50 protein-coding genes are annotated in these 53,915 nt (G+C 65.4%); 31 read left to right on the plus strand and 19 right to left on the minus strand.

Features of this window, described 5'->3' with window-relative positions:
* The coding region (locus Q319_RS28590) for a DUF6444 domain-containing protein (protein WP_425387978.1) at positions 1 to 226 on the minus strand (226 nt) is incomplete at its 3' end.
* 358 nt (positions 227 to 584) lie between these two features.
* On the opposite strand from Q319_RS28590, the gene Q319_RS0105915 reads away from it, so the two are divergent.
* On the plus strand, positions 585 to 2,408 hold the full coding sequence (locus Q319_RS0105915) for a polysaccharide biosynthesis protein (RefSeq protein WP_029481144.1): 1,824 nt from the start codon (positions 585 to 587) through the stop codon (positions 2,406 to 2,408).
* A gap of 437 nt (positions 2,409 to 2,845) precedes the next feature.
* Here Q319_RS0105915 and Q319_RS25385 read toward each other — a convergent pair whose 3' ends face one another.
* The 3 genes from Q319_RS25385 to Q319_RS0105935 all read right to left on the minus strand — a co-directional run bounded on the left by Q319_RS25385 (position 2,846) and on the right by Q319_RS0105935 (position 6,508).
* On the minus strand, positions 2,846 to 4,408 hold the full coding sequence (locus tag Q319_RS25385) for an O-antigen ligase family protein (protein WP_081845910.1): 1,563 nt from the start codon (positions 4,406 to 4,408) through the stop codon (positions 2,846 to 2,848).
* 92 nt (positions 4,409 to 4,500) lie between these two features.
* The gene (locus Q319_RS0105930; RefSeq protein ID WP_051655146.1) at positions 4,501 to 6,168 is read right to left on the minus strand and encodes a tyrosine-protein kinase domain-containing protein; all 1,668 of its coding nucleotides are present in this window, start codon (positions 6,166 to 6,168) and stop codon (positions 4,501 to 4,503) included.
* A 118-nt stretch (positions 6,169 to 6,286) separates the two neighbouring features.
* Complete coding sequence (locus Q319_RS0105935; RefSeq protein ID WP_029481149.1) at positions 6,287 to 6,508, minus strand: hypothetical protein; 222 nt, start codon at positions 6,506 to 6,508, stop codon at positions 6,287 to 6,289.
* Between the two features lie 83 nt (positions 6,509 to 6,591).
* On the opposite strand from Q319_RS0105935, the gene nth reads away from it, so the two are divergent.
* From nth to Q319_RS0105950, 3 genes are all read left to right on the plus strand, one after another.
* Complete coding sequence (gene nth, locus Q319_RS0105940) at positions 6,592 to 7,281, plus strand: endonuclease III (protein ID WP_029481150.1); 690 nt, start codon at positions 6,592 to 6,594, stop codon at positions 7,279 to 7,281.
* Between the two features lie 25 nt (positions 7,282 to 7,306).
* Complete coding sequence (locus Q319_RS0105945; protein ID WP_029481151.1) at positions 7,307 to 8,524, plus strand: MFS transporter; 1,218 nt, start codon at positions 7,307 to 7,309, stop codon at positions 8,522 to 8,524.
* A gap of 168 nt (positions 8,525 to 8,692) precedes the next feature.
* Complete coding sequence (locus tag Q319_RS0105950) at positions 8,693 to 10,213, plus strand: radical SAM protein (protein ID WP_034414013.1); 1,521 nt, start codon at positions 8,693 to 8,695, stop codon at positions 10,211 to 10,213.
* Positions 10,214 to 10,526: 313 nt separating this feature from the next.
* Here the strand turns inward: Q319_RS0105950 and Q319_RS26885 are convergent, their stop codons facing one another.
* Entirely contained in the window at positions 10,527 to 10,706 is a 180-nt protein-coding gene (locus tag Q319_RS26885; RefSeq protein WP_156039191.1) for a hypothetical protein, read from the minus strand.
* A 288-nt stretch (positions 10,707 to 10,994) separates the two neighbouring features.
* Here Q319_RS26885 and Q319_RS0105960 point away from each other — a divergent pair, with 288 nt between their 5' ends.
* From Q319_RS0105960 to lon, 4 genes are all read left to right on the plus strand, one after another.
* On the plus strand, positions 10,995 to 12,653 hold the full coding sequence (locus tag Q319_RS0105960) for a ribonuclease J (protein WP_029481156.1): 1,659 nt from the start codon (positions 10,995 to 10,997) through the stop codon (positions 12,651 to 12,653).
* A gap of 359 nt (positions 12,654 to 13,012) precedes the next feature.
* Positions 13,013 to 13,618 (plus strand): ATP-dependent Clp protease proteolytic subunit, encoded by a 606-nt coding sequence (clpP, locus tag Q319_RS0105965; protein ID WP_029481157.1) that lies wholly within the window; start codon positions 13,013 to 13,015, stop codon positions 13,616 to 13,618.
* A complete protein-coding gene (gene clpX / locus Q319_RS0105970) occupies positions 13,615 to 14,829 on the plus strand; it encodes an ATP-dependent Clp protease ATP-binding subunit ClpX (protein ID WP_029481158.1) in 1,215 nt (404 codons plus the stop codon). The genes clpP and clpX overlap by 4 nt, the downstream gene beginning before the upstream one ends.
* A 146-nt stretch (positions 14,830 to 14,975) precedes the next feature.
* Positions 14,976 to 17,411 carry an endopeptidase La gene (lon, locus tag Q319_RS0105975; protein WP_029481159.1) on the plus strand — a complete coding sequence of 812 codons (2,436 nt, stop codon included), beginning with the start codon at positions 14,976 to 14,978 and terminating at the stop codon, positions 17,409 to 17,411.
* 67 nt (positions 17,412 to 17,478) lie between these two features.
* On the opposite strand, the gene Q319_RS0105980 is transcribed toward lon, so the two are convergent.
* From Q319_RS0105980 to pgeF, 4 genes are all read right to left on the minus strand, one after another.
* Positions 17,479 to 18,729: a type IV pilus twitching motility protein PilT gene (locus Q319_RS0105980; protein WP_029481160.1), complete on the minus strand. Its 1,251-nt coding sequence runs from the start codon at positions 18,727 to 18,729 to the stop codon at positions 17,479 to 17,481.
* A 264-nt stretch (positions 18,730 to 18,993) separates the two neighbouring features.
* On the minus strand, positions 18,994 to 21,672 hold the full coding sequence (locus Q319_RS0105985) for a type II/IV secretion system protein (RefSeq protein ID WP_029481161.1): 2,679 nt from the start codon (positions 21,670 to 21,672) through the stop codon (positions 18,994 to 18,996).
* An 89-nt stretch (positions 21,673 to 21,761) separates the two neighbouring features.
* On the minus strand, positions 21,762 to 22,268 hold the full coding sequence (locus tag Q319_RS0105990) for a YqeG family HAD IIIA-type phosphatase (protein WP_029481162.1): 507 nt from the start codon (positions 22,266 to 22,268) through the stop codon (positions 21,762 to 21,764).
* Entirely contained in the window at positions 22,265 to 23,053 is a 789-nt protein-coding gene (pgeF, locus tag Q319_RS0105995; RefSeq protein WP_029481163.1) for a peptidoglycan editing factor PgeF, read from the minus strand. The genes Q319_RS0105990 and pgeF overlap by 4 nt, the downstream gene beginning before the upstream one ends.
* 130 nt (positions 23,054 to 23,183) lie before the next feature.
* On the opposite strand from pgeF, the gene Q319_RS0106000 reads away from it, so the two are divergent.
* The 4 genes from Q319_RS0106000 (at position 23,184) to Q319_RS0106015 (ending at position 28,075) form a co-directional block, all read left to right on the plus strand.
* Positions 23,184 to 23,969, plus strand: coding sequence for an enoyl-ACP reductase FabI (locus Q319_RS0106000; protein ID WP_029481164.1), 786 nt, complete (start codon positions 23,184 to 23,186; stop codon positions 23,967 to 23,969).
* Positions 23,970 to 24,403: 434 nt separating this feature from the next.
* Entirely contained in the window at positions 24,404 to 25,069 is a 666-nt protein-coding gene (locus Q319_RS0106005) for a response regulator transcription factor (protein WP_029481166.1), read from the plus strand.
* Positions 25,070 to 25,230: 161 nt separating this feature from the next.
* Positions 25,231 to 27,624 carry a PAS domain-containing sensor histidine kinase gene (locus Q319_RS0106010; RefSeq protein WP_051655147.1) on the plus strand — a complete coding sequence of 798 codons (2,394 nt, stop codon included), beginning with the start codon at positions 25,231 to 25,233 and terminating at the stop codon, positions 27,622 to 27,624.
* Positions 27,617 to 28,075: a response regulator gene (locus Q319_RS0106015; RefSeq protein WP_029481168.1), complete on the plus strand. Its 459-nt coding sequence runs from the start codon at positions 27,617 to 27,619 to the stop codon at positions 28,073 to 28,075. The genes Q319_RS0106010 and Q319_RS0106015 overlap by 8 nt, the downstream gene beginning before the upstream one ends.
* Before the next feature lie 61 nt (positions 28,076 to 28,136).
* On the opposite strand, the gene Q319_RS0106020 is transcribed toward Q319_RS0106015, so the two are convergent.
* The 6 genes from Q319_RS0106020 to Q319_RS0106045 form a co-directional block, all read right to left on the minus strand.
* The gene (locus tag Q319_RS0106020; RefSeq protein WP_029481169.1) at positions 28,137 to 28,685 is read right to left on the minus strand and encodes an HD domain-containing protein; all 549 of its coding nucleotides are present in this window, start codon (positions 28,683 to 28,685) and stop codon (positions 28,137 to 28,139) included.
* A gap of 71 nt (positions 28,686 to 28,756) precedes the next feature.
* A complete protein-coding gene (locus tag Q319_RS0106025) occupies positions 28,757 to 29,347 on the minus strand; it encodes an HNH endonuclease (protein ID WP_081845912.1) in 591 nt (196 codons plus the stop codon).
* Positions 29,348 to 29,481: 134 nt separating this feature from the next.
* Entirely contained in the window at positions 29,482 to 30,135 is a 654-nt protein-coding gene (locus tag Q319_RS0106030; protein WP_034414017.1) for a MarC family protein, read from the minus strand.
* A gap of 111 nt (positions 30,136 to 30,246) precedes the next feature.
* Positions 30,247 to 30,930, minus strand: a complete 684-nt coding sequence (locus tag Q319_RS0106035; RefSeq protein WP_034414019.1) for a hypothetical protein — start codon at positions 30,928 to 30,930, stop codon at positions 30,247 to 30,249.
* An 86-nt stretch (positions 30,931 to 31,016) separates the two neighbouring features.
* The gene (locus tag Q319_RS27845) at positions 31,017 to 33,851 is read right to left on the minus strand and encodes a hypothetical protein (RefSeq protein WP_029481173.1); all 2,835 of its coding nucleotides are present in this window, start codon (positions 33,849 to 33,851) and stop codon (positions 31,017 to 31,019) included.
* Between the two features lie 86 nt (positions 33,852 to 33,937).
* The gene (locus Q319_RS0106045) at positions 33,938 to 34,336 is read right to left on the minus strand and encodes a Fur family transcriptional regulator (RefSeq protein ID WP_029481174.1); all 399 of its coding nucleotides are present in this window, start codon (positions 34,334 to 34,336) and stop codon (positions 33,938 to 33,940) included.
* A gap of 119 nt (positions 34,337 to 34,455) precedes the next feature.
* Between Q319_RS0106045 and Q319_RS0106050 the strand changes: the two genes are divergently transcribed.
* The 6 genes from Q319_RS0106050 to Q319_RS0106075 all read left to right on the plus strand — a co-directional run bounded on the left by Q319_RS0106050 (position 34,456) and on the right by Q319_RS0106075 (position 39,289).
* Positions 34,456 to 35,397, plus strand: a complete 942-nt coding sequence (locus Q319_RS0106050) for a biotin--[acetyl-CoA-carboxylase] ligase (RefSeq protein WP_029481175.1) — start codon at positions 34,456 to 34,458, stop codon at positions 35,395 to 35,397.
* A gap of 49 nt (positions 35,398 to 35,446) precedes the next feature.
* Positions 35,447 to 36,025, plus strand: a complete 579-nt coding sequence (locus Q319_RS0106055) for a biotin transporter BioY (protein ID WP_029481176.1) — start codon at positions 35,447 to 35,449, stop codon at positions 36,023 to 36,025.
* A gap of 173 nt (positions 36,026 to 36,198) precedes the next feature.
* Positions 36,199 to 37,209 carry a carbohydrate kinase family protein gene (locus tag Q319_RS0106060; protein WP_034414022.1) on the plus strand — a complete coding sequence of 337 codons (1,011 nt, stop codon included), beginning with the start codon at positions 36,199 to 36,201 and terminating at the stop codon, positions 37,207 to 37,209.
* Complete coding sequence (mltG, locus tag Q319_RS0106065) at positions 37,206 to 38,237, plus strand: endolytic transglycosylase MltG (RefSeq protein ID WP_029481179.1); 1,032 nt, start codon at positions 37,206 to 37,208, stop codon at positions 38,235 to 38,237. The genes Q319_RS0106060 and mltG overlap by 4 nt, the downstream gene beginning before the upstream one ends.
* A gap of 123 nt (positions 38,238 to 38,360) precedes the next feature.
* Positions 38,361 to 38,561, plus strand: a complete 201-nt coding sequence (locus tag Q319_RS0106070) for a hypothetical protein (protein WP_029481180.1) — start codon at positions 38,361 to 38,363, stop codon at positions 38,559 to 38,561.
* A complete protein-coding gene (locus Q319_RS0106075) occupies positions 38,558 to 39,289 on the plus strand; it encodes a DUF421 domain-containing protein (RefSeq protein ID WP_029481181.1) in 732 nt (243 codons plus the stop codon). Before Q319_RS0106070 ends, Q319_RS0106075 begins: the two co-directional genes overlap by 4 nt.
* Positions 39,290 to 39,361: 72 nt before the next feature.
* Here Q319_RS0106075 and Q319_RS0106080 read toward each other — a convergent pair whose 3' ends face one another.
* Positions 39,362 to 40,072: a hypothetical protein gene (locus tag Q319_RS0106080; RefSeq protein ID WP_029481182.1), complete on the minus strand. Its 711-nt coding sequence runs from the start codon at positions 40,070 to 40,072 to the stop codon at positions 39,362 to 39,364.
* 201 nt (positions 40,073 to 40,273) lie between these two features.
* Between Q319_RS0106080 and ccsA the strand changes: the two genes are divergently transcribed.
* From ccsA to Q319_RS0106130, 10 genes are all read left to right on the plus strand, one after another.
* The gene (ccsA, locus tag Q319_RS0106085; protein ID WP_245618999.1) at positions 40,274 to 41,014 is read left to right on the plus strand and encodes a cytochrome c biogenesis protein CcsA; all 741 of its coding nucleotides are present in this window, start codon (positions 40,274 to 40,276) and stop codon (positions 41,012 to 41,014) included.
* Positions 41,007 to 41,135 carry a heme exporter protein CcmD gene (locus Q319_RS26895; RefSeq protein WP_156039193.1) on the plus strand — a complete coding sequence of 43 codons (129 nt, stop codon included), beginning with the start codon at positions 41,007 to 41,009 and terminating at the stop codon, positions 41,133 to 41,135. Before ccsA ends, Q319_RS26895 begins: the two co-directional genes overlap by 8 nt.
* Complete coding sequence (gene ccmE / locus Q319_RS0106095; RefSeq protein ID WP_029481184.1) at positions 41,132 to 41,596, plus strand: cytochrome c maturation protein CcmE; 465 nt, start codon at positions 41,132 to 41,134, stop codon at positions 41,594 to 41,596. Before Q319_RS26895 ends, ccmE begins: the two co-directional genes overlap by 4 nt.
* Before the next feature lie 49 nt (positions 41,597 to 41,645).
* A complete protein-coding gene (locus Q319_RS0106100) occupies positions 41,646 to 43,625 on the plus strand; it encodes a heme lyase CcmF/NrfE family subunit (protein ID WP_029481186.1) in 1,980 nt (659 codons plus the stop codon).
* A gap of 34 nt (positions 43,626 to 43,659) precedes the next feature.
* Complete coding sequence (locus tag Q319_RS0106105) at positions 43,660 to 44,229, plus strand: TlpA family protein disulfide reductase (protein ID WP_029481187.1); 570 nt, start codon at positions 43,660 to 43,662, stop codon at positions 44,227 to 44,229.
* Entirely contained in the window at positions 44,226 to 44,789 is a 564-nt protein-coding gene (locus tag Q319_RS0106110) for a cytochrome c-type biogenesis protein (RefSeq protein WP_081845911.1), read from the plus strand. The genes Q319_RS0106105 and Q319_RS0106110 overlap by 4 nt, the downstream gene beginning before the upstream one ends.
* Positions 44,786 to 45,829, plus strand: a complete 1,044-nt coding sequence (locus Q319_RS0106115) for a c-type cytochrome (protein WP_029481190.1) — start codon at positions 44,786 to 44,788, stop codon at positions 45,827 to 45,829. Before Q319_RS0106110 ends, Q319_RS0106115 begins: the two co-directional genes overlap by 4 nt.
* An 82-nt stretch (positions 45,830 to 45,911) precedes the next feature.
* A complete protein-coding gene (locus Q319_RS0106120; RefSeq protein ID WP_029481191.1) occupies positions 45,912 to 46,475 on the plus strand; it encodes a QcrA and Rieske domain-containing protein in 564 nt (187 codons plus the stop codon).
* A 25-nt stretch (positions 46,476 to 46,500) separates the two neighbouring features.
* Positions 46,501 to 46,731, plus strand: coding sequence for a KTSC domain-containing protein (locus Q319_RS0106125; protein WP_029481192.1), 231 nt, complete (start codon positions 46,501 to 46,503; stop codon positions 46,729 to 46,731).
* 8 nt (positions 46,732 to 46,739) lie between these two features.
* Positions 46,740 to 47,210, plus strand: a complete 471-nt coding sequence (locus Q319_RS0106130; protein WP_245619001.1) for a GNAT family N-acetyltransferase — start codon at positions 46,740 to 46,742, stop codon at positions 47,208 to 47,210.
* A 273-nt stretch (positions 47,211 to 47,483) separates the two neighbouring features.
* Here Q319_RS0106130 and Q319_RS0106135 read toward each other — a convergent pair whose 3' ends face one another.
* A complete protein-coding gene (locus tag Q319_RS0106135) occupies positions 47,484 to 49,898 on the minus strand; it encodes a glycoside hydrolase family 31 protein (protein ID WP_029481195.1) in 2,415 nt (804 codons plus the stop codon).
* A gap of 268 nt (positions 49,899 to 50,166) precedes the next feature.
* Between Q319_RS0106135 and Q319_RS0106140 the strand changes: the two genes are divergently transcribed.
* From Q319_RS0106140 to Q319_RS0106150, 3 genes are all read left to right on the plus strand, one after another.
* Positions 50,167 to 51,165: an MBL fold metallo-hydrolase gene (locus Q319_RS0106140; RefSeq protein WP_029481196.1), complete on the plus strand. Its 999-nt coding sequence runs from the start codon at positions 50,167 to 50,169 to the stop codon at positions 51,163 to 51,165.
* A 17-nt stretch (positions 51,166 to 51,182) separates the two neighbouring features.
* The gene (locus tag Q319_RS25390) at positions 51,183 to 51,887 is read left to right on the plus strand and encodes a class I SAM-dependent methyltransferase (RefSeq protein WP_156039194.1); all 705 of its coding nucleotides are present in this window, start codon (positions 51,183 to 51,185) and stop codon (positions 51,885 to 51,887) included.
* Between the two features lie 73 nt (positions 51,888 to 51,960).
* A complete protein-coding gene (locus Q319_RS0106150; protein WP_029477688.1) occupies positions 51,961 to 52,428 on the plus strand; it encodes a hypothetical protein in 468 nt (155 codons plus the stop codon).
* 70 nt (positions 52,429 to 52,498) lie between these two features.
* Here the strand turns inward: Q319_RS0106150 and Q319_RS0106155 are convergent, their stop codons facing one another.
* Both Q319_RS0106155 and Q319_RS0106160 read right to left on the minus strand, forming a co-directional pair.
* The gene (locus tag Q319_RS0106155; protein WP_029481198.1) at positions 52,499 to 53,152 is read right to left on the minus strand and encodes an SRPBCC family protein; all 654 of its coding nucleotides are present in this window, start codon (positions 53,150 to 53,152) and stop codon (positions 52,499 to 52,501) included.
* A 108-nt stretch (positions 53,153 to 53,260) separates the two neighbouring features.
* A complete protein-coding gene (locus tag Q319_RS0106160; RefSeq protein WP_029481199.1) occupies positions 53,261 to 53,482 on the minus strand; it encodes a hypothetical protein in 222 nt (73 codons plus the stop codon).
* Between the last annotated feature and the right edge of the window lie 433 nt (positions 53,483 to 53,915).

Consider the following 53,915-nt stretch of genomic DNA (forward strand, 5'->3'; position numbering starts at 1 on the left):
GCTCTCCACAGCCGCACTGCCCAGTGACTGGGAGCGTCCTGATTTCATCAGGATGCTCACTCATTTTCAGCGTCTTGCCAGGGTGGCCGCGCTGTCCGCCAGAAGAGCAACCGCTCTTCTGGCGCTCACTCTTGGGAAGCCACGGTTTGTCCTGGCTGGGAGGCTGGCTAGAGGTTTTGCTGGTTTGCGCGAGCTGGGCTTCCAGATCTTGAACACGGGCGAGCAAGGCAGCAAACGCGAGTTGAAGCTGTGCCAGTTCAGCTCCCAGTCGTTTGCAGTTGGCGCAGTCGTTTTGAATGCGCCTACTCTACACTCGCCCGCTTCGCAAGTCCCCCTGCTGAGTAGTTACTGATCCATAACCTGCCGACACTTTTTCCCGGATCCCTTTCTGGACATCGGATAATGCATAGGAAGGCCACATCTTTTCTGCTAGATTAATGAGGAGTTGTGTTCATGGCAAGATTAAATTTTCTTCATCAGATTAGGGTGGCCGGTCCCCTGACCCGAGCTGCACTTTGCCCCATAGACGAGCTGGCATTGCGTGTCTAAACTTCCGACCTTAAAAATAATATGAAAAGAAAACGATGACCAGCACCACGGGCAAATTCCTGCTTGACCTGCTCGCCTTCACGGTGGCGGCAGTCCTGGCTTATGTTCTGCGCCTGGATGATGCATTGGGAAGTGTAGATTTCTCAATTCTCTTCTACGCTCTGGCCGGGTTGCTGCCGAAGGCGCTTGCCTTGCGGTATTTCCGGGTATCGCGGCACATCTGGCGCTACGTGACCTTCGAGGATCTGAGTCAACTGGCGCGTATGACCGGAGTGGTGACGCTGGTGATGATGGCGCTGACACCCGTGTTGCGGCTGTGGATCTTCGTGCCGTGGTCCATCCCACTGATCGAGGGTGTGCTGGCGCTGGCGCTGCTGTCTGGCCTGCGGCTGCTGGTGCGCTGGCGTCTGGGCCGCCGCCGCCGCCGCCTGTCTACCCACGCGCAGGCCCCGGACCGGGTGCTGATTGCTGGAGCCGGGGATGCGGGTCGGCTGATGGCCGCCGAACTGCTGAGATCGCCGGAGAAGGGCATGGAGCCGGTGGGTTTCATTGACGATTCGGCGGAGAAGACCGGGATGGTGCTGGTGGGTTTGCCGGTGCTGGGCACGCTGTCACACTTGAGTCAGGCCGTGCAGGATACTGGAGCCACCCTGCTGGTGATCGCCATGCCCTCGGCTGGGGGGCAGGTGATCCGCGAATACGTCAACGCGGCGCGCGCGGCGGGCTTGCAGGCCCGCACGGTGCCCGGGCTGTACGAACTGATGGGCGGTCAGGTCACCACCAATCAGCTCCGTAGCGTCAGCGTCGAGGATCTGCTCCGCCGCGCCCCGGTGGATATCGATCAGGACGGTATTTCCCACTATCTTAAAGATCAGACGGTGCTGGTCACGGGTGCGGGCGGCTCCATCGGTTCGGAACTGGTGCGCCAGCTTTCGCTCTTTCGCCCGGCCCGGCTGGTGCTGGTAGGACGCGGTGAAAACAGCGTCTTCGCCATCGAGCAGGAGATGCGCCGCGAATGGCCCGATATTCAGGTGACGGCCCTGATCGCCGACGTCCGTAACCCGTCACGCCTGGAATTCATCTTCGAAACATACCGGCCCGGTGTGGTCTTTCACGCTGCCGCCCACAAGCATGTGCCGTTGATGGAAGCTGCGCCCAGTGAGGCGGTTCACAACAATATCCTGGGCACCCGCAACGTGGCCGAGCTGTGCCTGAAATACGGGGTCACGCGGCTGGTCAACATTTCCACCGACAAGGCAGTCAATCCGACTTCTGTAATGGGGGCCAGCAAACGTATCGCTGAGATGGTGATTGCCGACGCCGCCTCACGCGCAGCAGCCGGGCAGGCATTCGTATCGGTGCGTTTCGGCAATGTGCTGGGCAGCCGGGGCAGTGTGGTCCCCACCTTCTTGCAACAGATTCAACTGGGCGGCCCGGTGACCATTACCCACCCGGACATGACCCGTTACTTCATGACCATCCCGGAGGCCAGCCGTCTGGTGTTGCAGGCGGGCGGTCTGGCCGACAACGGCAGCGTCTATCTGCTGAACATGGGCGAACCGGTCAAGATCGCCGATCTGGCCCGCGACGTGATCCGCCTGACTGGCGCGCAGGACATCGAGGTGGTCTTCAGCGGCATGCGCCCCGGCGAGAAACTGTACGAGGAACTGCTGACCAGCGGCGAGGACGTGATTCCCACCCGTCACACCGAGATCTTCTCGGCCCGCTTGCAGCAGGTTCAGGCGGGACAGCTCACGGGTCTACTCGCGGACCTGAGCGACGCCGCCGGGAACGAGGACGCCCGCGCCATCCGCACCCTGCTGCACGGAGCCATTCACGAAAGCCAGATGAAGGTCTGATACGGATTCCGTCTGTTTCGCGTAGAAATCGGGACAGCGCCGATTGCTCCACGCCCGGAACCCATTTTTCCCCTGCTCACTCTCGTCATAAACAGACGCCCATGAGGACGCTATTCCTCTGCTGGCGCAGCCCTGCGAGTCCCGTTCGGATTTCTAGGTACTTCCAACACCTTTCAGTCGGAGTCCGTATGAACCGGAGAAGAGGCGCTGCAATGGCTTCAGTTGCAGTTTTGCGGCCTGATCAATCGTACCGAAGCGTTTGCAGTTAGATCGGGGCTGATAGATACAGCCGTCGAACACGCTTGCCTGCTCTCGTAGAGGATGGATTCCAGCATTTCTCTGACGCCAGGATAGCTTCCGATCCTCCCCAAAACGTTCTGCGCGACGAGCAGGAAAAGTAGAAACTGGTAGAGCCAGGACATCTCCACCCCTGCCACTCAGGGTGACTTGGCCGTGCGCGTCACCGTCCACGAGGTTTGCGCCAGCGGCTGGGGACGCACCGAGCCTTCGCCCGGATAGAGCAGCAATTCCAGACGTTGCTGCGGCGCGTCATACAGGTTGCCGCCCAGCTTGAGCAGGGGTGTGGGGCCGTCAGCAGGGGCGGTGACGGGCAGGGTAATGATGGTGGAACAACTGCGCTGGCAGGCCCGCAGCGACACGCGGTAGGGGCCGGGGGGCAGGTTGAGCCGCACGAACGCCTGGTAATTCTGGGTGTCCTGGACATTGCGCGGCGCGATCAGGGCGTCCAGCGAGGCATTGATCGCGGGAGCAGGACGCAGCGCCCCTACCAGCAGTGGGAACGAGAGGGCCGCCAGCAACCCCGCTGCCGCCGCGCCCCCGGCCCAGCCCACGGCGGGGGAACGCTGTGGCATACGTGCCAGTACACAGCCCAGGGCGACCCAGAACAGCTCGCCTATGAAGGGGCCGGGAACGATCAGGGTGTTGTCGTTGGCGGTGGCGATCAGCAGTCCTGAGAGGACGGCGATGCCCAGCGGATCACGCTGTTGCCACGCCGCCGCCGCACCCACGCCCAGCAGCACAAACAGGCCCAGCAGCCCCAGCGGCCCGGTCTCGGCCAGTTGTTGCAGGGTGACGTTGTGGGCGATCAGCCACGGCTGCCCCAGCCGCTCCACCCACTCGGGACAGGGGGCCAGTGTGCCGTCTGGCGCAGGCCACAGCGTGCATTTCTCACCGGGTGGGGACAGCCGCGCGCCCAGACGGTAACTGCCCACGCCGCTGACTGGCTCGCTGCGGATCACCGACAGGGCGTTGTTCCAGACCAGATCGCGCCCGGAGGTATCCGAATTGCTCAGGCGGTTGATGGCGGGCAAATCCAGCCGTGTGCCGACGTAAAAGCCCCCAGCCAGCAGCGCCGCCCCCGCCAGGATGCCCAGCGCCACCCGGCGGCTCTGGCGCACCGCAAAGCCCAGCGCCGTGCCCAGCAGTGCCGCCAACAGCGGTCCCCGGCTGCCCGACAGCAGCAGAATGCCCAGCGCCAACGTCCCCAGCGGCACGCGCCACCACATTTTTCCGCCTCCAAAGAGAGAGATCCAGATGCCCGCCGCCCCGGCCAGCCCCAGCGTGATGGGAGTCATGTAGGGGTGCCCCAGGCGCTGGCTCAGGGGATTGAGGCCGTCGATGCCTGTCACGCTCAGGGCCGTGACATACACCAGTGCCAGCCCCACCCCCAGCGGGGCCAGTTGCCGGGTGCTGTTCAGGGACGCGCCAAGTGCGATAAAGCTGAAGATCAGTAAGGTGCGTGCCAGCGCCAGCCCAGAATTGATCAGCGGTTCTGGAGTGAGCAGCGCCGGAAGTTGCTGGCTGAGGGCGTAAAAGCCCAGCACCCACCACACTGCTCTGGGCAGACGCCGTAGTGCTGGGAGCGCGAAGACGGCGGCTGGAGCAAGGAAATACAGTGGGGCCAGCAGTGCCAGCCACACGCGAATCCACAGCGGGGTTGGGATGGGGGGCGTGGAAGCGGTGGGATGAGTCGCCGTCATAGAGAAGGAACGAGAGGGAGAACAGTACAAAAGAGGAAGAGATCCCCTCTTCCCCTCAAGATTTTAGCCGCCGCGCTACGTCGAGTGGCCGTTCAGTCCCGTCCAGTCGGCAGCACGGGAGCGGCGTCCGTTTTCTGGTCTGCCGTTCCGTAAGCGTAGGCGTAATACGAGTCGTTGGTCCGCGCGATCTTGTTCAGCACGATGCCCAGCACGTTTACGTTGGCGACGCGCGCGTTTTGCAGGCTGCGCTCCACGTCGTTCAGCCGGGTCTTGCCGCCTTCCACCACCAGGATCACGCCGTCGGTGTAGGGGGCCACGGCCAGCGTATCGGGCAGGCCCAGCATAGGCGGGGTATCGATCAGCACATAATCGTAGCCCTGCGCCCAGCGGTCCAGATAGGTGCGGAAAGCGGGCTGGTTCAGGATGCTGCCCGCGCCGTCTCCCCGGTGTGGCGTCCCGGCGGGCAGAAGATCGACATTGGTCCCCACACGGGTGGCGTGGGCCGCGTCGGGGCGCAGGAACATCTCGGTCACGGTGTTGGCGGGCGGCAGCGAGGCGTCAGTGCCGGGCAATGGATGGGTGCCGATGCGGTCCGGTGCCCAGACCTTGAGCTGGGTGGGGCGGCGCAGATCGGCGTCAATGACCAGCACCTTCTGCCCGGCAGCACCCAGGCTTTCGGCCAGGGCCGCCGTCATCGAACTCTTGCCCTCGCCGGGATAGGAACTGGAAATGACCAGACGTCGGTGTTCACGGTCGCCCAGCATGGACTGCACGTTGATCCGCAGAAAGCCGATGCTCTCGTACAGCGGGCCGCTGTGGCTGGCGGGCAGAAAGCCACTGGCCAAGTTGCGGCGGCGCACCAGCGGCAATTGTGCCAGTACGGGCAGACCCAGGGGCAGCAGGTCCTCGGTCCCGTTCACCCGGCGGCGCAGACTGTCGCTCAGCAAAACCACACCCGTGGCCAGAAACAGCGAGAGCAGCCCGGCCAGTGCAGCGTTGCGCAGCGGGCGCGGCGAGACGGCCCGGTTGGGGGCCACCGCGTCGGCCACCGGGAGCAGCGTGCCAGTGGCTGCCGTTTCCAGGACCGCCATCTGCGACAGGTTTTGCAGCACCTGACCCCGCGCCGACACCAGACTCTGGCGTTCCAGGGGATCATCAATCGACTCGATCCGGTCGGTCAGATTCTGGAGCTGCCCCTGCAAACTCAGGCGTGAGCGGGTCACGCTCTGCTTGGCGCGGGCATTGTCCCAGTCCAGCAGCGCAGCCACGCCGTCCTGCGCCAGTTGCATGGCCGCTGCGGGGGTCTCGGCCTGCGCCTGGATTTCGTACACGCCACGCTGCTGGGTATCCAGGCGGGCGCGGACCTTCAGCCGATTGAACACGTTGGCCGAGAGTTCCTTGCTCAGGTCGGCGCGCATCTTGCGAACGATCTCCACGGGCAGATCGCTCTTTTCCAACCGGCCTATGATCACGGCCACCAGATTGCGGCTGTGCAGCACCTGCTCCACCGCGCCCTGCGGCAACGGCGGAGCAGTCACCAGCGTGTTGTTGATCAGCGAGTTCTGGGCATTGCTGTCCACTGCGATGATGCTGGCGCTGGACTCATACACCGGGGCCTGCCGACTGGAAAGCAGATACGCCGCGCTCGCCACCACCACCGGAGTCAGGATCAACAACGGCGCGTACCGTCTGAGGGTGCCGAAAACCTGTCGAAGGTCAATTTGATCCGCATTCACGGGACTGGGAGGCGTACTCTGCATTCAAAAGCAGTCTAGCGTCAAAAAGTGAGGAAATCTCACATTTGATTAAGCAGGAGGGCGATATGAAACCCGAGATTGCCTTTCAAACAAGCCTGTCCAAGATGTACGGACTGTTTCGTTAGATCACGCCGCCGCCCAGCATCAGCCGCAGCGCGCCCAGCACGGCCACCACCGCACTCAGGGTCACGGCCCCCCGGTCCCGGCTCATGGCCCCGAAGATCAGGCCCAGCACGGCGGGCGGCAACACGAAAATCCAGTTGAGCCAGCCGAACAGCGGTAAAAGGCCCAGCAACAGGCCCAGAGCGGCCAGAATGCCGAAGATCAGGGAGACGACTCTCATGCCCCACAGTACGTGGTGGTGGGATGAAAGGTTGCGTCCATTCCGGGGGGACAATTCACGGCGTGAGGCGCTAGCTTGAAAGCGTGACTTCCTCTGTCCCCAAAAAACCCGCTGGGCGCGGTGCGGCGCGGTTGCCGAACGGGGCCAGAAGTCGTGCCCCCCAGGTGCTGACCGTCCTGGAACATCTGTACCCTGATGCCCGCACCGAACTGGATTTCGGCACGCCCTTTGAGCTGCTGGTGGCCACCGTCCTGAGCGCCCAGGCCACCGATGTCAGCGTCAATGCCGCCACGCCCGCGCTGTTTGATCAGTACCCGAATGCCCAGGCTATGAGTCAGGCTTCGGCAGAAGAGATAGAACCGTATATCCGCCGGATTGGGCTGTACCGGGGCAAGGCGCGCAATCTGGCGGCGCTGGCCCGGCTGCTGATAGAGCGGCACGGGGGAGAGGTTCCCAACGATTTTGACGCCGTGGTGGCCCTGCCCGGTGCGGGCCGCAAGACGGCCAACGTCGTCCTCAGCAACGCTTACGGCTATCCGGCCATCGCGGTGGATACCCACGTGGGCCGACTGGCGCGCCGCCTGGGCCTGAGCATGCAGACCAACCCGGATAGGGTGGAACTTGACCTGCAAAAGCTGTTCCAGAGTGAGCGCTGGATCTTCCTGCACCATGCGCTGATCCTGCACGGGCGGCGCGTGTGCATGGCCCGCAACCCGCAGTGTGGGGCGTGCGAGATGGCGGCGTTCTGTCCGAAAGTCGGGGTAGAGGGTTGAGACACGACGCCTCGCAGGCCCCCCAATGACTTGGCGTTTTGCCCCGCAGGTCTGGCTGTTCCTGTCCACCTCGTTTTCCTTCGGGTTGGCACAGGCGTTCCTGGCGCTGTTCCTGAATTTTTACCTGCGGGCGCTGGGGCTGGGGCCAGAGTGGCAGGGCATCATGAACGCGCTGCCCGCGCTGACGCTGGTGCTGCTGAGCCTGCCCGCCGTGGCGCTGGCCCGCCGCATCAGCAACGCGCACACCATCAAGATTGGCGTGGCCCTGAGCCTGCTGGGAACACTGATTCTGGCGCTGGCGGGCGGGCCAGTGGGAGTGGTCACGGGCGCACTGGTGCAGGGGGCGGGCGCGGCGCTGATCATGGTGGCCGGATCGCCGTTCATGGCGAACAACAGCGACGAGAGCAGTCGCGTGACCCTGTTCAGCGTCCAGAGCGCCCTGATGACCGGGGCAGGCTTCGTGGGCAACCTGATCGGCGGGCGGGTGCCGGAAGCCTACGCGCTGTTCACTGGCACCGAACCGAACGGGCTGGGAGCCTTGCGAACCGCGCTGCTCGTCGCCACCGCCCTGCAACTCCTCGGCCTGATTCCTGCCCTGAAACTGAGGCCCAGCGGCAAAACGTCCCAGACCGGGCGCAGCTTTGCCGTGCGCGACAAGGGGAAAATGTTGCGGCTGATCTTCCCCAGCATGCTGGTGGGGCTGGGAGCCGGGGCCACCATTCCGTTCCTGAACGTGTTCATTGAAGGCAAATTCCAGATCAATTACGCCAGCCTGGGGCAACTGTTCGCGTGGGCCAGTCTGGCGACGGCGGCCACCGCGCTGCTTCAGCCGCTGCTGGTGCGCCGATTGGGGCAACTCCAGGTGGTCTTGCTGGTGCAGGCCAGCAGTCTGCCGTTCCTGGCGCTGCTGGGATTTGCGCCGCAGTTGTGGATGGTCACCCTGGCGCTGTTCACACGCGGGGCGCTGATGAACGCCTCTGGGCCGGTCTACGGGGCCTACGCCATGTCCTCGCTGGACGAGGATGACCGCCCGATGTACTCGGCCCTGAACATCATCGCCTGGGATTCGGGTTGGGCCATCAGCAGCGTGCTGGCCGGGGTGGTGCGCGGTCAGTTGCCATTTACCCTGGCCTTTCAGGTGCTGTTCGGCTGGACGCTGCTGATGTATGCCGGAAGTGTGCTGGCCATTTATCTGGGGTTGTACCGCCCGGCGCAGCGGCAGGCATTGACGCTGCCGGTTTAGGGAGACGGCTCTGCCCAACGCAATCCCCCTCACATCCCCGTACCTCCACCTCTGTTAACCTGCTTTGTTTGAGTGGGGCCTCCCTTTGGTACGTCAAAACAGGTGTCCCCCAGCAATTCGGCCCGTTTTTCAGAGCGGCCAGAGGGGTGATTTTCTTTGACCATACCAGTGACCGCATTAGCGAAACAACCTGTTCCAGATGTTTTCCCCGCGCCCATCAAGTCCGTGGAAGCTGGCAGCGCCGCCGCCAAAGCAGGCGTGCGCCCCGGCGACGTGCTGATGCGCGTCAACGGCGAGGCCGTGACCGACGTGCTGGCCTACCGCCATCTGCTGTCACAGGGCAAGGCCACGTTGGAAATTGCCCGTCCCAAAGAGGCTCCGCGCGCCATGACCGGGGTTGCTGGCACCACGCAGGACCACCACCGCCTGCAACTGAGTGCGCCGCCCAGCCTGGAAGACACCTTCACCTTTGACGTGGAATGGGAAGATCCAGGTCTAGAATTTGAAGAAGTGCTGTTTGACGGCATTCACCTGTGTGCCAACAAGTGCGATTTCTGCTACGTGCATCAGATGCCGCGCGGCTTTCGCAAGAGCCTGTACATCATGGACGATGATTACCGCCTGTCGTTCCTGTACGGCTCGTTCGTGACGCTGACCAACCTGTCCGAGGGCGACATCAACCGGATTCTGGATGAGAACCTCTCGCCGCTGTACGTGTCGGTCCACACCGCCAATCAGGATCTGCGCAAGGACATGATGAAGTGGTGGAAACTGAAGGTAAAAGACGAGAAGGCCGTGCAGATTCGCGGCATGATTGAGCGTCTGGAAAGCATTGACCTGTACACCCAGATCGTGCTGGTGCCGGAGCGCAACGACGGCGAGAATCTGGACGACACCGTGGACTACCTGAGCAGCCGCCCCAACGTGATCAGCGCGGCAGTGGTCCCGATTGGCCTGACCTCGCACCGCACCAACCTGCCGGATGTGCGGACCTTTAACAAGGAAGAGGCCCGCGACAGCCTGCGCCGCCTGAACATCTGGCGCAAGAAGTTTCTGACCGAGCGCGGCACCCGCTTCGTATTCCCCTCCGATGAGTTGTACCTGTTGGCCGGGGAACCGTTGCCCAGCGAGGAGGAGTACGAGGGCTTCCCCATGCTGGAAAACGGTGTGGGCATGATCCGCGACTTTCTGACCGAGGCGTTGCCCGAACTGCCCGCCGCCCTGCCCGAACCGCGCCGGGTGATCCTGGCGACGGGAACGCTGTTTGCCGAGTCGCTGGACCTTGCTGTGGAACCCCTGCGGGCCATTGAAGGGCTGACGCTGGAAGTCCGCTCCATCACCAACAAGACCTTTGGCCCGGCCACCACCGTCGCGGGCCTGCTGACCGGGCGCTGTTTCCGGCACGCCATCAAAACCGGCGAGGCGGACCTGCTGATCGTTCCGCCCACCACGCTGCGCTACGGCACCGAGCTGATGCTGGACGACGTGAGCCTGGGCGAATTGCGCCAGGAATTCCGCATGGACGTGCGGGCAGGCGGCGCGACGCTTGGCGAACTGGCCCGCGTGATTCTGGACGGCGCGCAGAGCAGCGGCCACCAGTGGGGCATGAGCGCGCACGCCGTCAAGGACAGCGGCCATACACCGCTGGAAATTGAAGTGGCGGAACGGGGAATGCGGGGGCAGGCGTAGAGGAAAAAGTTTTCAGTAGCGCTGTTCTGGGTCACTTTCCCTTCGCGCCTTCGGGCTACGAGTCAGATGCAGAAAAGCAGGAGTCAGCTAGCCTCCGTCTTTTTTCTGGAGAATTGCTTTGCAGAAATTAATCGTTCTGGACATTCTGGGGATCGCGGTCATTCTGCTCTTTGCCTCTCTGTACTACTCAGGCTATGTCGCTGGGGGAGTGAATGACGGTATGCAGAGTGAGGGCCGTGGTCCTGTCACCTCCGTTCACTTTAGTCTGCTGAGTTTCAAGTTCACGTATCAGGGCGTGGCAGGAGTTGCCTTCCTAAATCTGCCATTTCTGCTCTCCATGCTTCTCCTGCTCATCAATGCAGTCTGGATTTCCATTGACCAGATCAAGAAGGAAAGTTCCACCGCTGGTTAAGCTCGCGTCGGTGGCGAGCCTGGGACGCACCACGAGCCTCTCCTCTTCTTTCACCGTCATGATGCCCAGCGCCGCGTCCACGTCCATCGTTTACCCAATGACGCCACTGCCTGGATTCCTGAGAAGGAACGGGGCCAGAGAGCGGGTGGCGGCATCCAGTTGGTGTGAATCTCTGTCGTGCCCGCGCCCGCCGTGCTAGCCTGCGTGTATCGCGCCATGATTTCGGCTCAGCAGAGCTGGAGACGGGCGACACAACCGCAGCAGTTGAGAGAGACCCTTCCTGACTGCCTCCAGGCCGCATTCTCTGGGCCACCGCTGCATTCAATATGACTGGCTCCCTTCCGGGCCGCATCACACGGAGATTTTCAAATGACCCAACCAGACGACACCAAGACCCCCCACCTGGAAGTGATTCCCCTCGGTGGGATGGGCGAGATCGGCAAGAACATCACCGCCTACCGCTATGAAGACGAGATCATGGTGGTGGACGCCGGACTGGCCTTCCCCGACTCGCACCAGATGGGCATCGACCTGATCATCCCGCGCATCGATTATCTGCAACAGCACGCCGGATTGATCAAGGGCTGGATTCTGACCCATGGCCACGAGGATCACATCGGCGGCCTGCCCTACATCCTGCCCCGGCTGCCCAAAGTTCCTGTGTACGGCGCTCCGCTCACGCTGGGCCTGGTGCGCGAGAAGCTCTCCGAATTTGGCATCAAGGACCACGAAACCGATCTGCGCGAGGTAGACCTGAACGCCAAGTTCAAGATCGGCAAGCACTTTGAAATCGAGTACTTCCGCATGACGCACTCGATTCCCGACAACGCCGGGTACATCCTGACTACGCCTGCGGGCCGCGTGCTGCACACCGGGGATTTCAAGCTGGACGAGCATCCCGCCGACGGCAAACTGAGTGACCTGGGCCGCATCGAGCAGGCGGGCAAGGACGGCGTGCTGCTGCTGATCAGCGACTCCACCAATGCCGAGCGTCCGGGCCGCACCCCCAGCGAGGCCGAGATCGCCGTGAATCTGGAAGACGTGATCGCCAACTGCAAGGGCCGAGTGTTCCTGACCACCTTCGCCTCGCAGGTCAACCGCATCCAGAACATCCTCAACATCGCCCACCGCCAGAGCCGCCGCGTGATCATGGAAGGCCGCAGCATGCTCAAGTACGCGCAGGTCTCGCAGGCCCTGGGCCACATGAACGCCCCCGATCCCTTCCTGACCAACGATGAGGTGGCCGGGATGCAGGACCAGCAGGTGCTGTACATCTGCACCGGGTCACAGGGCCAGCCCATGAGCGTGCTGAGCCGTCTGGCCTTCGGCAACCACGCCAAGATCGCCCTGCGCCGGGGCGACAGCGTGATCCTGTCCAGCAACCCGATTCCCGGCAATGAGGAAGCGGTCAATCTGGTCATCAACCGCCTGTACGAGATCGGTGTGGACGTGTATTACCCACCCGCCTACAAGATTCATGCCTCCGGCCACGGCAGCCAGGAAGAGCTGGCCACCATTCTGAATCTGGCGCGGCCCAAGTTCTTCCTGCCCTGGCACGGCGAACCCCGCCACCAGATCAACCACGCCAAGCTGGCGCAGACGCTGCCCCGTCCGCCCAAGCGCACGCTGATCGCCAAGAACGGCGACGTGATTCAACTGAGCGCAGACGAGTTCAAGGTGACGGGGACGGTTCCCGCCGGGGCCGTGTACGTGGACGGCCTGGGTGTGGGCGACATCGGCGACGATGTGTTGCTGGACCGCGTGAACATGAGCCAGGAAGGCATCCTGATCATGACCGCCGTACTGCATCCCACTCCGCATGTGGAGGTCGTCTCGCGCGGCTTCGTGCGCGCCAACCGCGATCTGGACAACCAGATTCGCAAGGTGGCCCTGGAAGCCATCGAGCAGGGCACCCGCGACAAGAAGCGCCTGGAAGACGTGCGCGACGATATGTACGGGGCTGTCCGGCGGTTCGTGCGGAAGGTGACGGGGCGCAATCCGGTTTTGATTCCTTTGATTGTGGATTGAGGGAAGAAGCATCGGAGTGGGGCCAGTCGCGTGCTGGCCTCATTCTTTTTTAGATATGGCGCGTGCTGGCAGGCGTGCGGGAAGTGCTGGCGGTGGTAGAGGATGACGAGGCGTGAACAGTAGAGCGGTTAAAAGAAACCCCTCAGTCTGCTTCGCAGCCAGCTCCCCTCAAAAGGGAGCCAAGGAAGCCGTCCTGGCCGGGCAATTCCACACCTCTTACCTCCCTTCTAAGGGGAGGTGCCCCGAAGGGGCGGAGGGGTCAAGCGGGTAGGGCAACCCTAAAATCGCACTTCGCAGTCACACTCTCCACCCCCGCATCCCCCACGTTTCCCCGCCCCATCCGCCCTATAATCGCGCGTATGGGCATCATTCCTTACGTGATCGAGCAGACCGGGCGCGGCGAGCGCAGCTATGACATCTACTCGCGCCTCCTGAAGGACCGGATTATTTTTGTGGGAACGCCCATCGAGTCGCAGATGGCGAACAGCATCGTGGCGCAATTGCTGCTGCTGGACAGCCAGAATCCCGAGCAGGAAATCCAGATGTACATCAACTGCCCCGGCGGTGAGGTCTACGCTGGGCTGGCGATCTACGACACCATGCGTTACATCAAGGCTCCCGTATCCACCATCTGCGTGGGCATCGCCATGAGCATGGGCAGCGTGCTGCTGATGGCCGGGGACAAGGGCAAGCGCATGGCCCTGCCCAACAGCCGGATCATGATCCACCAGGGTTCGGCGGGCTTCCGGGGCAATACCCCCGATCTGGAGGTGCAGGCCAAGGAAGTGCTGCACCTGCGCGACCGTCTGGTCAGCATCTACAACAAGCACACCGATCTGCCGCACGAAAAGCTGCTGCGTGATATGGAGCGCGACTACTTCATGTCCGCCGATGAGGCCATGAAGTACGGCCTGATCGACAGCGTGATCGAGAACACCCGCCAGATCGAAGAGGTGGGCGCATGACCACCAAGGCTGGAAACGGGGACCGCTGCTCGTTCTGCGGGCGGCAGCACCCCCAGATCGCGCAACTGATCGAGGCTCCGGGCCGCGCGGCCTTTATCTGCAACGAATGCACCGACCGCGCCGCCGAACTGGTCAAGCAGAACAAGAAAGCGGGCAGCGAGTTCGTGCTGGAGGAGCTGCCCAGCCCCAAGGAAATTAAGGCGTATCTGGACGAGTTCGTGATCGGTCAGGACGAGGCGAAGAAGGCCCTGGCGGTGGCCGTGGTCAGCCACTATCAGCGTCTGGCGCACCCGGAAGTCAACCTCCAGAAGAGCAACATCCTGCTCGTTGGCCCGACTGGAACGGGCAAGACTCTGCTGGCGCAGTCGCTGGCCGAGATGCTGGAAGTGCCGTTCGCCATCGCCGACGCCACCACGCTGACTGAGGCCGGGTACGTGGGCGATGACGTGGAAAACGTGATCGTGCGCCTGCTCCAGGCCGCCGAATACGACGTGGCGGCAGCCGAGCGCGGCATCATCTACATCGACGAGATCGACAAGATCGCCCGCAAGTCCGAGGGCACCAGCATCACCCGTGACGTGTCCGGCGAGGGCGTGCAGCAGGCCCTGCTGAAGATCATCGAGGGGACCGTGGCCCAGGTGCCGCCGCAGGGGGGCCGCAAGCACCCGCAGCAGGAACTGGTGCAGGTCAACACCAAGAACATCCTGTTCATCGTGGGCGGGGCGTTCGAGAGCATGTCGGAAATTGCGCGCAGCCGCACCAATGTGCGCGCGGTGGGCTTCGGCGCGGAACACAAGGGCGAGGAGAAGGCCGAACTGCGCTTCCTGCCCGAGGATCTGGTCAAGTACGGCCTGATCCCCGAGTTCGTGGGCCGCCTGCCACTGGTGGTGCAGCTTCAGGATCTGGACGAGGACGCCCTCATCCGCATCCTGACCGAGCCGCAGGGCGCGATCATCCGGCAGTATCAGGCGCTGTTCGGCTTTCAGGACGTGGACCTGAGCTTCACCGAATCCGCGCTGAAAGAAGTCGCGCACCGCGCGAAAGAGCGCAAGACCGGGGCGCGTGGTCTGCGGGCTGTGCTGGAAAAAGCGATGACCGATCTTCTGTTCGAGCTGCCCTACCCAGGGCTGAAAGAGCTGCGCTTCGACGGTGAGAACATTGATGCTCCCCTCGAATTACTTGAGTCGAAGGGACTCAAGAAGTCTGCGTAAAAGGCAACGAAGCTTACAGCATCCCCGCGCGGTGACTCCTAGAATCCTGGGACACCCTGCGGGGGTGTCGTTTTCTGAGGTGGCCCCGCGTTAAGCTGATCTATTCATCTGTCCCGCCACGGCGGCGGCAGTTCCAAGGAGCAAAAATGATCTGGGAACTTCCCGTAGTTGCACTGAGAAACATCGTGATCCTGCCCGGCGTCACCATGAACGTGGACGTGGGCCGTCCCAAGAGCAAGCGCGCCGTGGACGAGGCGCAGGCATCGGATCGCCGCGTGCTGCTGCTGACCCAGCGTGACGCCCGCACCGACGATCCCACCAAGGCCGAACTGTACGATATGGGCGTGCTGGCCGTGGTCAAGCAGGTCGTCCGCATGCCTGACAACACCTATCAGGTGCTGATCGAGGCCCAGGAACGCGCCGCCGTGCAGGACGAGGTGAACGCCCCTTACATGCGGGTGCGTGCCGAGACCCAGCCCACCCCCGAGGACGACAGCCGCGAGGCCGTGGTGCTGACCACCGAGGTCAAATCCGCCTTCGAGGAATACCAGCGCCAGAACAAGAACCTGCGCCTGGACAACTACCAGCTCGAAGGCATGAAGGCCCTGACCGACGGCGGCGCGCTGTCCGATCAGGTGGCCCACCACGCCACCTGGACGCCTGAGGAAAAGCAGGAAATCCTGGAGGCCGTGACCCTGCGCGCCCGCCTGGAAGCCACCCTCAAGCTCCTGACCCGCGACACCGAGCGCTTCAATATGGACAAGAAGATTGCTGGCCGCGTCAAGGAGCAGATGGACGCCAACCAGCGCGAGTACTACCTGCGCGAGCAGATGAAGGCGATTGGCAAGGAGCTGGGCGGCGGCGAGGATGGCCCGGCGGAAGTCGAGGCGTTGCGCGAGAAGATCGAAGAGGCTGGAATGCCCGAATCGGTCAAGGAAAAGGCGCTCAAGGAACTGCTGCGCCTGGAACGCACTCCCGGCGGTAGCCCAGAAAGCACCGTCGTCCGCAATTACATCGACTGGCTGGTGGACGTGCCGTGGAGCAAGCGCGACGAGGAAGTGCTGGACATCGCCCGCACGCGCGGCATTCTGGACGATGACCATTACGCGCTGGACGACGTGAAGGACCGCATCCTGGAATTCCTGGCCGTGCGTCAGCTCACCCACAAGGAAGACGAGAGCGAGGAGCAGCGCAAGGAACGTACCGCCGAGGAACGGACCGACGACGCCGAACTGCGCGCCCCGATCCTGTGCCTGGTTGGCCCTCCCGGCGTGGGCAAGACCTCATTGGGCAAGAGCATTGCGCGCAGCCTGAACCGCAAATTCGTCCGCATGAGCCTGGGCGGCGTGCGTGACGAGTCGGAAGTGCGCGGCCACCGCCGCACCTACATCGGCTCGATGCCGGGCCGGATCATCCAGTCGATGAAGAACGCGGGCGTCACCAATCCGGTGATCCTGCTGGACGAGATCGACAAGATGAGCAGCGACTGGCGCGGCGATCCCAGCAGCGCCATGCTGGAAGTGCTGGACCCCGAACAGAACCACACCTTCCAGGACCACTACCTGGAAGTCCCCTACGACCTGTCGCAGGTGATGTTCATCACGACGGCCAATACCCTCCAGACCATTCCGCGCCCGCTGCTGGACCGCATGGAAATTATCCAGATTCCCGGTTACACCCAGCCGGAAAAGGTGGAGATCGCCCGCCGTTACCGCGTGCCGCGCCAGATCAAGAGCCACGGTCTGCTGGGCAAGCTGGAGATCACCGACGCCGCGCTGAACCGCATTGTCGAGGAATACACCGCCGAGAGTGGAGTCCGCAATCTGGACCGCCAGATCAGCAAGCTGGCCCGCAAGTCGGCCCGCGAGCTGCTGGAAAAAGCCTGGGAGGGCCTCAAGATCATCGACGCCCCACAGGTCTCCGATTACCTGGGTGTGCCGCTGCACCGCCCCGACAAGATGGAGAAAGAACCGCAGGTGGGCGTGGCGCAGGGTCTGGCCTGGACCAGCGTGGGCGGCACCATGCTGCTGGTTGAGGCGCTGGCTACCCCTGGCAGCGGCAAGATCAGCATGACCGGCAGTCTTGGTGACGTAATGAAGGAAAGCGTGGGGGCGGCAGTGGCCTACCTGCGTGCCCACGCTGCCGAGTACGGTGCAGACCCCGACTTCCACAAAACCATGGACCTGCACGTTCACTTCCCCGACGGCGCGACGCCCAAGGACGGCCCCAGCGCGGGTATCACGATTGCCACTGCCGTGATCAGCGCGATTACCGGACGCCCGGTTCGCATGGACGTGGCGATGACCGGCGAGATCAGCCTGCGCGGACGCGTGCTGCCCATCGGCGGCCTGAAGGAGAAACTGCTGGCCGCGCACCAGGGCGGAATCCGTGAAGTCATCTTCCCCAAGGACAATGAACCCAACCTTCAGGACGTGCCCGAGAGCATTCGCGGCGATCTGAAGCTGCATCCCGCCGAGCGCGTGGGCGACGTGTTAAACCTGCTGCTGCTGCCCAAGCCTGAAGGGACTCAGCCCACCATGCCGCCCGCTCAGACCAAGACCGCGACCCAGCCGGGCGCGTAAGTCCTGACCGTTGAAAGCCGCCTCACCAGTTCATCGGTGAGGCGGCTTTTTATGGGTTGGCCGGGGATCAGCGTTTGCTTCTGCCCAGACTGGCCGCGCCGCCGTAGCCGCCGGTTTCCGGCGTGCTGGTGGCCGCGCCGCGCCCCGTCTCGCCCCAACTCGTGGCCTTGGCAGATGCGGTGGACGGGGAACTGGCGGACGGCGGTGTGTAGCTCGCCTGTGGCTGATTCCCGGCAGCGGCTCCCCCCGCGTCGTTCGCCAGGCGGGCAAATTCCTTGGGATCGATGGAGCGCGAGGCCCCCACGTCGAAGCTGATCATGCGGCGGCGGTACAGATTGGCCAGAAAGGCGTCCATAGTGACCATGCCCTCACGCGCGCCGGTCTGCATCACGCTGGTGATCTGGTAGGTCTTGCCCTCGCGGATCAGGGCACGCACGGCGGGATTGGCGATCAAAAGTTCGTAGGCCAGGATGCGGCCCTGTCCGTCCAGGCGCGGCAGCAACTGCTGGGTCATCACCGCCACCAGGTTGTTGGCGAGCTGCACCCGGATCTGCTCCTGCTGCTCCTCCGGGAACACGTCCACGATGCGGTCTATGGATTCCGGGGCGCTGTTGGTGTGCAGCGTGCCCATCACCAAGTGCCCGGTCTCGGCAGCCGTCACGGCGGCCTTGATCGTCTCGTGATCGCGCATTTCCCCCACCAGAATCACGTCGGGGGCCTGACGCAGCACGGCGCGCAGAGCATTCTCGAAACTCATGGTGTCCGAGCCGACCTCGCGCTGGTTGACGATGCTCTGCTTGTGGGAGTGCATGAACTCGATGGGGTCCTCGATGGTCACGATGTGCAGCTTCTTGTTGGCGTTGATGTAGTCCAGCATGGCCGCCAGCGTGGTGCTTTTCCCCGAACCCGTCGGCCCGGTGACCAGCACCAGCCCGCGCGGCGCGTTGGCGATATCGACGACGCTCTGGGGCAGCCCCATCTCTGCGGCACTCTTGATCTTGGTGGGAATCAGGCGCATCACGCCGCCCACGTTGCCGCGCTGCATGAAGCAGTTGACGCGGAAGCGGGCGCGGTCCCCCAGCGCGAAAGAAAAGTCCAGCTCGCGGCGTTCCTCGAAGGTGCGCTGCTGCTTCTCGTTCATCATCGAGTACATCAGTTTGCGGGTCTCGGTGGGCACCAGATCGGCGAAACCCTGCGGGCCGTACACGCCGTCGATCTTGAACTGCGGGGCCATGCCCACGGTCAGGATCACGTCGGACGCGCCCTTCTCGGCGGCCACGCGCAGGATGTCGGTGATGTCGGCAGAGGGCTGGGTCATGGGTTGCTCCTTCGGAGGGTCTGGGGGGTCTGGGGGTCGGAGGGCGCGTTTATGGATGCCAGTCGATTCGGACTGTGCTGGGAGGGCGCTTGCGTTCTCCCCTCCCAGCCTCTCCCGCAAGGAGGGAGGAGCAAAAAGCCTGTGTTTCTGGGGATGCGCTGAAATCTGAGAACCTTTGTGAATACCCTCTAAGTATCTAGGTGTCTAAGCCGGGTCTACGTAACGGGGCGGTTCTACATCAACCATCAGCCGTTCACTATCACCCTAGCTGCTGGTCACGGCCAGCACTTCTTCCAGGGTGGTGATGCCCTTGAGGGCCTTTTCGATGCCGTCCTGGCGCAGGGTTTTCATGCCGCTCTTTTCCAACGCCACGTCGCGGATTTCGGTGGCGGGCTTGCCTGTCCCGATGGCCACGCGCAGCGGTTCATCGACCACCATCAGTTCGTGGATGCCCATGCGGCCCTTGTAGCCGGTGCCGCCGCAGCGGGCACAGCCTGCGCCGCGCATCAGTTGTGCGCCGCGCAGGTCGCGGTCAGCGATGCCCAGTCGGCGCAGCACGTCCGGGTCCGCGTTGGTGGGGGCCTTGCAATCGGGGCAGACCTTGCGGACCAGCCGCTGCGCCAGCACGCCCACCACCGAGGCGCTGATGTTGAACGGCTCCACGCCCATTTCCTCCAGACGCACGATTGCGCCGGGCGCGTCGTTGGTGTGCAGTGTGGCCAGCACCAGGTGGCCGGTCAGGGCGGCCTCCACAGCGATCTTGGCCGTTTCGGTGTCCCGGATTTCCCCCACGAAGATGATGTCGGGATCCTGGCGCAAAAAGGCCCTCAGGGCGCGGGCAAACGTCAGGCCCGCCACCGGGTTGACCTGCGTCTGGATGATGCCGGGAATCTCATATTCCACCGGGTCCTCGATGGTGGTGGTGTTCTTCTCCGGCTTGGCGATGCGCTTGAGGGTGGAAAATGAAGTGAAGGACTTGCCCGATCCGGTGGGACCGGTGACCAGGAAGATGCCGTTGGGCTTGTCGATCACGTCCAGGTAGCGCTGGAAGTTGTGGTCGCTGAAGCCCAGTTGTTCGACTTCGGGGATGTTGCTGGCCTTTTGCAGCAGTCGCATCACGGCCTTCTCACCGTAGACGGTGGGCAGGGTGGAGAGACGCAGATCGATGTCGATGCTGCCCTTCTTGAAACGCACCCGTCCGTCCTGAGGCACCCGCCGCTCGGAGATGTCGAGATTGCCCATGATCTTGATGCGCGCCAGGATGCTCTGGGCCGCGCCCTTGGGCAGTTCATTCTGCTCGCGCAGGATGCCGTCCACGCGGTAGCGGATACGCAGGCTGAATTCGGTGGGTTCGACGTGAATGTCGCTGGCCTCCTGCAAGGCCGCCTCGCGGATCAGGCCGTCCACCACCTTGACCACCGCGTTGTCGTCGAATCCGGCGTTCACGTCGACGTCGCCCCCGCGTTTGGCATCCTTCTCGCGTTGCAGGGACTCGGTCTGGAGGCGCTGGTTCAGGTCCGCCATGCCCTGGTTGCCGAAGTAGCGCTCGATCAGCCGGATGATGTCCTTCTCGGCCATCACGGCGGGGATGATGTCGCGTCCGGTGATCAATTTCAGGTCGTCCAGCGCGAACACGTTGCGCGGGTCCTTCATGGCGATGACCAGCGACTCGCCCTGCAACCGGACTGGCACCACGCCGTAGCGCCGCGCGGTGGGTTCGGGGATCAGCAGGGCCACCTTGGCGTCTGGGGGATTCTGGACCGGATCGAGGAATTCGTAGCCCAGTTGTGCGGCCAGCGAACGTGCCAGCATCTCTGGCGACAGCTTGCCCGACTGCACCAGGGTGTCTTCCAGGCGTCCGCCGCCCACGTTCTGCTTTTGCAGGGCGCTGTCGATCGCGCTGGCGTCGGCAAAGCCCAGGTCCAGAATGACCTCGCCCAGCGGCTTGACCTTGCCTGCACGGGCCTGCACCTGCAACGCCTCGCGCAGTTGCTGGCGCGACAGGGTTCCCTCCTGCACCATCTGCTCGCCCAGACGCCCCCGCTGCGGGTAAAAGCGCTCGGTCAGGAATTCCAGGTCGCCGGGCCGCGCCAGGATCAGTTGAACGGGCCGCCCGATCAGGGCGACGATGTCATCACGTTTGCGCGGGTCACTGGTGACCACCACCACATGTTCATCGGTCTCGTCGACGGGTACGGCGGACAGGCGCAGCGCGTCGGCCCGCAGCATGCTGCCCAGCACGTCCTCTGCGGGCTGGAAGTCGCGCGGATTTTTCAGGTAGATCACGTCGCTCTGCTCGGCCAGCAGTTCGTAAAGCTGGTCTTCCGTGATGGCTTTCTGGGCCACCAGCGTGTTGCCCAGCGCCTCGCCGGTCTGTTGCTGGGCGTCCAGGGCCACCTGAAGCTGCGCGTCGGTGACCAGCCCGCGTGCAATCAGCGCCTGACCCAGTTGCCCGCCCGGCCCCTCCTCGCCAAAATCGGCAGGGGTAACCGGAGTCAGTCCCAGTTCGGGGTAGTGGGTCGCCACCGCCCACAGCACCTGCTCGCGCAGCGCCTGATATGGCTCGATGAGCAGGTTGCTGTCGTCCTCCAGCGTTTCCAGCGCCAGACTGGACAGCGGGTCCACCAGAGCCACACGCAGCACGCCGTTTTCCAGCGCAAAGGGGATGGCCTGCAAATTCAGCGCCGTCTGGGCAGGGATCGCCGCCACCGCTGCCGGGTCCGGCGTGATCGCCAGCAGGTTGACGAGCGGAATGCCCAGCGCTTCCTCGATGGCCCGCGCAATGCGTTTTTCCCCCACCAGACCGGTATCGATCAGGATCTCGGCCAGCCGTCCGCCGACTTCGGAATGACGCACCAGCGCCTTTTGAAGGTCGCCGTCGTTGACGTAGCCCTGTTCGAGCAGAATCGCGCCCAGTCGGCGGTCACCGATAGAAAGTGGCATGTCGTTCCTCCTTGCCGTGCAGATTGAAGCGGTTGAAACTGAAGTCGTGTGGATGGTGGGCGGGCCTTGCGTGAGGGGACAGAGCAGGCTCAGGTCTTCCAGTCATGCCCGTACCTCCGCAGGACCACCCGCTCAAGTTGCCGTGCCGCGCGCGTATGCGGCAGCGAATTGCTGATGATAGGCCGCACCAGAATGGTGTGCATACCGCTGAGATTGCCGCCCAGCACATCGGTGAACAGTTGATCGCCTACCATCCCGGTCTGATGTGCGGGCAGACCCAGCTCGGCCAGCGCGCGGCGGTAAGCACGCGGATGCGGTTTGCCCGCCAGCCCCACCCCCGAAAAGCCCAGCCGCTCCAGCCAGAAGGCGGCGCGGCGTCCGGTGGCGTTGCTCAGCAGGTACAGGCCAATCCCGGAATCCCGGAGTTCGCGCGCCCAGCGGAACATCCCGGCGGCGGCGGCTTCCTCGTAGCTGCCATAGGGAACCAGGGTGTTGTCCAGGTCCAGCAGCAGGCCGCGCAGCCCCCGCCGCGCCAGAAACTCGGGGGTGATGTGCAGGATGTCGTCGATCACGTCGTCTGGACGCAGCAGACTCATGCCTGTCCCCCGGTCTTCAGGCCGATGACGGCCCACATCCGCCCGGTTTTCCCGGCGTCGCGGCGGTAGGAGTAGAACTCAGGCTCGGTGGAGCAGCGTCCACTGAGCCAGATGTTGTCCTCGCTCAAGCCTGCGCTCAGCAGCACTGCCCGGTTCGCGCCTGCCAGATCGAGGTGAGGCTGTTCGCCTCGTATCAGCACGAAGTCCCCCAAACCCGCCTGTGTAAACTTCTCCGCTACTTCCGCCCCCACGCCGTAGCGCTCGCCGCAGATGCCGGGGCCGACGGCGGCGCGGATGCGGCCCGTCTGCGCGCCCAGTTCGCACATCGCCTGTACCGTTTTCTCCGCAATGCGTCCCAGCGTGCCCTTCCAGCCCGCGTGGGCCGCGCCGATCACCCCTGCCTGCGCGTCTTCGAGCAGCAGCGGATAGCAGTCCGCCGTGCCAATCGCCAGCAAGACGCCGGGGGTGGCCGTGACCAGCCCGTCGCCGGTCCAGACGCCAGGACCAGTCACGGTGACGACTTCCGTTCCATGCACCTGATCCAGCCGCGCAAAGTCAGCCGGGCCAAAGTCCAGCGCGGCGGCCAGACGGCGGCGGTTCTCGGCCACCACTTCCGCGTTGTCCTCGCGGTCATCCAGGTTCAGACCCCCACCTGTTTCGGCACCGTATGGACCCACCGAACCGTACGGACCCGCCGAAATGCCGCCCGCACGCGTGGAAAAGGCGTGTGGCGTCATCAGATGTGGTGCGGTCAACAGCATCAGTTGCTCAGTATCTCCTTGCATGTCTCACTGGATTCTGACGGTTTGTGCCCCCATCCGGGGGAAGGCAGGGCGCAGTTGCCCGCAGGCCACGCTGCGCCCTGCTTGCACCCGCTCCAACCTGCGGCCCCCCGGCGGCGCTAAAGTCCTGTGGATGAGCGTGCAAATTGATCTGAGCAACAAGACGGCCCTGGTGATGGGCGTGGCGAACGGGCGCAGCCTGGGCTGGGCGATTGCCGAGCAACTGCTGGCGGCAGGCTGCCGGGTGGGATTTTCCTACCAGGGCGAGCGCCTCAAGGGCGAGCTGGACAAGCTGCTGGGGGACCGGGAGGGCGTGTGGACCCAGCAGGCCGACGCGACTTCCGAGGAAGACCTGAGCGCCCTGTTCGCCCGCACAAAAGAGGAGTTCGGCGGGCTGGATTATCTGGTCCACGCCATCGCCTACGCGCCGCGTAACGCGATGGAGGGCCGCTTTGTGGACACCACACCCGAAGACTGGAACACTTCCCTGCACGTCAGCGCCTACTCGCTGGTGGCGATCTGCCGCCACGCCGAATCCCTGTTCCGTGAGGGCAGCAGCGTGGTCAGCCTGACCTACCATGCCTCGCAGCAGGTGGTCCCCAAGTACAACGTGATGGGCGTGGCCAAGGCGGCGCTGGAAGCCGCCACCCGCTACCTGGCCGCCGACTTCGGCTCCCGCGAGATTCGGATCAATACCATCAGCGCCGGGCCGATGCGGACCATCGCCGCCCGCAGCATCCCCGGTTTCGGTGGGCTGTACGACAAGGGCGCGCGCAACGCCGCTTTCGGGCGCAACGCAACCTCGCAGGAAGTCGGCAAGCTGGCCCTGTTCCTGCTTTCCGATCTGGGCAGCGGCGTGACCGGCCAGACCATGTACGTGGACGCGGGCCTGAGCATCATGACGGTGAAGGAAGACTGATCAGGGTCAGGAGCCTGCCAGACACGGTCAGCGCTCAGGCTCCCGGCTCCACGGTCCTGATCTAAGGCTCATCCAGAGCAGTTCTCCGAATGACGTCACCGGAATAAAAGACTTCTGGCGACTCCATTCTCTGCTCCGCAGCTTTGCAAGTCCTCTTGACTGGCACAGCTCCGCAGGAGAGGACGCTTGCCCGCTCCGCTCGGTCATAAAAATGGTCTTTTGATGACAACTGCTCCAGGTGTGTCGAGGATGGAAAGCCACCGGCGGGCTGTTGACTGTGATGAGCGAAGTTCCGCGCACATGCACTTCGGCGCAGCAACAGATTGTGCCTTTTTCGATGAACCAGAAAGCTGGGCCTTCCTCCTGAGCGGCCCTCCTGATCTCGTCTGGGGTTCAATTCCTCCTCAGACGGGATTAAGGCGTATTATGAAGGCGTGACCTCCCCCTGCATTCTGATCATCGAAGACGATCTGGACATCGCCAACGTCCTGAAAATGGACCTGACCGACGCCGGGTTCGAGGTCGAGCATGCCGATTCGGCCATGAACGGGCTGATCAAGGCCCGCGAGGAGCATCCCGCGCTGATCCTGCTGGACCTGGGCCTGCCCGATTTCGACGGCGGCGACGTGGTTCAGAGGTTACGCAAGAACAGCGCCGTGCCGATCATCGTGTTGACTGCCCGCGACACCGTGGACGAGAAGGTGCGGCTGCTGGGCCTGGGCGCGGACGACTACCTGATCAAGCCCTTTCACCCCGACGAATTGCTGGCCCGCGTCAAGGTACAACTGCGCCAGCGCACCACCGAGAGCCTGAGCATGGGCGACCTGACCCTGGACCCGCAAAAGCGGCTGGTGACCTACAAGGCTGAGGAACTGCGCCTGTCACCCAAGGAATTCGACATCCTGGCGCTGCTGATCCGCCAGCCGGGCCGGGTGTACTCGCGCCAGGAAATCGGCCAGGAAATCTGGCAGGGCCGCCTGCCGGAAGGCAGCAACGTGGTGGACGTGCATATGGCCAACCTGCGGGCCAAGCTGCGCGATCTGGACGGCTATGGCCTGCTGCGGACCGTGCGCGGTGTGGGCTACGCCCTGCGCGGCTAGCGGTTTAAGTCCCAGAACTGTGGGTGTAGAAATGGCCTTTCATATCAAACGCTGTCCGGGCAGGAAGAGGCTGGACAGTTCCCGTGCGTCCAGCAAGTTCTTCAGCTCCGCCCGCAGTGACACTCTTTTGACAACGGCCCCTCTAGGCTGCCCCACCTGACATGAAGGACGCCACTGGTTCCCCCGCCGACGCTACCGCCCCCTTTTCTGGGGTGGACGCCGCCGCACTGCTTCTGGCCCTGCCCGATCCCACCGTCTGGGTCAGCGCGGGCGGCGAATTTACGCTGAATGCCGCCGCGCGTGAACGCCTGGGAGCGGTGGAGGGGCAGGCTCAGAACTGGACCGCCCTGTTTCTGCCCGGCGCTGCCCAGGCCCTGCGGGACGCGGCGGCGCTGGCCCTGAACGGCACGTCGTCGCGCCTGTCGGTCACCATGCCCGGCGCGGTGGCCCCGGCGCTGGCCACCGTCACGCCTGCCGGGCCGGGGGCGGCACTGCTGAATTTCCGGGAATCGCACGATCCGCTGGAAGTTGCGCTGGACATCATGGACCGCATGGGGCTGGGCATGACCGTGCAGGGCGCGGACACCCGGATTCTGCATGCCAACACCTCGGCGGCGGCCATTCTGGGTCTCAGCCCCGAACAACTGACCGGGCGCGATTCGCTGGACCCGCGCTGGCGGGCCATTCACCCGAACGGCAAGGCCTTTCCCGGCGAGACCCACCCGGCAATCGTGGCCCTGAAAACCGGACAGCCCCTGCTGGACGTGCCGATGGGCGTCTACCATCCCGCCGCCGAGCAGTGGCGCTGGCTGACGGTCACGGCCATTCCGCGCCGCGCGCCGGGCATGGAGCGCCCCGAACAGGTCACCACCGTTTTTGCGGACGTGACCGAGCAGCGCCAGACCCGCGAGGAATTGAGCCGCAGCGAGCAACGCTTCCGCTCGCTGGTGGAGGCCACCGCGCAGATCGTGTTCACCACCGACGCGCAGGGGGCCTTCCATGCTGCTCAGGCCGACTGGGAGGCGTTCACGGGACAGGGTCCCGCGCAGTACCTGAACCCCCAGACCGCCATAGAGGCCATTCATCCCGAGGACCGCGAACAGACCTTGCAGGCGTGGGCCGGGATGCTGGAGATCGGTCAGGCCTATGACCTCGAACACCGCCTGCGCCGCGCCGACGGCGTCTATGTGTCCATGCAGATTCGCGCGGTGCCGCTGCGGAATGCCGACGGCAGCGTGCGCGAGTGGATCGGGGCCTACACCGACATCAGCGCCACGCGGGAGGCCGAGGCCGCCCTGAAAGCTCTGAATACCGAGCTGGAAGGCCGCGTGGCCGCGCGCACCCAGGAACTGGCCGAGGTCACGCGCTTTTCCACGCTGCTGCTCACCGCTGCGGGCGAGGGCGTGTTCGGGCTGGACGCCTTGGGCCGCACCACCTTCGCCAACCCGGCGGCGGCGCGGTTGCTGGGCTACAGCGTTGAGCGATTGATCGGCAGCCAGCAGCACGAGCTGATCCACCACAGCCGCCCCGACGGCACGCCGTACCCGGTGGGGGACTGTCCCATTCACCAGACCCTGCGCGACGGCCAGACCCGCCGCCTGGACCACGATGTGCTGTGGCACGCCCAGGGTCACGCGGTTCCGGTGGCAAGCGTGGTCACGCCGCTGCGTTCAGCGGCAGGCGCGGTGACGGGCGCGGTGCTGATGGTGCAGGACATCACCGAACGCCTGCGCGCCCAGCACCTGTTGCAGGAGGCCATCGAGGATCTGGAGCGCAGCAACACCGATCTGGAACAGTTCGCCTACGTGGCCAGCCATGATCTTCAGGAGCCGCTGCGGACGCTGGGCAGCTATGCCGAGCTGCTGGGGCGGCGCTACGAGGGCCAGCTCGATGACCGCGCGGACCGCTACCTGGGGTTCATGCAGGACGCGGTGGGCCGGATGCGTGGGCTGATCCAGGACCTGCTGGAATTCTCGCGGGTGGGCCGGGGCGAGAGCGTGCCCACACCGCTGAATCTGGACGACGCCATGCGGGCTGCCGCCCACAGCGTGGAGGCCGCACTGCACAGCAACCTGGACGTTGAGGAAGGCGAAGAAGGCGGGGCCAGCCTGAGCTGGGAGACCCCCCACACCGTGCTGGTCCACGCGCCACTGATGGTTCCGTTGCTGACCAACCTGATCGGCAACGGCCTGAAATTCACCGTGCCGGGCCAGCCTGCGCGGATGCGGGTAGAGTCACGCCAGGACGGCGAGCTGGTGCATGTCACCGTGCAGGACAACGGCATCGGTATTGCGCTGGAGTACCAGGAACGGGTCTTCGACATCTTCCAGCGGCTGCACCGCCGAGAGGATTACGCCGGGAACGGAATGGGGCTGGCGATTTGTCGTAAGATTGTTGAGCATCACGGGGGAACGCTGTGGCTGGAGTCCACGCCGCTGCCCGCCGCGGACCACGGCACCATCTTTCATTTCACGCTGCCCGCCGCCGCGCAGCCTTCAGAGTCCCACCCGCCAGATGACCCGACTGCACCCACCACAGACCCCCACCATGCCTGAAACTGCCCCTGCCACCCACATGCGCCCAGTCGAGATTCTTCTCGTCGAGGACAGCGAACCCGACATCCTGCTGACCCTGGAAGCCTTCGAGGAGGCGCGCGTGCCCAACCGGCTGCATGTGGCCCGTGACGGTGTGGAGGCCCTGCGTTTTCTGCGCGGCGAGGGCGAATACGCCGGCTCCCCGCGCCCGGACCTGATCCTGATGGACATCAACATGCCGCGCAAGAACGGCCTGGAAGTGCTGCGCGAGATCAAGACCGACGCTGTGCTGGGCAGCATCCCGGTGCTGATGCTGACCACCAGTCAGGCCGACGAGGACGTCCGCAGTTCCTACGAGCGCCACGCCAGCGGCTATATGGTCAAGCCGGTGGGCTTCGAGAACTTCCTGCATGCCGTCCGCGCCTTCGAGAACTTCTGGCTGACTTTCGTGCGCTTTCCGCCGCGCCTGTAGAACGCCTGTAGAAAAGACACCTCACACAGCCTTCTTGACACGGAGAGGGCTTTTTTGATGCCTACTCCGACGGGGTTTCCGGCATCTCGCGCATCGCGGCCAGCACGTTTTCCATGTGTTCGTCCAGTTCCACACCCAGTTCGCGCGCGCCCTGTTCCACCTCGTCGCGGTTGACCCCCGCCGCGAAGGCGCGGTTCTTGAAGCGTTTTTTCAGGCTTTTCAGCTCTACCTGCCGCACGTCGCCGTCCGGGCGGACCAGCGCCGACGCCTGCACCAGCCCGGTCAGCTCGTCCACCGCGAACAGCGTCTGGGATAGCCGGGTGGTGCGCGGCGTGTTCGTGTAGGCCGCGTGGCCCATGATCGCGTCCAGCACCTCGGGTGCCGCGTCAGTGTTGGCACGCAGATACTCCACGCCCCATGTCGGATGTTCGCTGGGGTGCAGTTCGTAGTCGAAGTCGTGCAGCAGGCCGGTCACGGCGTACCCCTCCTCGTCCTCCTGCCAGTGGCGGGCGTACCAGCGCATGGCGGCCTCCACGTTCAGCATGTGCCGCCGCAGCGACGCCGAGGGGGTGTGTTCCAGCATGAGGGCGTAAGCCTGTTCGCGGTTCATGGGGAGCAGTCTAATGAAAGAGGCCACCCGCACGTTTGCAGATGACCCTTCTCTGTTCCAAATTCAAATTTTCAGCGGATGTACTGCGCCCACTCCGGTTGCCAGTGGGCAAACTGGCCGTGTGCGTAGACGCCGAAGGTGGGGGCGTGCGGGCGCGTCCGCAGGGGCATGGCAGCCTCGTCGGGGGTGCGGTCCCCCTTGCGCTGGTTGCAGGTGCGGCAGGCGGTCACCACGTTGTCCCAGTTGTGCCGCCCGCCGCGCGAACGGGGCATGACATGGTCCATCGTCAGTTCCTCGGACGCGCCGCAGTACTGGCAGGCGAAGGTGTCGCGCCGTAGCACATTGCGGCGGTTGAAGGGCACCGGATGCACGCGCGGGCGGCGCACGTAGCGGCGCAGGCGGATCACGCTGGGGACAATCAGGGTGGTGCTGGGCGAACGGATCACGTCGCCGCTGTCTTCCAGCACCTCGGCCACGCCGTATTGCAGCAGCGTGATGGCCCGTTTGGTGCTGGTGACGTGCAGCGGCTCGTAGGATGCGTTCAGCACCAGCACGCGCGGCGCGTTCAGGTCCGGCACCACGCGCGCTGAGGACCCACCCTCAGAAGCGCTGATGCCGTGAGATGGTCGCCCGAGTTCTTCCACCCTGCCCTTGACTGTCATGCCCCGCATTCTACGGCGTGGGGGTCAGAACCATGTTGTGCCTGGACGCCTATTGATGGGCGCGCGGGAGTAAGCGCAATGGCTCAGGTGGGCGCTGGGAAAGGCCCACGGAGCCGCCACGACACTGCCTGGTTTTACCCCGTTCGCAGTCCGCCGCGCAGCAGTTCCAGCACGCCGTCAGCGATGTACTGCACGGCCAGTGCGCCCAGCAGCACGCCCAGCACGCGCGTGACCACATGCACGCCGGTCACGCCGATCACGCGGGCGATCTGGCCGCTCAGGCGCAGGGCCAGATAACACAGCAGCAGCACGGCGGCAGTCACCAGAAAGACCACCGCCAGTAGCAGTGGGTTGCCGTGCGCGGTGTTGGCCTGGATCATGATTGAGGCCAGCGTGCCGGGACCGGCGATCAGCGGAATCGCCAGCGGAAACACGCTGATGTCCTGGCGTTCCTGGGCCTCAGCGCCTTCCTCGGGGGTTTCCTTACTGCCGCTGGGGCGGGCAAAGACCATGTCCAGCGCGATCAGAAACAGCAGCACGCCCCCGGCCACCCGGAAGGCACTGAGACTGATGCCCAGGTGTTCCAGCAGGGCGCGGCCCACCAGCCCGAACACCAGGATGATGCCCCCGGCCACCAGCGCGGCTTTCAGGGCCACCTTGCGCCGCTCGAAACTGGGCCGGTTGCCCGCCAGCCCGATGAAAATGGGCGCGAGTCCTATCGGGTCCATGACCACCAGCATCGTCAGAAATGTTTGCAGGGCAATGCTGGAAACCTCGGTCACGTTCACGCGGCTTAACGTAACATCCCGGCACCGGGCAGTGTGGACCGTGCAGTGTGCAAGGCCAGGAATGACAGGTGGCTACGGCCAGCCGGGCGTATCCGCTTGCTGCTCCTCGGCCTACGGCCTCTCGGCGGCGCGCACGTTCAGTTCCAGTGAGCCGTCCGCGCTGACGGTCCGCCCATTTTTGACCAGGGTGCCCTGTACGCCCGCCGTGTAGGTGTTGATACCAGTGCCGGGCTGGATGGTGATGGTGATGGGAAAGACCTCTCCGGCCTCCACAGCGGTTTTGGGCAACGTGACCACGACGCCCGCCGCGCTGCCCTGGCCGTTGAGTTTGAACTGGCCAGGGTAGTTTTGGGTGTTGAAGCCGCCGATGCGCCCGGTCAACTCGCGCGATTCTCCTACCCGCAAGGTCAGACTGGACACCGATTCCCCATCCGTCTGGGCCAGCACGACATAACCTCCCGCACAGCCGGTGCTGCGCAACGCCGAGATGTCGCGTGCGCCCACGAACAGCGCAGGCAGCAGTGAGGCCACCACCAGCCCCAGCCCCAGCGCCGCGCGGCTGGCACGCCGCCAGTTGAGGGCCGTGAAGGCCAGCCCGCCCGGTCCCAGCAGCAGCGGCACGATCAGCGCCAGCACTGTGCGGCCCTCGCAGGGGGTGGTCAGTAGCGCGTCGGCCAGGGCGCGCACGCCGAAGGTGATCAGCGCGCCAATACCCCAGCCCAGCAGAAAGGACGGCAGGAATTCCTGAACGCGGTAGGTCGGGAATTCTTGCGGGGTGGGCTGCGGCTCGGTCATAACGGGGGCCAGCGTAGCGCGGGAGGTGCGGGACGGATGCCGGAGGGGTGGGGGACGTGCTGGGTCCCAGCGTCAGGGGTGCGGCGTCAGGCCAGCGGCTCTCCGGGCAGCGTCTCCTGCGGCGCGGTGATGGGGGCCGCCGGACGCGGGGCCAGAATCGCCACCGCCAGCAGGCTCAGGCCAGTGACTAGCACGGCGATGCCCAGACCCGCCGAGGAATTGGGGAAGTATGGGGCGTCCAGCACTGCGCCCTTGATCCCGGCCCCGGCGATCATCACCAGTCCAGCCGTCCACAGCGTTCTGGCCCACGCCGCCCCGCCTGCCCGGTGCGCCTGAACCGCCGTGATCAGCCCCACCGCCAGCAGCGCCAGACTGGACGCAATCAGCCAGGGCCGCAAGTCAGCGGTTTGCGGGCTGAAGCGTACCCCCAGGGCCAGTGGCACCAGCAGGGTCCAGCCTCCCAGCCACAGGGCCTGAGCGACGTGTGGCTGTGCCTCAGCAGTGGGCGGGACTCCTCCGAACGGGCGGGTCAGGCCAGAGAGAAGCCCTAGCCCCCCTGCCGTGCGCGTCAGCCACCACCCGGCAGCCAGGATCAGACCGCCTGACGCCGCCACATCAATCCGGTTCAGGTCTGCTCCGTATCCACCCGGCCAGCCGGCCATGAGCAGGCTCAGCAGAATCAGGCCGCCCAGGCCCAGCAACGCGTCCATGCGGCCCCCCCAGCTCAGGGTCAGTTTCAGCGGCGCGGTCAGCAGGGCCAGCAACGCCAGCGCGCCGGGAATGCCCAGCGCAGGCCACCATTCCTGCGCGGCGCGGCCCAGCGCCAGGGCCAGCAGGACCAGCGCCACGCCCTCAGTGAGCTGGCGCGGCGAGACTTCGGTAAAGGTGCGTGGCGTGGCCCGCAGTAGCGCTGCGCCTGCCAGCAGGGCCACCACGACGCCCACAACCAGCAGCGACGGCGTCTGGGGGGCGTCCGTGTTGAAGATCAGCAACAGGCTGCCCAGTGTCGCCAGGGGGGCGGCCATCCAGAAGCGAACCGTGCCGCCTGTTCCGCTGTCGCCTGCCTCGCCTGCCCTGCGTGTCCACAGCAGCGCCGCCGCCAGCATCACCCCACCCGCCAGCACTCCTATTCCGGCAGCCAGCAGGGCCAGGACCAGCACGGCGCTGCACAGCGCAGCCAGCAGGGTGGGCGTCCGGTGGGGACGGGTGCGGCGGACCTCGCCCTTCTCCTGCGCTGCGCCGCTGACCTGTTTCAGTGGGCGCGGTGCGGTGACCCAGGCGTCCCGGCCCAGTCGCCACGCGGCCAGCAGGCCCAGTGCGGCGGGGGCGGCTCCCAGCAGCGCTTCGCCCAGATCGGCCCAGCGGACCACGAACACGTCTCCCGGCGAGAGGCCCAGCGTGTTGACCATGCCCCACAGAGCCGTGATTCCCAGCCCCAGCGCCCCCACCCGCAGCCAGAAACGGCTGCGCCCGTACAGGCCCACCAGCAGCAGGGCCGCCGCCACACTCGCCAGCGCCACAGGCTCGGTGCGCGCGCCCAGCACACTCAGCGCCAGCGCCCCGGCTACGCCTGTCGCCCCGGCAGTCAGGCTGCCTGCCACCGCGCCTGCCAGCGGCGAGTCCTGTGCTGTTCGGCGGGTCCAGGCCAGTCGGGCCGCCACCAGCAGCGCGGCCAGGATGACCAGAGAGAGGGCCAGCGCTCCTGCCTTCAGTCCATTCTCGCCCGCCGCCGCACCCACTGCCGCCGCCACCAGCACCTGCGGGGTCAATACGGCCCACGCCGCGCCCAGGGCCACACCATCGGCGCGGTCTGCTCTTGCGTCCCTGTCCGAATCCTGGCGCAACCGGGTGAGCAGTGCCAGCGGCACGCTCAGTGCCAGCAGACCGAAGGCCAGCCACGGCAGCAGCGCCAGTGGACCGCCCGTGAGTTGCAGCGCGGACGCCAGTTCCTGCGTTCTGGACGGCAGGTTGTCCGCCACATGGCTTTGCGAGGCCACGAACCAGCCCACGGGAACCGCGCCTGCTGCTGCAAGCGTGAGGGTCAGGGCCGCGCGGCGGGAGGCGGGAGCGTCAGGGCTGACTTCTCCATCCTGTGCCTTCTCAAAATCTGCCTTTTCAAAAATGGCGTCCTGATCCGCGCGGCCCTGCCACACGGCCACCGCCGCCAGCAGCAGCACCGCGCCCGCCGCCGGGATGGACCAGCGGCCCAGATCGTCGGTGAGCATCCAGGTACTCAGGGCCGCGCCGCCCACCGCCAGCGCCCCCAGCAGCAGTTCGCGGCGGCGCAGGGCGTCTACCAGCAGCGCCGCGCTCAGGCCCAGCAGGCCCAGCATCACCGCTCCCGGTCCCCAGTCGCCGGGCAAACGCTGGGACAGGCTGCCCACGCCCAGCGCCGCCACGCCGTAGCCCAGCCCTCGCAGCGCCCCTGACACTGGCCACGGCACCCGCCGCGCGTTGAAATACAGCAGTCCGCCGAAAGCGAAGACCGCCACCAGCAGCGTCCATGCCGGAGCGCCCAGCGCCCGCAGCGTGAAGGCCAGACCGCCCAGCACCAGCACCCCGCCGATCAGGCTGATGCGCGCCCGGCTGAATTGCGGCCCCCACAGCGACGGCCCGCGCGGTCTGGTCGGCGCGGTCTGCGGCGCAACTGGTGGAACTGGAATCGTGGGTTGATCTTCCGGCCAGACAGGTGCGGCGGATGGAGGAACAGGTGCGCCGGGCCACGTCTCAACGGGTACAACCCCTGTCACAGTCGGCGTGGAAGCCTCCGTGCCCGCTGTTCGCTGCCGCGCCGCCTGCAACTCGGTTTCCAGCAGGTGCAGGCGCTGGGCCAGACTTCGTGCCTGTTGCTGCGCCTTGCCCGCGCGGGACAGGGCCACGAACGACAGGATCAGCGCCAGAACGGCCAGCAGTTCAAACATGCTCCAGCTTACGCGCCAGTCCGGGGCGTAACAGCGCAGTCGGGAGCGGGTTCAAAACAGTTTTTTCTGAACGCAGTTGAGCTGTTTTAGGTGATTTTCTCAGGCTGACAGTCCGGGCAAACTCCGATAAATTCCAGCCGCACATCCGTCACCTGAAATCCGGCGGGCAGCGCGGCAGCAGACAGTTGCGGCAGTTCGCCTGCGTCCACATCAAAGATTGCGCCGCAGCCCCGGCAGACCGCGTGGTGATGGTCCTCGCCCGCACGCTTGTAGTCGTAGCGGGTGGCCTGTCCGGCGCGTTCCAGCGTGACCACCACGCCGCCCGCAACCAGGGCGTCCAGCGTGCGGTACACGGTTCCCAGGCTCAGGCTGGGTAGGCTCTGGCGCACCTGCGTGTGAATCCAGGCCGCGTCCGGGTGGGACCGCGCCGCCCGCAGCACCTCGATCACCGCTGCCCGCTGCTTGGTCTGCCGCACCATCGTCATGGGGTCAGTCTAGCAAAGGCGCTGTGGGTGAAAATGGAAGCTTGGGCGGCGCGGCGTCCTCGTCCCCACTGGCCGCCCCTTGCTTTTCGTTCACCCAAACCCGTAGAACACTGAACGAGATGCCCACCCGCCTCCTCTCGTTGCTGACCGACATTCCCCAATCCGGGGAGGTGCTGGCCGGGCGGCTAGGTGTGGGCCGCGTGACCGTGAACACGCTGGCCCACGGGTTGCAGGAGGACGGCATTCCGTTGCAGATCACCCGCGCCGGATACGCCCTGACCCCTGGCACGCCCGCGCCGGGGCTGGTGCGCCGGACGGTGACTCTGGGCGCGGCCCTGCGTTACCGGGGAACCGTGGGCAGCACCCAGGATGAGGTCCGCGCCTGGGCCGACGACGCGGCGGACCCGGCCCCGCACGGCGCGGTGGTGGTGGCCGAGCGCCAGACCGGCGGGCGCGGACGGCGCGGGCGCGCGTGGACCCCCATCCCCGGAGGCCTGACCTTCAGCGTGCTGCTGGGCGGCGGCGGAGAGGACGGCTGGCCTCCGCTGACCCTGCCCGAACTGGCGTTAATGCCGCTGGCGGCGGGTGTGGCGGTGCAGGCCGCCTGCGGCGTCGGCGGCCTGAAATGGCCCAACGATCTGCTTGCGCCGGATGGCCGCAAACTGGCGGGCATCTTGCTGGAGGCCGATCTGCGCGGCGAGGAAGCCCGGCGCGCGGTGCTGGGCATCGGCCTGAACGTCTCTGATGCCCCGGCTGGTGCGGCTCATCTGAGCGAGCTGCGCCCCGGAGTGACCCGCGCGGAGGTGCTGGGGGACATTCTGTCTCAGCTTGACCGCTGGTTGCGCGCCCCCCCCGCCGAGATTCTGGACGCCTGGGCGCAGGTCAGCGTGACCCTGGGCCGCCCGGTGCGCGTGCAGACGCCGCGCGGCCCGCTGGAAGGCATGGCCGAACGCCTGGACGCGGGCGGCAGCCTGATCGTCCAGACCCCAACTGGCCCGCACACCGTCAGCGCCGGGGACGTGGAACTGATTGGCGCGCTGGACGGCGGCCCCGCCCCGTGAGACGGCAGCGATCCCCCTAGACCCTCAGACCCCTCCAAAGGAGAACCCCATGACCCAGATCACCCATCCCACCCTTGCCCGCACCCTGGCCCCCGTCCCCAGCCTGACCCGTGACCTGCTGCTGATCGCGGGCGGCGCGGCCCTGATCGCCTTGCTGGCACAGGCCGAACTGCCCCTCAAGCCCGTCCCTGTGACCCTGCAAACGCTGGGCGTGCTGCTCGTGGGCGCGGCGTTGGGCTGGAAGCGGGCCTTCGCGGCGCTGGCGCTGTATCTGGCGGCGGGCGCAGTGGGCTTACCCGTGTTCGCGGGGGGCGTCGGCAGCGTTGCCAAATTCGCCGGACCCACGGGCGGCTTTCTGCTGGCCTTTCCCTTTGCCGCCGCGCTGGTGGGTTTTCTGGTGGAACGCTTCGCGCTGGACCGCCGCCCTCTGGGGACCGTGCTGGCGATGCTGGCGGGCAGCGTCGTGATCTACGCATTGGGCCTGCTGTGGCTGAGTGTCGTGACGGGCCTGAGCGGGCAGCCGCTGCTGGGCGCAGGTCTGCTGCCCTTCCTGCCCGGCGACGCGCTGAAGCTGGGGCTGGCGGCGCTGCTGCTGCCGGGAGCCTGGGCTTTGGTGGGCCGCCGCTAAACGCCGAAGCCTCTTTCTCGGGTGTGCGCCATTGGAGAGCTTCCGCTCCGGTGGCGCACGCTCTTTTTGCCCCGATTTTCGCCTTGGCCGGAAGCTGGCCTTAGAGGCATCGATCAGCGGCATTGATGAAGTCTTTCCCGCCTCATCCAGCCGCGCTATGCTGCGCCGCAGTCATGATTGAACGAAAGCCTCTGGTGTCGCTGGGCGACCTGAACTGGGATGTGCTGGCCAAGCCCGATACCATGCTGCTTTCCGGCGGCGATACCACTGGGCGGCTGGAACTGTCGGGCGGCGGCAGCGCGGCCAATCTGGCGGTGTGGGCGCAGCGCTGCGGCTATCCCTCCACCTTCGTGGGCAAGATTGGCCGGGACCGCTTCGGCGAACTGGCCACCGCCGAGCTTCAGGCCGAGGGCGTGGAGACCGAGCTGATCCTTAGTGGCGAGCATCCCACCGGGGTGGTGCTGGCCCTGATCGACCGCCGGGGCCAGCGGGCCATGCTGACCGGGCAGGGTGCCGACTGGGAGCTGTTGCCAGGGGAATTGCCGGAAGGCGTGCTGCGGGCGGCGGGTCACCTGCACCTGACCGCCTGGAGCCTGTTCCGCGATCCGCCGCGCGCCTCTGCCCTGGCGGCGGCCCTGCTGTCCAAATCCTCCAGAACGGGGGAGGGCAACGCCACCCTGAGCCTGGACCCCGGCAGCTTCCAGATGATCCAGCAGATGGGCCGCGAGAATTTTCTGAACATCGTGGACCATGTGCCCTTTGACCTGCTGTTTCCCAACGACGACGAGGCCCGCGCCATGAGCGGCTGCGCCCACTCCGCCGACGCCCTGAGCTGGCTGCGCGAGCGTTACCCACACGCGCTGGTGGTCCTCAAGATGGACGCGGACGGCGCACTGATCGAGGGACCGGACCAGCCCCGCGTGGCGGTGGCCGCCACCCCTGACACCCTGATCGACGCCACCGGGGCCGGGGACGCTTTCGGCGGCGCATTCCTGGCGGGCTGGTTGACCCACCGGGACGCCGCGAAGGCCGCCCAACTGGCCGTGGAGGTGGGCGGCTGGGTGGTTTCCCGTTTCGGGGCCAGACCCCCCGCCGACGCCGCACTGCTGGCCCGGCTGGCCCGCTTTCCCCTTGAATCCGCACAGTCGGAATCTGAATCCGCGCTGGCCGGGGCGGTCCTGTGACCCGGCTGCGTGGGGGGCGTGCCCCGGTCTGGGCCAGGGTCCTGCTGATTCTGCTGGTGTTGCTGCTGCTGGCGGCGCTGGGCGCGTTCCTGTACGTGCGTAACCTAACTGCGCCTGCCGGGGGCGCGGCCTACACGCTGGAGGTCAAACCCGGCGACACCCTGGGCGCGGTGGCCCGCGAATTGCAGGAGCAGAAGATCGTCAAGAGCGCCGACGCCCTGCGCTTCGTGATGCGCCAGAACGGCACGGCGGGCAGTCTCAAGGAAGGGATGTACGACCTGGACGGCTCCCTGAGCGTGCAGGGCGTGGCCGAGAAGCTGGCGGGTCAGGCGCGCATTCCGGTGATCAACGTGACCGTCCCCGAGGGCAAACGCATCAAGGATCTTCCGGCCATCTTCCAGAAGGCGGGCTATGACGGCGCGGCCATCCTGACGGCCCTCAAGGACCCCAGCCTGAGCAAGTACGCCGCCGATACGCAGGAGAATCTGGAAGGCTTCGTCTTCCCGGCCACCTACGAATTCCGGCCCAAGGAAACGCCCCGCAAGATCGTGGAAACGATGGTGGCCCGCATGAACGACGAGTTCACGCCCGAACGGATTGCAGAAGCCAGGGCGCTGGACCTGAGTGTGCGCGACTGGGTGGTGCTGGCCAGCATGGTGCAGGCCGAGGCCGCCAACGATCTGGAAATGCCGATTGTGGCCGGGGTGTTCCTGAACCGCATCCGGGACGGCATCGCGCTGGGCAGCGATCCCACCGTGGCTTACGGGCTGGGCAAGGACCTGCCGGAACTGGACCGCTCGGCGGGGGATTTCACCACGGACACGCCGTACAGCACCTACACCCGCATGGGCCTGCCCGCCGGACCCATCAACAATCCCGGTCAGGCGGCGCTGCAAAGTGTGCTGAACGCCAACCGCAAGCTGGCCGATGGACGCGACGCGCTGTACTTCCTGCACGCGGATGGCGGCAAGATTTACGTGAACCACACCTACGCCGAACACCTGCGGGACAACGCGCAATATCGCTGAGGAGCCTGAAGATCTGAAGGCCGGGACAGTCTGTGAAAGGGCTGTCCCTGTTTTTTCAGGAAGGCGTTTTTTATGCAAGGCGTTTTTTCACGGAAGGCCGCCGCGCCGCCTACACTCTGGGCTATGCCCCCCAGTCAGTTTCTGAAACGGCGCAACGCCCTGTGGCAGCGATTGCGCGAGCTGTCGGCAGACGAGGATTTCCCGGCTTCCCCCGAGTTTGAGGCAGCGCTCTCTGAACTGTCCGAACTGATCGGCTGGGAGCGGGCGCGGGTGCTGGCGGGCCTGGGTCTGGCTGAGATGGAGTTGCCGGAGGACCAGCCTTGAGCGGCCCCGAAATCGTCCCCTTTGACTGGCAGCGCATCTGGCTGGGCGACGCGCCGCCGCTGTTCATGCTGGAAATCGTCTTCCGCACGTCCGTGATCTTTGCTTGGCTACTATTCCTGCTGCGGCTGACGGGCAAACGCGGGCTGGCCCAGCTCAGCGCCCTGGAACTGATGATTGTTATTGCGCTGGGTTCGGCGGCGGGCGATCCGCTGTTTTACCCGGAAGTGCCACTTCTGCACGCCATGCTGGCCCTGACATTGGTGGTGGCCTTTCAGCGGGTGCTGGCGCGGCTGGTGGTGCGCTCCGAGACCGTGGAGAGCTTCATGGAAGGCCAGCCGGTGGAACTGGTGCGGGACGGCGTGTTCAATATCCGGGTGCTGGAGGGAGCCAACCTCAGCCGGGAAGACCTGTTCGAGAAACTGCGCGCCCAGAGCGTCATGCAACTGGGCGAGGTCCGCCGCGCCTACTTCGAGCAGGACGGCACCCTGACCGTGTTCAGCCACGGCAAAAATTCGCCCCCTGGCCTGCCCGTGGTGCCGCCGTGGGATCTGGAGAAGCCTGTGATTCTGAATCCCGATGAGCCGCAGCAGGGGCGCGTGGCCTGTCTGGATTGCGGGCGCGTGGAGCAGGTGGGCGGGTTGCTGGGTGCCTGTGCGTGCGGCGGAAAGGACGGCTGGACGGTGGCGGTGGTTGATCCGCTGATAGGCCCTGGCCCTGCGGGCGTCTAACCGTCTAAAAGTCAAACCCTCTAACCGCAAAAAATCTTCTGGCGGTTAGACGGTTTGACCGTTAGACAGCCTTTACTCCTGCGCCACCAGCAAAAGCGCCCGCCCGTCGTGGTCCCCCGTCGTCTCGGTGGGCGTGTCAAGGGCCGAATCCAGATCAATGAAACCCTGCGGTTGATAGACCGTTCTGGCGGCCAGTTGCTTGCTCAGGTCCTCGCGGGCCACCTGAAAGGAGTTATACGGATGGCCGGGGCGCGGCAGCCAGCGGAAATCCTCGCGGCTGAACGAGGCGATGAATACTGTTTTGCCGCTCATCTCAAACGGCCCGAACACGCGCCCGTGGTTGTTGGAGTCGTACCACGGGCCGTCGCTGAAGGCCAGCCCCTTGCCCTGCGGAAACTGGGGCTTCAACTCGCCATTCAGATAGCCGTAATAGCCGTCGCTGTGCATATTCTTGGGACCGTATCCCGCCTTATTCATGGCGTCCAGCATCCGGCGGGTGGCGTCCTCGGGTGATCTGGCAATGGAGTCGATCATCACCACGTTGATCGGCTCGCGCAGGGTGCGGCCTCCCACCTTCTCGCCCAGCCAGGTGGCGTTTTCCAGATTCTTGGTGATCATCCAGCGGCCCAGATCGCCCACGCCGTCAATCTTTTGCACCACGTCGCCGGGTGCGGCGCGGAAGCTGGCGGGATCGGGCAGCGGGCCAGTCTGGGCGGGGGCGCAGGCGGCCAGGGTCAGGGTGAGGGCGCAGAGGGAAAAAAGTGGCAGGGAACGCTTGAACATGGGTTGACCTCCAGAGAGAAGAACGGCAGGGATTCCCCGCAGAATAGGGCATTTTTTACCTTCTGCGCCGTGCAAAAAGGGGGACACTCGCACTTGTACGAATTCGCTTAAAGCGCGATTCTGGAGCAACGAAACGGGCTGAAGCAGGCCCCGGCGCAGTTCACCGCCGAAACGCAGTCAACCTCTTAAACTAGGAGCCAGATGACCACCAAAAGCAGGACAAGAAAGGGAAACCTCATGACGACGCTGCTGGGCGGGGCCACCGTGGTCACGCTGGCGGTGGCGATTGTGCTGGGTCTGGCCGCGCCGCTGGACATCAACCAGGGTTCGCTGGTGCGGCTGATGTTCGTGCATGTGCCGAGTGCCTGGCTCAGTTACCTCGCATACGGCGGCACCGGGCTGTTTGGCCTGCTGTATCTGATTCAGCGCCAGCGCCGCTGGGACCGTCTGGCCCTGGCAAGTGCCGAGATCGGCGTCCTGTTCACGGTGGTCACCATTGTCGGCGGGATGCTGTGGGCCAAACCCACCTGGGGAACATACTGGGTCTGGGACGCCCGCCTGACCACGACGGCGCTGAGTCTGGTGGTGTACGGCGGCTACCTGCTGATCCGCAGCCTGATTGACGATCCCGAACGCCGCGCCCGCGTGTCGGCGGTGGTGGGCATCGTGGGGACGCTGTACGTGCCCGTCAATTACATGGCGGTGGAGTGGTGGCGCGGCGTTCACCAGACGCAGACGCTGAAGCTGCTGGGCGGCCTGCGCTTCGACGCGGCCCCGATTTACGGCTGGGTGCTGCTGGTGGCGGTGGTGGCCTTCACCTTCCTGTACCTGTACCTGCTGAACGTGCGCGGAATTCTGGCCGCCCGCGAGGAAGCCCGTGAGGAGCGCGAATTGATGGAAGACCTGGGTGCGGCGGGGCAGATGGGGGCGTCTCATGGATAAATACAGCGTGTATGTGATTGTCGTCTATGCCGTGACCTTTGCGCTGCTGCTGGGCTATCTGGTGTGGCTGTGGATGCGGCTGAAAGCGGTCAAGCATGAGGCGGGCGAGGTTCCGAAGTGAGCAATCCCATCCCCAACCCTCTGCCGCGCGCCCGCCAGCGCCGCCGCAACCCGTTGCCCGTGGCGCTGGGCATCATTGCGCTTGTCGGACTCACGGCGTTTATCGCCTTTGGGAACCTGAACAAGAGCCTGGAATACTTCGTGACCCCCACCGAGTACCAGCAGCAGCGTGCAGAACTGGAAGGCCGCCCCATCCGCATCGGCGGGCTGGTCAAGGCCGTCAATTACAACCCGCAGACACTGGACCTCAAGTTCGTCGTCTCGGACGGCGGGGCCAGCTTTCCGGTGCGGTACAGCGGGGCCGTCAGCGATCTGTTCAAGGAAGACCAGGGCGTCGTGGTGCGCGGCGAGTTTGAGGGCGAGACCTTTCAGGCCAACGAACTGATCGTCAAGCACAGCGAGGAATACAACGTGCCCAAAACGCAGACCGAGCTGAAGGACATGCTTCAGCAGACGCAGTAATGGACCACGCTGACCGCGCCCCGCTTTCTGCACCCCAGAAGGAGCTGTCATGCTGAATCTGATTTCGTTCCAGTCCAGTGCGCTGGGTTCGCTGGGCCAGATCGCATTGCTGGGCGCACTGGCCTTCACGCTGGCCGGGCTGGCTCTCGCCGTGGTGGGCGGTCTCCGGGCCGATGGGCGGGTGGTGGAGGCGGCGCGGCGCGCAACCTGGGCCGTCTTCGCCCTGGTGACCCTGGGCATCGTGGTGCTGATGGCAGCGCTGCTGAACGACGACTTCACGGTGCGCTATGTGGCCGAACATTCCATGCGGTCCTCGCCCACCTGGATCAAGGTGACCAGTCTGTGGGGGGCGCTGGAAGGCAGCATTCTGCTGTGGGCCTGGCTGCTGGCGGGCTTCGCCTTCATCCTGTCGCTGACGCTACGGCGGGATGCGTTGCGGCCCTGGGCGCTGGGCACCATGTTCGTCAGCCTGCTGTTCTTCGTGGGCCTGTGCGCCACCATCGCCTCGCCGTTCACCCCGGTCTCTGGGCTGCTGGCCGATGGGCGCGGCCCCAACCCGGCGCTGCAAAACCACTGGATGATGGCCGTTCACCCGGTGCTGCTGTATCTGGGGTTCGTGGGACTGAGCGTGCCGTTTGCCTACGCGGTGGCCGCGCTGATCACGGGCCGACTGAGCGATCACTGGGTGGTGGTCACGCGCCGCTGGACGCTGGTGGCCTGGACCTTTCTGACCGCCGCCATCGTCGCGGGCGGCTGGTGGAGTTACGAGACGCTGGGCTGGGGCGGGTACTGGGCCTGGGACCCGGTGGAGAACGCGTCTTTTATTCCGTGGCTGCTCACCACCGCCTTCCTGCACAGCATTCAGATTCAGGAAAAGCGCGGGCTGATGCGCTCGTGGAACGTGTGGCTGATCGTGCTGGCGTATTCCAGTACCGTCCTCGGAACCTTTCTCAACCGCAGCGGCATCGTCCAGAGCGTCCACGCCTTCGCGGGCGGTCCGGTGGGTCCGGTGTTCCTGGGGTTCCTGGCGTTCCTGCTGATCGTGGGCATCGGTCTGGCCGCGTGGCGTGCCCCCGCCCTGCGCGACGAGGCAGAGGTTCCCGCCCCCATCAGCCGCGAGGGCGCGTTCCTGGCGGGCAACTGGATCTTTCTGGTCTTCGCCTTCATGGTACTGCTCGGCACGCTGTTTCCCACCTTCGTGGAGGCCGCGCAGGGCCGCCGGGACGCCAGCGTGGGACCGGCCTTCTATAACGCCTTTGCCATTCCGCTGGGCCTGGGCCTGATGCTCCTCATGGGCGTGGGGCCGCTGCTGCCCTGGCGACGTGCCGACGGTCAGGGGCTGATGCGGGCGCTGGTGCCGCTGCTGGCTTCGGGTCTGGGCGCGGCGCTGATCGCTTTCCTGTTCGGTGTTCGCGCCACGGGCGTGCTGATCACCATCGCGCTGGCCGCCTACAACATCGTCGGCCTGGGCCTGCTGACGGCCCGTGCAGCGCGGGCAGCGGGCGGACTGGGCAAAACCCTGCGGGCGCAGCCGCGCCGTTACGGGGCCTACACCGCCCACATCGGTCTGGTGGTCATGGCGCTGGGACTGGCCTTCAGCGGGGCGTACCGCGCAGACGCGCAGGCCACCCTGAACCTGAAGGCTGCCCCCAGCACCCTCCTGCGTGAGGAACTGGCCCTGACGGGACTGCGGCAGGAAGACCTGGGGTTTGGAACCTCCGCCGTTGCCTCTGTTTCTATTGACGGCAGACCCTTCGAGGCGCGGCTGAATACCTACGTCCAGGCCCCCGGCACCCTCTTTCCCGCCCCCGCCGTGCGCTACGGCGCGCTGGGCGACACCTATCTGGTGGTCACCAGCATTGACCCCAAGGGCCAGTGGGCCAGCATCCGCCTGATTGAAAGCCCGCTGGTGTCGTGGATCTGGTGGGGAACGCTGATCATCTGCATCGGCGCGGGTCTCACGCTGGTCAGCCCGGCGCGGCCTGTGTTGCGCGCCGCCCCCGCTGGTCTGGCTCCGGCGACGGATTAAAGAGACGGCAGAAGGACGCCACTGAGAGTTGACTATGACGAATCCAACCCCATCCAAAATCAATCCCGCCCCGACATGGCGGCGTGCCATTCCTCCCCTGATCGCGGCGGCGCTGGTGGGCGTGCTGGGCTACGCGTTGCTCAGCCCGGCAAAGAATGTCACCACGGGCGGTCCATTGATCGGCAAGCCCGCGCCCGCCTTCACCCTGACCAGTCTGGACGAGGTTCCCATCAGCCTGGAAAGCCTGAAGGGCCGCCCCGTCGTCCTCAATTTCTGGGCATCGTGGTGTGGCCCCTGCCGTGAAGAAGCCCCGCTGTTCCGGGAACTGGGCGCGCAGCAGACGGCGGACGGGGCGGCGATTATCGGCATCCTGTTTCAGGAAACCAAGGAGCAGAACGCTCGCGATTTTATCAAGGAATATGCGCTGGCCTACCCCAACCTGCGGGACCCCGGCATCAATACGGGCGTGGATTACGGCGTGTCCGGCATTCCCGAAACGGTCTTTATTGACAAGGCAGGGATCGTGCAACACATGGACCGGGGCGGCCTGACCCGCGAGCGCCTGAACGTGGGACTGGAGAAGATTGGAGTGAAGGGGATATGACGTTATTCGGGGATTCTGGGGTGCGGGGGACGGGGGAGAGGTCTGACCGACTGACCGTCAAACGGTCTAACCGCAAGAAGCGCAGCCTTCTCCCCGCTGCCCTCTGCCTCCTGCTTTCCTTCGCCCACGCCGCCGCCCCCACCACGCCACCCGCCGCCCTGCCTCTGGCAGAGGAACAGCGCGCCGTCGCCATTCAGAAGAACCTGCGCTGTCCGCTGTGCGACACCGGGGAATCCATCGCGGAATCGCGCAGCGACATCAGCATCAAGATGCGCGAGTCGGTGCGCGAACAGGTGGTGGACGGGCGCAGCGACTCGGAGATCTACACCTTCTTCTCGCAGCGCTACGGCAATTTTGTGTTGCTGGACCCGCCCAAGACCGGGCGCAACCTGCTGCTGTGGGGTGCGCCGCTGCTGGCACTGGGCGGCGGTGGCGTGGCGCTGTGGGCCTTCCTGCGCCGCCGTGGGGCTGCGGCCCCGGCTGACGCGGTGCAGGACGCTGAACCCTACGACTCCTATCTGGATCAGGTGCGCCGCGACACGGGCGGGGGCGGGCCGTGATCCTCAGCCTGTTGCTGCTGGCTCTGATCGGTGGGGCGGCGCTGTGGCTGGTGCTGGAACCCCTGCGCCGCGCCGCCCCCGAAGACCCGGACGCCCCCGAACGCACCAGACTGGCCGCCGAGCGGGACGGCCTCTACACTGAACTGAACACGCTGGAGGATGAGGCCCGCCGCCCCGGTCTGGAACGCCGCGCCGCGCTGACCCTGCGGGCCTTGGACGGTCTGCCTCCGGCCTCCAGGGCCAGGAATCCGGGCCGCTCACGCACGCTGGCCCTGGCTGGTGTGGGCGTGGCCGCGCTGCTGACGGTGGCGGGCGCGCTGACCTTTATTCCGCGCTGGCAACTGGCTTCTCTGGACGCGGGTGAGGCCAAGAAGGTGCAGGCGGTTCTCAAACTCCCTGCCCTGAAGGAAACGGCCCAGCAAACGGAGAAGGGTGCCGATTACCTGGCCTGGGGCCGCGCCGCCTTCGATTCGGCCAATTACGATCAGGCGGTCAGCGCCTACGGTAACGCGCTGAAAACCGATCCGCGCCAGCCCGAAGCCCTGCGCCGCCTGGGCATTCTGCTGCTGACGCGCGGCGAACAGACCGGACAGCAGATCAGCGCCGAGGACGCCCAGCGCGCCGCCCTGTTGATCCGCACCGCCGCCCAGCTCGCCCCCGAAGAACCTGAATCCCAGTTGCTGCTGGGCTTCGCCCTGTCCCGTTTCGGGCAGGATCAGGACGCCCTGACGGCCCTGGAGCGCTACCGCACCCTGGACCCTGCCGGACGAGAGGCCGACGAGGTGATCACGGCTGTTCGTGCCCGTCTCAATCAAAGTGACCCGGCCCTGAGCCTGTACGCGGGCAGTTGCGCCTCGTGCCACGGCGCGGCAGGCGCGGGCGGCATCGGCCCCAGCCTGCGCGAATCTGGCCTGAGCCGCGCGGCCCTGCGGAGCGTCACCGTGAACGGCAAGGGGGCCATGCCCGCCTACCCCAAACTGACGGACGCCGAACTGAAGTTGCTGCTGGACCTGATGGAAAAATGGCAGAGGGAGGGGTGATGCGGCAGCAGAGGCCCTCTTTGCCGTTAGACGGTTTGACCGTCAGACGGTTGGACTTCTCTCCCGTTCCCCGCCCCCCAGCATGACCACCCGCCGCGCCCTGCTGGAAAAATGGTGGCTGTTGCCCGTCGCGGCCACGGCTGGGGCGTTCGGCTACATGGGCTGGTACGCCACCCGCGTCACGCTGGGCAAACAGAAGGCCGGAGCGCCGGACTTTCAGGCGGCGGCGGCGCAGCGAATCGCTCCTCTGGCTGACCTGCAAACTGAGTGGGCCGACGTGAATTTCACCTACGCGGGCCGTCCCTGCGCGCTGTTGCGCGTGCCGCAGGCAGTGGCGGGTGGGCTGACGGTGGCGGAAGGCGGGCATCTGGTGGCCTACTCGCGCGTCTGCACGCACCTGGGCTGCACGGTCAATCTGGTGCGTGACCCGGAGGTGCTGGCCTTCGCCTTCAATTACCGTCCCCCGCGTGACGCGCAGCACCCGCAACTGGGCTGCCGCTGCCATTACAGCGTGTTTGACCCCTTGCAGACCGGGGCCGCCGTGTTCGGCAAGGCCAATGGCCCGCTGCCCCGCGTGCGGCTGGAACTGCGGGGCCAGGAAGTCTGGGCGACAGGGATTGAACCCGCTCCAACCCAGGACGGGTAAGGGTCAGGACGGCTAAACTACGTCCATGAGCGGCGTGACCCTGCACCCGGTGGACAGCAGCATGATGAGCCACATCGGCTACGATCCAGAAAACAAAACCCTGACCATCCTGTTCAACAGCGGCAAGCGCTACGACTACGACGATGTGCCGCAGGAGGTTTACGACAGGTTTCTGGCAGCCTCGTCACAGGGATCGTTTTTCAGAAACGAGATCGACGAGTGCTATGAATACCGTCAGGTGAAGGGGCGGCGCTGAGCGGGTTGGTGTTCACAGAGGGCGACAACACCGCCGCGTCAGGCGTGCTGATCGCTGCCGCCCTGCATCTCAAGGCGCGCGGTGAACCCCTGTGGCCCGAGAGCAGCCTGACCCCTGAACGCCTCGCCCGCTATTATCCCCAGGAAGGCTGGCGTGTGGCCTGGCGCGGCGACGTGGCTGTGGGGTGCCTGTGCCTGCTGGACACGGACCCCCTGTTCTGGCCGGAAGACGCTGCGAACGAGGCGCTGTATCTGCACAAGCTGGCGGTCCATCCGGACGCACGCGGACAGGGCTGGTCGGCCCTGCTGTTGCGGGAAGCCGTGCGCGAGGCGGCAGAACGTGGCAGGCCCTGGCTCAAGCTGGATACGGCCACTGCCCGGCCCAGACTGCGCGCCATCTACGAGGATTTCGGCTTCCAGAACGTCGGCCAGCGCACGGTGAAGGGCTTTGACGTGACGCTGTACAGGCTGCCCACCTGAAGAGGGCGAGGCCGGAGCAACACGCCCTGGCCTCGCCTGAGTAAAATGAAAAGTTTGAAATTGAGCGCCGCCTCGTGCTGTACGGCCACCTGAACAGTCTTTTCCCGCTCCCGTACCAGCCCGGTCATCTGGCTGTTGTCATTATGAAGAGATGGAGGCGCGGTTCCGTTCCCTGGCTCCCCCCCGGAAGTGGTCTGGAACCGCGCTTGAGAACAGTGTCGGATATACACCGTGATCGGACCATGATCGCAATGGTTCAAAGCATGACCGCCGCTATTCCACCCACGTCACCGTGATTTCTTCCCAGCGGGCGGGCAGGGTCAGGCGCAGCACGCCGTCCTCGTAGGAAAAGGAGGCGGCCCCGTGGACCTCGCGGATCGGCTCCAGGCCGATGATGTGCAGGACCTCGCGCTGTTCGGGCAGGGCTGATTCGCCCTCGGTCTCGCGGCGAATGCTCAGCGTGCCGCCCTCGCGGTCCCCCACCAGACGGGTAAAGCGGCCCTGGGCGGGACCGTCTCCGCCGTCCTCGTATAGGTGGCCCACGAAGCCGGTCTCGCCCAGGTGCGCCAGCCAGGTCACGCGCTCCCAGCGGGCCTGCGTGGTATGGGCGCTGGGTTCGGTCAGCGGCAGCGCCTCGCCCGCCTTGAGGTACAGCGGCAGCGTGTGCAGCGGCGCGTCTGCGGTGATGTATGCGGGTCCGTCGTGGATGGCCCCGAATTCGGCCAGATTGAACACGGAAGCCCAGCGCCCCGCCGGGAGGTAGACCTGCCGCCCCCTGTGGCCCGCTGCCATCACCGGGGCCACCATCAGCCCTTGACCCAGCAGGTATTGACTGTCGGCGCGCAACGCATCCTCGTCGCCTGCGTGGTGCAGCGCCAGCGGGCGCAGGACCGGCAGTGCGGTGCGGGTGGCCCCGTGCGCCAGCGTGTACAGGTGCGGCAACAGGCGGTAACGCAACTCCAGCGCGGCGCGAATGATGCTGGTGTACGGCTCGCCGAAGCGCCAGGGTTCCTGGTCCGCCGTGCCCTGCGCCGAGTGGTTGCGGAGGAAGGCGTAGCCCACCGCCGCCTGATACCAGCGCGCCAACAGTTCTCCGGTGGTGTCGCCGCCAAACCCCCCCACGTCCGCCGCCGCAAAGGGAATCCCGCTGAGGCCCAGGCCCCCGATCATCGGCAGGCTGAGGGCCAGATGGGACCACGTCGCGGCGTTGTCCCCGGTCCAGACGGTGGCGTGGCGCTGGATGCCCGCGTATCCGGCCCGCGAGATGATCCACGGGCGAATCTGCGGGCTGTACTTGGCATACCCGGCGCGGCTGGCCTGACTCATGGGGTTGGCGTAGACGTTATGCATCTCCAGATGACTGTGCGAACCGTGCAGGGCGTCGTAGGGCAGCGTTTTGCCTTCTGTCGCACGCGCCCCGGCTTTATCGGTCAGGGCCAGCGAGAAGCAGGCGGGTTCGTTCATGTCGTTCCACTGGCCCTGGATTCCGGCGTCGGTGAACAGCTTGTGCCGCGCAGCCCACCACGCCACCACTTCCGGGCGGGTGAAGTCGGGGAACACTGCCGGATCGGGCCAGACCTCGCCCACCAGCACGTCGCCACGTGCGGTGCGGATCAGGTAGTCGTTTTTGAGGGCTTCCTCGTAGACGTCGTAGCCCGGCTCGGCCTTGATGCCTGGATCGATGATCGGGACCAGCTTGACGCCTTCCCTGGCGGCCTCCTTCACGAACGCCTTGAGGTCCGGGAAACCCGAACGGTTGACCGTCCAAACCTTGAAGGCGTCCATGTACTCGATGTCGATGTACAGGCTGTCCAGCGGCAGATCGCGCTCGCGGTAACCCGCGATGACGGCCCGCAAGTCGTCCGCCGTGCGGTAGCCCCAGCGGCTCTGCGCGGCCCCCAGCGCCCATAGTGGGGGCATCGGCGCGTAGCCGGTCAGATCGGCGTAGCGGCGCAGCACGTCCGCCGGGCGTGGCCCCGCCAGCACGTACACGTCCAGCTCCGGCCCTGCCGAGGCGAAGTCCAGCGCGTTGGGATTCGTGCGGGCCACGTCCGCCGTCATGCGCCACGTCTCGTCCACGAAAATTCCGTGGGCGCGTTCGCCCTGCACCACCGTGGTAAACGGCACGCTGATATACAGCGGATCGGTGTCGGTGTGGTGTGGATAGCAGTCGGTGTTCCAGAACGTGAGGTGCATGCCGCGCTTGTCCAGCGGCCCCACGCGCTCGCCGAAGCCCAGGTAGGCCGCGCCGTCGGGAGCATCAATACTCAGGCGGCTGCGGCGCAGGTTGAAGCGCTCGGCGTCCAGCGCGGGGCGGGCCGTGGGCGCGTCGCCGTTCCAGTCGGGTACGCTGGTCAGTTCGCGTTCCTGCTTACCGTCCGGGTTTTCCGTGACCCGCCACGCGCCGCTCACGCGGTTCAGATGCAGGGTCAATCCACCGCCGCCCACGCGCAGGGTTTCGCCGTCCTCCTGCACGCTCAGGCGTTCGGCCTCGGGGAGATCGGGGCGCAGGGCGAAACTGCGTTTCTCGGTCAGGCGGGGAAAGCTCAGGCCGTTTGCCCGTGCCTGCGGGGCCAGCCGCACCCGCAGCACCCCCGGCAACGGCGCGCTGACCACCAGCACGTCTGTTTCGCCCCATACGCGCACCTGCGCGCCGCCGCTTTCCATCACGAACTGGCCTAATCTCATTGTTCACAGAGTAGCGTTTTGGTGCAGGCTGAGAGACTTGAACCAACGCAGAACTGGTTTTTTGGGTGGCCGCCACGGTTTAACCCCTCCCCCCCTTCGGGGGACCTCCCCTTAGAAGGGAGGCAAGAGTCGTGGAATTGCTGTGTCAGTCACGCACTCTTGACTCCCCTTGAGGGAAGCAGACTGAGGGGTTCGCCTTCCATCCCGCCGCACCCTCACCCCCCACACCTGACTTTCCGCGCCTGGGCCGGGTGCTAGCCTGCCGGGCATGACTGCCCCTGGTTCTCCGGTGCTGACCCCTATCGTGGGCACGCTGCACGCGCTGCAAGTGCCGATTCCCTACCCCATGAAAACCGTGACCGTATTGATCGATAAGCCGGAAGACGGCCCGGTGACCCTGATCGACACGGCGCTGGACACCCCTGAAGCGCAGGCGGCCATCTCGGTGGGCTTGAACGAACTGGGACTGGACTGGAAGGATGTCGAGCGGGCCATCATCACCCATCACCACCCGGACCATTATGGGCTGGCTGGCGTGGTGGAAGAACGCAGCGGCGCGCAGATCCAGATGCTGGACGTGGAAATCGGGCGCGGCGAACGCTACTGGCATCTGTGGGAGGAGTGGCTGCCCGGCCACCTCAAGCACATGCGCGATCATGGGCTGCCCACCGAATCGCTCGAGGGCATGGGCGCGGACAACCGCCGGGGCCGGGACCGGGTGCATCCGGCCAAAAATGTCATACCACTGCGCGAGGGTCAGAATGTGGCGCTGGCCGGGCGCGACTGGGAGGTGCTATGGCTGCCCGGCCACGCCGACGGTCACCTGGGATTGTGGAGTGCCGAGGACAGCATCCTGATCGCCGGGGACGCCATCCTGCCGCGCATCAGCCCCAATATCGGCCTGTACGCCTACACCCGCCCCGATCCGCTGGGCGACTACCTGCAAACGCTGGGCAAGCTGGAGGCGCTGAACCCGGATCAGGCCGTCGTGGGGCATCACGGTCCCGTCATGACCGGTGTACAGGCCCGCGCCCGTGAACTCCGGGGCCACCACCACGAGCGGCTGGACTTCATCAAGGCCGAGGCTGGGAAGGAACCCCGCAGTGCCTACGATCTGTCGCTGGCGATGTTCAACCGCGAACTGAACGTCAGTGGACGCCGCTTTGCCCTGGCCGAAACGCTGGCCCACGCCGAACACCTGCGCCTGCTGGGTCAGCTCTACCGCACCTGGGAGGAGGAAGCTGGGATGTGGATGTATCACGCGTGAGAGTGGAGGACGACGAAATGAACACCTACACGCCCACCTGGTTCGAGCTGTTCATGGCGACGCTCGATCCGGTTCAGACCAGGCAGGAAACTGATTTTCTGGCGCGGCAGCTTCCTCAACCCAACTTCTACCGCGTTCTGGATCTGTGCTGCGGCACGGGACGACATGCACGCGCGCTGGCCCGGCGGGGTTACGCGGTCACTGGCCTGGACCGTGACGCCGCCGCCGTGCAGGAGGCGAGAGCAGGGGCTGGGGCAAACTGTCATTTTCTGCTGGGCGACATGCGCGATCTGGCAGATGTGCCGGGCGATTTCGACGCCGTGGTCATCCTATGGCAGAGCTTCGGGTATTTCGACGACGCCACGAATGCCGCTGTTCTGCGCGAGATTCATTTGAAACTGCGGCCTGGCGGACGCCTGATTCTTGACGTGTACCACCGCGAGGCGTTTGAGCGCCACCAGGGCCGCCGGACGTTCGAGCGCGGCGGCATGCAGATCACCGAACACAAGCGCATGGAAGGGCGGCGTCTCCACGTTGATCTGGAGTACGGCGAGGGGGCCGGCGACAGCTTTGACTGGCGGCTTTACACGCCTGACGAGCTGAATGCCCTGGCCGGGGTGGGAGACTTTACGCCGCTGCTGGCCTGTACTGGTTTTGATGAGGCGCAGCCCGCCTCGCCCGGAGCGCCCCGAATGCAACTGGTCTTCTGCCGTGGGGCATGAAGTGATGAAGGCGGGGGGTCAAAGAGGTCAGGCTTCCGGTTGCCTCCCGCCCTCCGGCCCTATACTCCCCGGCATGACGGCCCCCCAGTCCGAATTGCAGCGGATCGTGTCTGCGCTGCAAGCCAGCGGTTTGACCGTTGAATCCGTGGAAGACGGCGCGATGATCCAGCACGGCGAGTCCCGCGTGGCCCTGTTCGCCGACGCGGACCACCAGGGCGGCGTGATCGTCAGATTCCACCTGGACCTCGATCTGTATGTGGAGGAAGACAGCCTCCCCGAGATCCTGATGGGCATGAACCTGCTCAATCAGGGTCTGGATTACGGCATCCTGAATCTGGACCCGGTGGAACCCGACGAGGACGAGGAACCGGACGAGGACGCCCCCCTGGCCTTCGCCGTGCTGGGCCGCAGCGTCCTGTGGCTGCCGGACCTGGGCGTGGCCGAACTGGACCGTCTGCGCGAACATCTGCGCCGCTTCGAGGCAGAAGTGACCGACGCGATGGAACGCACCCTGCACGGCAGCAAGGGCCTGAGCGCGTAGGCGTTTCTGGCAGAACAAAAGAAGAGGCCGGAGCATTCACGCCCCGGCCTCTCCCTGATTCAGGTCCCGCTCAGTTCTTGGCGCTGCCCTCGAAGGCGGCCTTGAACTTCTGGAGGTCCTCGGCGATCTGCTGGCTGGGTTCCTCGCCGAACAGCTTGGCGACGGCTGCGCCCAGCGGGCCTGCCGGGGGGCGGTAGCTGAGGGCCACATGCACGCGGGTCCCGCCGTTGGGCAGTTCCTCGAACTGCACGCTGCCCGCGTTGTCCACGGTTGCGCCGGGCAGCGAGTGCCAGCCGATGCGCTGGCCGGGCTTGTCGTTGACGATCTCGGCTTCCCACTCCACATGGGTACCCAGCGGGGCCTTGGCGACCCAGCGGCTGCGCTTCTCGTCCAGCTCGGTCACGCTTTCCAGGTGGCTCATGATCTGGGGCAGGTTTTCCAGCTTGCGCCAGTAGTCGTACACCGCCTGGGTGGGCTTGTCGATGACCACGCTGTGTTCCACGAAAATGGGTTTGGAGGTGGTTGCGCCGCCGCCCACTGCCGCCATCACCGGGTCATTGCCGGTGGCCGCGCGGTACGCCAGGTAACCGCCCACCGCCGCTATACCCAGGCCCAGCACGCCGCGCTTGCGCAGGCCCATCAGCAGCAGAGCGCCGCCCGCCGCCCCGCTGATCATGCGGGTCTGGTCCATTCCACCGTCTTCCGATTTGATTGCTTTCGTCATGGTTGATCCTCCGTTAACCGGCAGTCTAAGGGGTGGGCGTGGGGGGGCGGTGAAAGGTAAACCAAACCAGAATGTGCGCGGGATTGGTGGCCTGTCGCCGCCCCGGATTCAGACCTCGGGCGCGGGCGTGCCCTGCTGCTCGTGCTGCTCCTCAATCTCGGCTGTGGCGGCCTGATCGGCGGCGGTGGCGGGACCGCCCTGCATGTGTGGGTCCAGATTGGTGTTGGCCCCGTAAGTGCTGGCCGCGCCCCCCTCGTGCGTGTCCATATCGATGGGGGTGCTGGCGATCTGCGGGGTGCTGGACGTGGTGGTGGGTTTTCCCTCTCCCATAGCTGTATTCCTCCTGAAGGTGAGCCGATTCAAAATTGCGTTGAAGGCATCTTGCCGCAGCGGGCCGGGGATGGGGTGTGCCCCCCTTGATCTGGGGTTGATCTGGGCGGCAGCAAGGAGCAGTTGGGACGCAGGAGAGACGCGCCGGAAAACAGAGGCGCAGACGTAATACGGACTCCGATTAAATCTTGTAGACTGTCCAGATCAAAAAATTCTTCTCTTCCATCCAACTCCAGCACTCCGCTGACGATTTCTGGGCCATTTATCGGGCCAGTACCTGCGCTGTGGAGCGGCGCAGAGCGCAGTTCTTTGCCTTCCTTGCGGAAGGCAGAACAGAAACTGAGCTTTTGGAACTGACCAAATACTCCGTCTCTGGGGCGCGTCACATTTTGCAGCGGTATCACACCCTGGGGCTGGACGGTTTAGGGGATGG

This window comes from Deinococcus marmoris DSM 12784 (genome assembly GCF_000701405.1).
GTDB classification, from domain to species: Bacteria; Deinococcota; Deinococci; order Deinococcales; family Deinococcaceae; genus Deinococcus; species Deinococcus marmoris.

What these genes read in the sequence shown, in the direction of transcription:
- ccsA (WP_245618999.1), top strand. Translation starts at nt 40,274, where the DNA reads ATGACCACCAAAAGCAGGACAAGAAAGGGAAACCTCATGACGACGCTG.
- Q319_RS0106135 (WP_029481195.1), bottom strand. Translation starts at nt 49,898, where the DNA reads ATGAGATTAGGCCAGTTCGTGATGGAAAGCGGCGGCGCGCAGGTGCGC.
- Q319_RS0106055 (WP_029481176.1), top strand. Translation starts at nt 35,447, where the DNA reads ATGACCCAGATCACCCATCCCACCCTTGCCCGCACCCTGGCCCCCGTC.
- Q319_RS0106125 (WP_029481192.1), top strand. Translation starts at nt 46,501, where the DNA reads ATGAGCGGCGTGACCCTGCACCCGGTGGACAGCAGCATGATGAGCCAC.
- Q319_RS25390 (WP_156039194.1), top strand. Translation starts at nt 51,183, where the DNA reads ATGAACACCTACACGCCCACCTGGTTCGAGCTGTTCATGGCGACGCTC.
- lon (WP_029481159.1), top strand. Translation starts at nt 14,976, where the DNA reads ATGATCTGGGAACTTCCCGTAGTTGCACTGAGAAACATCGTGATCCTG.
- Q319_RS0106035 (WP_034414019.1), bottom strand. Translation starts at nt 30,930, where the DNA reads ATGACCGAGCCGCAGCCCACCCCGCAAGAATTCCCGACCTACCGCGTT.
- Q319_RS0106160 (WP_029481199.1), bottom strand. Translation starts at nt 53,482, where the DNA reads ATGGGAGAGGGAAAACCCACCACCACGTCCAGCACCCCGCAGATCGCC.
- Q319_RS0105935 (WP_029481149.1), bottom strand. Translation starts at nt 6,508, where the DNA reads ATGAGAGTCGTCTCCCTGATCTTCGGCATTCTGGCCGCTCTGGGCCTG.
- Q319_RS0106045 (WP_029481174.1), bottom strand. Translation starts at nt 34,336, where the DNA reads ATGACGATGGTGCGGCAGACCAAGCAGCGGGCAGCGGTGATCGAGGTG.
- Q319_RS0105990 (WP_029481162.1), bottom strand. Translation starts at nt 22,268, where the DNA reads ATGAGTCTGCTGCGTCCAGACGACGTGATCGACGACATCCTGCACATC.
- Q319_RS0106155 (WP_029481198.1), bottom strand. Translation starts at nt 53,152, where the DNA reads ATGACGAAAGCAATCAAATCGGAAGACGGTGGAATGGACCAGACCCGC.
- Q319_RS0105980 (WP_029481160.1), bottom strand. Translation starts at nt 18,729, where the DNA reads ATGACCCAGCCCTCTGCCGACATCACCGACATCCTGCGCGTGGCCGCC.
- Q319_RS0106025 (WP_081845912.1), bottom strand. Translation starts at nt 29,347, where the DNA reads ATGACAGTCAAGGGCAGGGTGGAAGAACTCGGGCGACCATCTCACGGC.
- Q319_RS0105930 (WP_051655146.1), bottom strand. Translation starts at nt 6,168, where the DNA reads ATGCAGAGTACGCCTCCCAGTCCCGTGAATGCGGATCAAATTGACCTT.
- Q319_RS0106120 (WP_029481191.1), top strand. Translation starts at nt 45,912, where the DNA reads ATGACCACCCGCCGCGCCCTGCTGGAAAAATGGTGGCTGTTGCCCGTC.
- Q319_RS25385 (WP_081845910.1), bottom strand. Translation starts at nt 4,408, where the DNA reads ATGACGGCGACTCATCCCACCGCTTCCACGCCCCCCATCCCAACCCCG.
- Q319_RS0106020 (WP_029481169.1), bottom strand. Translation starts at nt 28,685, where the DNA reads ATGAACCGCGAACAGGCTTACGCCCTCATGCTGGAACACACCCCCTCG.
- Q319_RS0106080 (WP_029481182.1), bottom strand. Translation starts at nt 40,072, where the DNA reads ATGTTCAAGCGTTCCCTGCCACTTTTTTCCCTCTGCGCCCTCACCCTG.
- Q319_RS27845 (WP_029481173.1), bottom strand. Translation starts at nt 33,851, where the DNA reads ATGTTTGAACTGCTGGCCGTTCTGGCGCTGATCCTGTCGTTCGTGGCC.
- Q319_RS0105945 (WP_029481151.1), top strand. Translation starts at nt 7,307, where the DNA reads ATGACTTGGCGTTTTGCCCCGCAGGTCTGGCTGTTCCTGTCCACCTCG.
- Q319_RS0106140 (WP_029481196.1), top strand. Translation starts at nt 50,167, where the DNA reads ATGACTGCCCCTGGTTCTCCGGTGCTGACCCCTATCGTGGGCACGCTG.
- Q319_RS0105915 (WP_029481144.1), top strand. Translation starts at nt 585, where the DNA reads ATGACCAGCACCACGGGCAAATTCCTGCTTGACCTGCTCGCCTTCACG.
- Q319_RS26895 (WP_156039193.1), top strand. Translation starts at nt 41,007, where the DNA reads ATGGATAAATACAGCGTGTATGTGATTGTCGTCTATGCCGTGACCTTT.
- Q319_RS0106000 (WP_029481164.1), top strand. Translation starts at nt 23,184, where the DNA reads ATGAGCGTGCAAATTGATCTGAGCAACAAGACGGCCCTGGTGATGGGC.
- Q319_RS0106050 (WP_029481175.1), top strand. Translation starts at nt 34,456, where the DNA reads ATGCCCACCCGCCTCCTCTCGTTGCTGACCGACATTCCCCAATCCGGG.
- Q319_RS0106060 (WP_034414022.1), top strand. Translation starts at nt 36,199, where the DNA reads ATGATTGAACGAAAGCCTCTGGTGTCGCTGGGCGACCTGAACTGGGAT.
- Q319_RS0106010 (WP_051655147.1), top strand. Translation starts at nt 25,231, where the DNA reads ATGAAGGACGCCACTGGTTCCCCCGCCGACGCTACCGCCCCCTTTTCT.
- Q319_RS0106150 (WP_029477688.1), top strand. Translation starts at nt 51,961, where the DNA reads ATGACGGCCCCCCAGTCCGAATTGCAGCGGATCGTGTCTGCGCTGCAA.
- Q319_RS0105960 (WP_029481156.1), top strand. Translation starts at nt 10,995, where the DNA reads ATGACCCAACCAGACGACACCAAGACCCCCCACCTGGAAGTGATTCCC.
- Q319_RS0106100 (WP_029481186.1), top strand. Translation starts at nt 41,646, where the DNA reads ATGCTGAATCTGATTTCGTTCCAGTCCAGTGCGCTGGGTTCGCTGGGC.
- clpX (WP_029481158.1), top strand. Translation starts at nt 13,615, where the DNA reads ATGACCACCAAGGCTGGAAACGGGGACCGCTGCTCGTTCTGCGGGCGG.
- clpP (WP_029481157.1), top strand. Translation starts at nt 13,013, where the DNA reads ATGGGCATCATTCCTTACGTGATCGAGCAGACCGGGCGCGGCGAGCGC.
- pgeF (WP_029481163.1), bottom strand. Translation starts at nt 23,053, where the DNA reads ATGCAAGGAGATACTGAGCAACTGATGCTGTTGACCGCACCACATCTG.
- Q319_RS0106070 (WP_029481180.1), top strand. Translation starts at nt 38,361, where the DNA reads ATGCCCCCCAGTCAGTTTCTGAAACGGCGCAACGCCCTGTGGCAGCGA.
- Q319_RS0106110 (WP_081845911.1), top strand. Translation starts at nt 44,226, where the DNA reads ATGACGTTATTCGGGGATTCTGGGGTGCGGGGGACGGGGGAGAGGTCT.
- Q319_RS0105985 (WP_029481161.1), bottom strand. Translation starts at nt 21,672, where the DNA reads ATGCCACTTTCTATCGGTGACCGCCGACTGGGCGCGATTCTGCTCGAA.
- Q319_RS0106015 (WP_029481168.1), top strand. Translation starts at nt 27,617, where the DNA reads ATGCCTGAAACTGCCCCTGCCACCCACATGCGCCCAGTCGAGATTCTT.
- Q319_RS0106105 (WP_029481187.1), top strand. Translation starts at nt 43,660, where the DNA reads ATGACGAATCCAACCCCATCCAAAATCAATCCCGCCCCGACATGGCGG.